The organism is Cellulomonas xylanilytica (assembly GCF_007989805.1).
Taxonomy (GTDB): Bacteria; Actinomycetota; Actinomycetes; order Actinomycetales; family Cellulomonadaceae; genus Cellulomonas; species Cellulomonas xylanilytica.
Genome location: NZ_BJUB01000007.1, coordinates 53900 through 110122, shown reverse-complemented (window position 1 = coordinate 110122; position 56223 = coordinate 53900). Strand labels below are relative to the sequence as shown.

General features: G+C 72.9%; 53 protein-coding genes (2 of these 53 only partly in view). 20 read left to right on the top strand and 33 right to left on the bottom strand.

The genetic code is table 11. The features are described 5' to 3' along the window. On the bottom strand, positions 1 to 723 hold the 5' portion of the coding sequence (locus tag CXY01_RS11940) for a sigma-70 family RNA polymerase sigma factor (protein ID WP_146927661.1). Its footprint begins 213 nt before the window's first position; 723 of the gene's 936 nt are visible here — the first part of the coding sequence; the start codon lies at positions 721 to 723; the stop codon falls past the left edge of the window. 38 nt (positions 724 to 761) lie between these two features. Between CXY01_RS11940 and CXY01_RS11935 the strand changes: the two genes are divergently transcribed. Further along, positions 762 to 1580, top strand: coding sequence for an alpha/beta fold hydrolase (locus tag CXY01_RS11935; RefSeq protein ID WP_146927660.1), 819 nt, complete (start codon positions 762 to 764; stop codon positions 1578 to 1580). Further along, positions 1577 to 1846, top strand: a complete 270-nt coding sequence (locus CXY01_RS11930; RefSeq protein WP_146927659.1) for a DUF1905 domain-containing protein — start codon at positions 1577 to 1579, stop codon at positions 1844 to 1846. The genes CXY01_RS11935 and CXY01_RS11930 overlap by 4 nt, the downstream gene beginning before the upstream one ends. A 68-nt stretch (positions 1847 to 1914) precedes the next feature. On the opposite strand, the gene CXY01_RS11925 is transcribed toward CXY01_RS11930, so the two are convergent. Continuing rightward, complete coding sequence (locus CXY01_RS11925; RefSeq protein ID WP_146927658.1) at positions 1915 to 6378, bottom strand: CARDB domain-containing protein; 4464 nt, start codon at positions 6376 to 6378, stop codon at positions 1915 to 1917. A 237-nt stretch (positions 6379 to 6615) separates the two neighbouring features. Here CXY01_RS11925 and CXY01_RS11920 point away from each other — a divergent pair, with 237 nt between their 5' ends. Further along, positions 6616 to 6906 (top strand): DUF4287 domain-containing protein, encoded by a 291-nt coding sequence (locus CXY01_RS11920; RefSeq protein ID WP_146927657.1) that lies wholly within the window; start codon positions 6616 to 6618, stop codon positions 6904 to 6906. Between the two features lie 14 nt (positions 6907 to 6920). Here the strand turns inward: CXY01_RS11920 and CXY01_RS11915 are convergent, their stop codons facing one another. The 3 genes from CXY01_RS11915 to CXY01_RS11905 are packed head-to-tail and all read right to left on the bottom strand — an operon-like array spanning position 6921 to position 8171. Beyond that, complete coding sequence (locus CXY01_RS11915; protein WP_146927656.1) at positions 6921 to 7370, bottom strand: SRPBCC family protein; 450 nt, start codon at positions 7368 to 7370, stop codon at positions 6921 to 6923. Continuing rightward, complete coding sequence (locus CXY01_RS11910; RefSeq protein ID WP_146927655.1) at positions 7367 to 7840, bottom strand: SRPBCC domain-containing protein; 474 nt, start codon at positions 7838 to 7840, stop codon at positions 7367 to 7369. The genes CXY01_RS11915 and CXY01_RS11910 overlap by 4 nt, the downstream gene beginning before the upstream one ends. Then, positions 7827 to 8171, bottom strand: coding sequence for an ArsR/SmtB family transcription factor (locus CXY01_RS11905; RefSeq protein ID WP_146927654.1), 345 nt, complete (start codon positions 8169 to 8171; stop codon positions 7827 to 7829). Before CXY01_RS11905 ends, CXY01_RS11910 begins: the two co-directional genes overlap by 14 nt. A 125-nt stretch (positions 8172 to 8296) precedes the next feature. Here CXY01_RS11905 and CXY01_RS11900 point away from each other — a divergent pair, with 125 nt between their 5' ends. From CXY01_RS11900 to CXY01_RS11885, 4 genes are read left to right on the top strand one after another with little or no spacing between them, the layout of a single operon-like run. Further along, positions 8297 to 8542, top strand: a complete 246-nt coding sequence (locus CXY01_RS11900; protein ID WP_146927653.1) for a BatC protein — start codon at positions 8297 to 8299, stop codon at positions 8540 to 8542. A 32-nt stretch (positions 8543 to 8574) separates the two neighbouring features. Further along, positions 8575 to 9795 carry a cupin domain-containing protein gene (locus CXY01_RS11895; protein ID WP_222594546.1) on the top strand — a complete coding sequence of 407 codons (1221 nt, stop codon included), beginning with the start codon at positions 8575 to 8577 and terminating at the stop codon, positions 9793 to 9795. Beyond that, the gene (locus CXY01_RS11890; RefSeq protein WP_146927652.1) at positions 9792 to 10688 is read left to right on the top strand and encodes a ferredoxin family protein; all 897 of its coding nucleotides are present in this window, start codon (positions 9792 to 9794) and stop codon (positions 10686 to 10688) included. Before CXY01_RS11895 ends, CXY01_RS11890 begins: the two co-directional genes overlap by 4 nt. Next, complete coding sequence (locus CXY01_RS11885; protein ID WP_146927651.1) at positions 10685 to 12385, top strand: PP2C family protein-serine/threonine phosphatase; 1701 nt, start codon at positions 10685 to 10687, stop codon at positions 12383 to 12385. The genes CXY01_RS11890 and CXY01_RS11885 overlap by 4 nt, the downstream gene beginning before the upstream one ends. Here the strand turns inward: CXY01_RS11885 and CXY01_RS11880 are convergent. Then, on the bottom strand, positions 12382 to 12786 hold the full coding sequence (locus CXY01_RS11880; protein WP_146927650.1) for a VOC family protein: 405 nt from the start codon (positions 12784 to 12786) through the stop codon (positions 12382 to 12384). The genes CXY01_RS11885 and CXY01_RS11880 overlap by 4 nt on opposite strands. Before the next feature lie 221 nt (positions 12787 to 13007). Between CXY01_RS11880 and CXY01_RS11875 the strand changes: the two genes are divergently transcribed. Then, the gene (locus CXY01_RS11875) at positions 13008 to 13511 is read left to right on the top strand and encodes a hypothetical protein (protein WP_146927649.1); all 504 of its coding nucleotides are present in this window, start codon (positions 13008 to 13010) and stop codon (positions 13509 to 13511) included. Here CXY01_RS11875 and CXY01_RS11870 read toward each other — a convergent pair. The 12 genes from CXY01_RS11870 to CXY01_RS11815 form a co-directional block, all read right to left on the bottom strand. Continuing rightward, entirely contained in the window at positions 13504 to 14265 is a 762-nt protein-coding gene (locus tag CXY01_RS11870; protein WP_146927648.1) for a helix-turn-helix transcriptional regulator, read from the bottom strand. The two genes, CXY01_RS11875 and CXY01_RS11870, sit on opposite strands and share 8 nt — an antisense overlap. A gap of 73 nt (positions 14266 to 14338) precedes the next feature. Next, positions 14339 to 15268 (bottom strand): aldo/keto reductase, encoded by a 930-nt coding sequence (locus CXY01_RS11865; RefSeq protein WP_146927647.1) that lies wholly within the window; start codon positions 15266 to 15268, stop codon positions 14339 to 14341. A 13-nt stretch (positions 15269 to 15281) separates the two neighbouring features. Further along, positions 15282 to 18293: an alpha-mannosidase gene (locus tag CXY01_RS11860; protein ID WP_146927646.1), complete on the bottom strand. Its 3012-nt coding sequence runs from the start codon at positions 18291 to 18293 to the stop codon at positions 15282 to 15284. Between the two features lie 26 nt (positions 18294 to 18319). Then, positions 18320 to 19216: a carbohydrate ABC transporter permease gene (locus CXY01_RS11855; protein ID WP_146927645.1), complete on the bottom strand. Its 897-nt coding sequence runs from the start codon at positions 19214 to 19216 to the stop codon at positions 18320 to 18322. After that, positions 19216 to 20151: a carbohydrate ABC transporter permease gene (locus CXY01_RS11850; protein ID WP_222594545.1), complete on the bottom strand. Its 936-nt coding sequence runs from the start codon at positions 20149 to 20151 to the stop codon at positions 19216 to 19218. The genes CXY01_RS11855 and CXY01_RS11850 overlap by 1 nt, the downstream gene beginning before the upstream one ends. Positions 20152 to 20153: 2 nt before the next feature. Beyond that, positions 20154 to 21518, bottom strand: coding sequence for an extracellular solute-binding protein (locus tag CXY01_RS11845; RefSeq protein ID WP_146927644.1), 1365 nt, complete (start codon positions 21516 to 21518; stop codon positions 20154 to 20156). A 124-nt stretch (positions 21519 to 21642) separates the two neighbouring features. Further along, entirely contained in the window at positions 21643 to 22869 is a 1227-nt protein-coding gene (locus CXY01_RS11840; RefSeq protein ID WP_186813388.1) for an ROK family transcriptional regulator, read from the bottom strand. A gap of 105 nt (positions 22870 to 22974) precedes the next feature. Continuing rightward, on the bottom strand, positions 22975 to 23643 hold the full coding sequence (locus CXY01_RS11835; protein WP_146927642.1) for a class I SAM-dependent DNA methyltransferase: 669 nt from the start codon (positions 23641 to 23643) through the stop codon (positions 22975 to 22977). 34 nt (positions 23644 to 23677) lie between these two features. Continuing rightward, on the bottom strand, positions 23678 to 25915 hold the full coding sequence (locus CXY01_RS11830; protein WP_146927641.1) for an exo-beta-d-1,3/1,6-glucosidase: 2238 nt from the start codon (positions 25913 to 25915) through the stop codon (positions 23678 to 23680). A 108-nt stretch (positions 25916 to 26023) separates the two neighbouring features. Beyond that, entirely contained in the window at positions 26024 to 30988 is a 4965-nt protein-coding gene (locus CXY01_RS11825; RefSeq protein WP_146927640.1) for an AAA domain-containing protein, read from the bottom strand. Then, positions 30988 to 32136 carry a M48 family metalloprotease gene (locus CXY01_RS11820; protein WP_146927639.1) on the bottom strand — a complete coding sequence of 383 codons (1149 nt, stop codon included), beginning with the start codon at positions 32134 to 32136 and terminating at the stop codon, positions 30988 to 30990. Before CXY01_RS11820 ends, CXY01_RS11825 begins: the two co-directional genes overlap by 1 nt. A 79-nt stretch (positions 32137 to 32215) precedes the next feature. Continuing rightward, positions 32216 to 32896 carry a DUF2306 domain-containing protein gene (locus CXY01_RS11815; protein ID WP_146927638.1) on the bottom strand — a complete coding sequence of 227 codons (681 nt, stop codon included), beginning with the start codon at positions 32894 to 32896 and terminating at the stop codon, positions 32216 to 32218. 140 nt (positions 32897 to 33036) lie between these two features. Between CXY01_RS11815 and CXY01_RS11810 the strand changes: the two genes are divergently transcribed. Next, positions 33037 to 33360, top strand: a complete 324-nt coding sequence (locus CXY01_RS11810) for a TFIIB-type zinc ribbon-containing protein (protein ID WP_146927637.1) — start codon at positions 33037 to 33039, stop codon at positions 33358 to 33360. 13 nt (positions 33361 to 33373) lie between these two features. Here the strand turns inward: CXY01_RS11810 and CXY01_RS11805 are convergent, their stop codons facing one another. Further along, entirely contained in the window at positions 33374 to 35104 is a 1731-nt protein-coding gene (locus tag CXY01_RS11805) for a lipase family protein (protein ID WP_146927636.1), read from the bottom strand. 77 nt (positions 35105 to 35181) lie between these two features. Between CXY01_RS11805 and CXY01_RS11800 the strand changes: the two genes are divergently transcribed. Next, the gene (locus CXY01_RS11800; RefSeq protein ID WP_146927635.1) at positions 35182 to 36228 is read left to right on the top strand and encodes a serine hydrolase domain-containing protein; all 1047 of its coding nucleotides are present in this window, start codon (positions 35182 to 35184) and stop codon (positions 36226 to 36228) included. On the opposite strand, the gene CXY01_RS11795 is transcribed toward CXY01_RS11800, so the two are convergent. The 6 genes from CXY01_RS11795 to CXY01_RS11770 all read right to left on the bottom strand — a co-directional run bounded on the left by CXY01_RS11795 (position 36225) and on the right by CXY01_RS11770 (position 42867). Continuing rightward, positions 36225 to 36527, bottom strand: a complete 303-nt coding sequence (locus CXY01_RS11795; RefSeq protein ID WP_146927634.1) for a hypothetical protein — start codon at positions 36525 to 36527, stop codon at positions 36225 to 36227. The genes CXY01_RS11800 and CXY01_RS11795 overlap by 4 nt on opposite strands. A gap of 53 nt (positions 36528 to 36580) precedes the next feature. Further along, positions 36581 to 37933: an LLM class flavin-dependent oxidoreductase gene (locus tag CXY01_RS11790; RefSeq protein WP_146927633.1), complete on the bottom strand. Its 1353-nt coding sequence runs from the start codon at positions 37931 to 37933 to the stop codon at positions 36581 to 36583. Positions 37934 to 37945: 12 nt separating this feature from the next. Further along, positions 37946 to 38812: an ABC transporter permease gene (locus CXY01_RS11785; RefSeq protein ID WP_146927632.1), complete on the bottom strand. Its 867-nt coding sequence runs from the start codon at positions 38810 to 38812 to the stop codon at positions 37946 to 37948. Further along, positions 38805 to 39599: an ABC transporter ATP-binding protein gene (locus CXY01_RS11780; protein WP_146927631.1), complete on the bottom strand. Its 795-nt coding sequence runs from the start codon at positions 39597 to 39599 to the stop codon at positions 38805 to 38807. The genes CXY01_RS11785 and CXY01_RS11780 overlap by 8 nt, the downstream gene beginning before the upstream one ends. Beyond that, on the bottom strand, positions 39596 to 40666 hold the full coding sequence (locus tag CXY01_RS11775) for an ABC transporter substrate-binding protein (protein ID WP_246125270.1): 1071 nt from the start codon (positions 40664 to 40666) through the stop codon (positions 39596 to 39598). Before CXY01_RS11775 ends, CXY01_RS11780 begins: the two co-directional genes overlap by 4 nt. A gap of 287 nt (positions 40667 to 40953) precedes the next feature. Next, positions 40954 to 42867, bottom strand: a complete 1914-nt coding sequence (locus CXY01_RS11770; RefSeq protein ID WP_146927630.1) for a M3 family metallopeptidase — start codon at positions 42865 to 42867, stop codon at positions 40954 to 40956. A 91-nt stretch (positions 42868 to 42958) separates the two neighbouring features. On the opposite strand from CXY01_RS11770, the gene CXY01_RS11765 reads away from it, so the two are divergent. Genes CXY01_RS11765 through CXY01_RS11755 form a run of 3 tightly spaced genes read left to right on the top strand, consistent with a single transcriptional unit; the run spans position 42959 to position 45603 of the window. Beyond that, positions 42959 to 43969 carry a LacI family DNA-binding transcriptional regulator gene (locus CXY01_RS11765; protein ID WP_146927629.1) on the top strand — a complete coding sequence of 337 codons (1011 nt, stop codon included), beginning with the start codon at positions 42959 to 42961 and terminating at the stop codon, positions 43967 to 43969. Beyond that, the gene (locus tag CXY01_RS11760) at positions 43962 to 44483 is read left to right on the top strand and encodes a nucleoside/nucleotide kinase family protein (RefSeq protein ID WP_146927628.1); all 522 of its coding nucleotides are present in this window, start codon (positions 43962 to 43964) and stop codon (positions 44481 to 44483) included. Before CXY01_RS11765 ends, CXY01_RS11760 begins: the two co-directional genes overlap by 8 nt. A gap of 10 nt (positions 44484 to 44493) precedes the next feature. After that, on the top strand, positions 44494 to 45603 hold the full coding sequence (locus CXY01_RS11755; protein ID WP_146927627.1) for an epoxide hydrolase family protein: 1110 nt from the start codon (positions 44494 to 44496) through the stop codon (positions 45601 to 45603). On the opposite strand, the gene CXY01_RS11750 is transcribed toward CXY01_RS11755, so the two are convergent. Together CXY01_RS11750 and CXY01_RS11745 are read right to left on the bottom strand one after the other, a co-directional pair. Further along, positions 45591 to 46241: a class I SAM-dependent methyltransferase gene (locus CXY01_RS11750; RefSeq protein WP_222594543.1), complete on the bottom strand. Its 651-nt coding sequence runs from the start codon at positions 46239 to 46241 to the stop codon at positions 45591 to 45593. The genes CXY01_RS11755 and CXY01_RS11750 overlap by 13 nt on opposite strands. Continuing rightward, on the bottom strand, positions 46238 to 46528 hold the full coding sequence (locus CXY01_RS11745; protein WP_146927626.1) for a DUF1905 domain-containing protein: 291 nt from the start codon (positions 46526 to 46528) through the stop codon (positions 46238 to 46240). Before CXY01_RS11745 ends, CXY01_RS11750 begins: the two co-directional genes overlap by 4 nt. A 71-nt stretch (positions 46529 to 46599) precedes the next feature. Between CXY01_RS11745 and CXY01_RS11740 the strand changes: the two genes are divergently transcribed. Further along, positions 46600 to 46947: an ArsR/SmtB family transcription factor gene (locus tag CXY01_RS11740; protein WP_146927625.1), complete on the top strand. Its 348-nt coding sequence runs from the start codon at positions 46600 to 46602 to the stop codon at positions 46945 to 46947. Then, positions 46944 to 47582, top strand: a complete 639-nt coding sequence (locus CXY01_RS11735; RefSeq protein ID WP_146927624.1) for an SRPBCC family protein — start codon at positions 46944 to 46946, stop codon at positions 47580 to 47582. Before CXY01_RS11740 ends, CXY01_RS11735 begins: the two co-directional genes overlap by 4 nt. A 5-nt stretch (positions 47583 to 47587) precedes the next feature. Here the strand turns inward: CXY01_RS11735 and CXY01_RS11730 are convergent, their stop codons facing one another. From CXY01_RS11730 to CXY01_RS11720, 3 genes are read right to left on the bottom strand one after another with little or no spacing between them, the layout of a single operon-like run. Then, positions 47588 to 48031, bottom strand: coding sequence for an SRPBCC family protein (locus CXY01_RS11730; protein WP_146927623.1), 444 nt, complete (start codon positions 48029 to 48031; stop codon positions 47588 to 47590). A gap of 24 nt (positions 48032 to 48055) precedes the next feature. Next, positions 48056 to 48394 carry an ArsR/SmtB family transcription factor gene (locus CXY01_RS11725; protein ID WP_146927622.1) on the bottom strand — a complete coding sequence of 113 codons (339 nt, stop codon included), beginning with the start codon at positions 48392 to 48394 and terminating at the stop codon, positions 48056 to 48058. Further along, positions 48391 to 48831: an SRPBCC domain-containing protein gene (locus CXY01_RS11720; RefSeq protein WP_146927621.1), complete on the bottom strand. Its 441-nt coding sequence runs from the start codon at positions 48829 to 48831 to the stop codon at positions 48391 to 48393. The genes CXY01_RS11725 and CXY01_RS11720 overlap by 4 nt, the downstream gene beginning before the upstream one ends. A gap of 183 nt (positions 48832 to 49014) precedes the next feature. On the opposite strand from CXY01_RS11720, the gene CXY01_RS11715 reads away from it, so the two are divergent. Continuing rightward, positions 49015 to 49788: a 2-phosphosulfolactate phosphatase gene (locus tag CXY01_RS11715; protein ID WP_222594542.1), complete on the top strand. Its 774-nt coding sequence runs from the start codon at positions 49015 to 49017 to the stop codon at positions 49786 to 49788. Between the two features lie 157 nt (positions 49789 to 49945). Here CXY01_RS11715 and CXY01_RS11710 read toward each other — a convergent pair whose 3' ends face one another. Next, positions 49946 to 50767 carry a TspO-related membrane protein gene (locus CXY01_RS11710; RefSeq protein WP_146927620.1) on the bottom strand — a complete coding sequence of 274 codons (822 nt, stop codon included), beginning with the start codon at positions 50765 to 50767 and terminating at the stop codon, positions 49946 to 49948. 79 nt (positions 50768 to 50846) lie between these two features. Between CXY01_RS11710 and CXY01_RS11705 the strand changes: the two genes are divergently transcribed. Continuing rightward, entirely contained in the window at positions 50847 to 51731 is an 885-nt protein-coding gene (locus CXY01_RS11705; RefSeq protein ID WP_146927619.1) for an aminoglycoside phosphotransferase family protein, read from the top strand. Here the strand turns inward: CXY01_RS11705 and CXY01_RS11700 are convergent. Continuing rightward, positions 51724 to 53541, bottom strand: a complete 1818-nt coding sequence (locus tag CXY01_RS11700) for an ABC transporter ATP-binding protein (RefSeq protein ID WP_146927618.1) — start codon at positions 53539 to 53541, stop codon at positions 51724 to 51726. The genes CXY01_RS11705 and CXY01_RS11700 overlap by 8 nt on opposite strands. Before the next feature lie 74 nt (positions 53542 to 53615). On the opposite strand from CXY01_RS11700, the gene CXY01_RS11695 reads away from it, so the two are divergent. Together CXY01_RS11695 and CXY01_RS11690 are read left to right on the top strand one after the other, a co-directional pair. Continuing rightward, the gene (locus CXY01_RS11695) at positions 53616 to 54182 is read left to right on the top strand and encodes a TetR/AcrR family transcriptional regulator (protein WP_146927617.1); all 567 of its coding nucleotides are present in this window, start codon (positions 53616 to 53618) and stop codon (positions 54180 to 54182) included. Positions 54183 to 54455: 273 nt separating this feature from the next. Beyond that, on the top strand, positions 54456 to 54947 hold the full coding sequence (locus CXY01_RS11690; RefSeq protein ID WP_146927616.1) for an FBP domain-containing protein: 492 nt from the start codon (positions 54456 to 54458) through the stop codon (positions 54945 to 54947). 365 nt (positions 54948 to 55312) lie between these two features. Here the strand turns inward: CXY01_RS11690 and CXY01_RS11685 are convergent, their stop codons facing one another. Further along, entirely contained in the window at positions 55313 to 55951 is a 639-nt protein-coding gene (locus CXY01_RS11685) for a DUF5317 family protein (RefSeq protein WP_146927615.1), read from the bottom strand. Between the two features lie 199 nt (positions 55952 to 56150). Here CXY01_RS11685 and CXY01_RS11680 point away from each other — a divergent pair, with 199 nt between their 5' ends. Then, positions 56151 to 56223, top strand: partial view of a M20/M25/M40 family metallo-hydrolase gene (locus tag CXY01_RS11680; RefSeq protein WP_146927614.1) — the beginning only. Its footprint extends 1475 nt past the window's final position; the window shows 73 of its 1548 coding nt (coding positions 1-73); its start codon is at positions 56151 to 56153; the stop codon falls past the right edge of the window.

The window sequence follows — 56223 nt, the reverse complement described above, 5'->3', positions numbered from 1 at the left end:
GGTCGTCGCGAACTCGGTGACGGCGTCCCGGCCCCGGTACCAGTGCGGCAGCGGCGGCATCGACCACGTGACGTCCTCCGTCAGCAGGGAGAGCAGCAGGTCCACGTCGCCGCGCTCCAGCGCCGAGGAGTAGGCCGCGACGACCTCGCGCGTCCGGGTGTCGGCGACGGGGTGGGCGTCGCGCGGCGGCACCTTCTCCGCGACCGTCGCGCGGGCGCGCTGGAGGGCGCTGTTCACCGAGGCGGTCGTCGTGCCCATCCACGTCGCGATCTCGGCGGCGGAGAAGCCCAGCACCTCGAACAGCAGGAGGGCCGCCCGCTGGTTGCCCGGCAGGTGCTGCAGCGCCGCGACGAACGCGAGCTCGACGGCCTCGCGCTGCTCGTACCGCGCGTCCGGGTACGGGCTGAGCCAGGCGACGTCGGTCAGCGGGACGTCGCCGACGACCGCGTGCTCGCTCGACGGTCCCAGGTCCACGGGCATCGCGCGACGACCGCGGCGGGCGATGAGGTCGAGGCACGTGTTGGTGGCGATCCGGTAGAGCCACGGGCGCAACGCGGACACCTCGACGTCCCCCATCGCGCGCCAGGCCCGCAGCAAGGCGTCCTGCAGGGCGTCGTCCGCGTCGTGCACCGAGCCGAGCATCCGGTAGCAGTGCGCGTGCAGCTCCCCGCGCAGGGGCGCGAGCTGCTCGGTGAAGGAGTCGACCTCGGACAGGTCCGTCATGACCGATGATTCTGCCCCGCTGCGCAAGTCTTACCGGCATGACCACTTCCACCACCGCCACCACCCTCGACGTCCCCGGCGCCCGCCTGCACTACGAGCTGCGCGGCACAGGCCCGCTGGTCGCGCTCGTCGGCGCCCCCATGGACGCCACCGCGTTCGCCCCGCTCGCCGACCTGCTCGCCACCGACCACACCGTCCTCACCACCGACCCGCGCGGCATCAACCGCAGCACGGTCGACCACCCGGACCGCGACTCGACCCCCGTCGAGCGTGCCGACGACCTCGCCGCCCTGCTCCGGCACGTGGACGCCGGCCCCGCGACGGTCCTGGGCTCGTCGGGCGGTGCCGTCACCGTCCTCGCCCTCGTGGAGCGCGCGCCGGAGCTGGTGCGCACGGCGATCGCCCACGAGCCGCCGCTCGACGAGCTCGTCCCCGACCACGCGGAGCTGTACGAGAAGACGGAGCAGATGATCGCCACCTACCTGACCGGCGACACCCGCTCGGCGTGGCGGCAGTTCATGGACATCGGCAACCTGCAGATGCCCGACGAGGTGTTCGAGATGTTCTTCGGCACCCCGCGCGAGGGGCAGGACGCGGCCGACGAGCACTTCCAGTTCGCCCACATGCTCCGGCACACGGTGCGGTTCCGGCCGGACGTCCCAGCCCTCCGCGCCGCGTCGACGCGGCTGGTCGTCGGGATCGGCGAGGACTCGACCGGCGAGCTCTGCGACCGGACCTCCCGCGCGCTCGCGGACCTGCTCGGCATCGAGCCCACCCTGTTCCCCGGCGACCACATCGGGTTCGCCGAGCAGCCGGACGCCTTCGCGGTGCGGCTGCGGGAGATCATGGGCGCATGAGCCTCGAGGCCACGTTCACCGCGCCCATCCGCAAGGACGGTGCCTTCGCCACGTACCTGCAGCTCGACGGCTCCGCGGAGCTGCTCGGCACCCGCAAGGCGGTCAAGGTCACCGGCACCCTGGACGGCCACGAGTTCGCCGCGACCCTCATGCCGTCGGGGACGGGGCCGCACTGGCTCCCCCTGCGCAAGGCCCTGTGCACGACGATCGGCAAGAGCGAAGCGGGCGAGCTGGTCGAGGTACGCCTCCTGGACCGGACGACCTGACGTCGCCGAACCCGACATGGGTGCCGCTCAGGCGGTCACGACGACACCCATGTCGGGTTCGGACGGGGTCAGCTGCCCGTGATGACGAACTGGCTGCCCGGCTGGGTGACCACGTTGCCGGTCGCGTTCCCCGACATCGTCACGTTCGACAGGATCGCGTTGCCGCGGATGCCGCTCATCGCCAGGATGCCGGCACCGTTGCGGGAGTTCGTGATCCGCACGTTCGTGATCCGGACGTCCGGCACGACGCCGCCGCCGTTCTTGAGCTGGATGCCGTCGTAGGTGGAGTCGTCGATGTCGGTGTCCCGGATGGTGACGCCCGGGATGTCCAGGGTGCTCGGGAAGATCGTGATGGCCCCGAACTCCTGGTCCTCGTTCCAGAACGCCCCGCCGGTCCGGTAGAGCCCGTTGTTGGCGATCAGCGTGGTCCCGCCGAAGGGCAGCGGGCTGTGGTCGGTCGCCAGCATGATGCCCGGGTAGTTCATCGTGTCGTAGACGAGGTTGTTCTCGATCGACTGGTTGGAGCCGCCGTAGATCGCGATCCCGTTGGCGCGCCACGGCAGCTGGATCGTGTTGTTCACGAAGTGGTTGTCGTGGGCGTTGTCGACGGTCCGGTCCTTCACATACGGGTTGGCCCAGATGGCCAGCGCGTCGTCCCCGGTGGTGCGGAACGACGAGTTGAACACCCGCGAGTTCCGGGTGCCGTTGGAGAAGTTGATCCCGTCGGCGTAGGTGTTGCGGATCCGCATGCCCGAGAGGTCGAGCCCGTCGGCGGGCCCCCAGAGCTCGGGGACGTTGTCGTAGTCCCGGCCGACCCACACACCGACGTTGGCGTGCTCGATCCACACGTTGCTGATCTTCGTGCCCGTGCCGAACCGGCCGTTGAGCCCGACACCGCCCTCGTCGTTCCCGTCGCCGCCGCGGATCCGGCCGGAGCCGAAGATGGCGATGTCGGAGATCTGGGTGTTCTTGTCGATGTCGAACCCGAAGTTGCCCTCGTGCGGGTGGTTGAGGGTGTTCGCGTCCTGCGGCTCCGTCAGCGTGTAGAGCTGCGAGTGCCACATGCCGGCCCCGCGGATCGTCACGTCCGAGATGCCCACCTGGTTGTACATCCCGCGGTTCAGCGGGTCGTCGGTGAGGATCTTCTTCTCCTGCCGCCACTGCCCGGCCGGGATCCAGACGCAGCTGATCTGGCCGTTCTGGTCGGCCGTGACGGCCGCCTGGATGGCGGTGGTGTCGTCGAGCCCGTCGTTGGGCACGGCGCCGTACGCAGTGATCGACGTGCACTCCGCCGGCTTGGACAGCGGCGGCGCCACCTGCTCGAGGTCGACCAGGTCGATGACGTAGAACGCCGCCGTGTCACCGGCGTCGCGCTGCAGCCGGAACACCGTGCCCGCCGGGTAGGACTGGGCGAGCATCGCGTGGGACTCGTCGAACAGCCGCCGGGCGTCCCCACCCGGGGTGTTCGTCAGGCCCTCCGGCTGGTCGGTGGTCCCGTACAGCCAGCTGTGCCGCGAGCTCAGTGTCACCTTCTGCACGAACGTGCCGTTGGCGTAGAGGCTGATCGTCGCGTCCTGACCGCCGCCGCCGGCCGCGTCCGGGATCGAGCTCCGGATCACGATCGAGTTGGTGGCGTTGGTCGACGTGAGCTGCACGTACTGGCCCTGGCTGGTGAGGCGCACCGACTTGCGGCCCGACGACTCGGTCCCGAAGTTGGTGTGCCCGAACGTCCGCAGCGCGTCGGCCTCGACCAGCGTGCCCGTGTAGGTCCCCGCCTCGGCCTCGTAGGACGTGTACGGGACCGCGGCCCCGCGCCCGACCACGATGGACTGCGCGAGCGTGTTGTTGGTCTCGTTGGTCTCGGCGACGGCGTTCGTCGCGTCGGCCGTGGCGGTCAGCGTGGCGCCGCCGGTGGCGGCGGTCCACGTGCCGTTCAACGGGACGGTCGCGGTGGCGCCGGCGACGAGCGCGCCCGTCGACCCGGTCAGGGTCGCGCTGCCGACGACGAGCCGCGTCGTGGACGCGCCCGCCGACTGCGACCCGCGGTTCTTCACGGTGACCGTGAACGAGACGGTCGAGCCGACGGCCGGGTTGGCCGGGTTCGACGCGATGGCGAGGACCTGCAGGTCCGGGCCGGGCGCCTCGGTCACCACGACCTTGGTCGGGTTGCTGTAGCCGTTGTTCGCCTCGTTCTGCTCGACCACGGTGCCGGCGGGGTCGACGACCCCGCCGATCGTGTACGAGCCGGCGGGGCGGGTGCCGATCGATGCCGACACGGTGGTCGACTGCCCGGCCGCGACCGCCGGGACGTTCGCGCTCCCCACCTTGGCGCCGTCCACCGTGAGGTCGACGGTGGTGGCCGCCGACGCCAGGTTGCCGGCGTTGCGCACGGTTGCCGCGAGGGTGATCGCCGCGGTCTCGACGGGTGACGCGGGGGTGGCCGTGACCGCGGTGACGGTCAGGTCCGGGTTGGGTGCGGGCAGGCCGATCACCTGGAGCACCGAGACCTGCCCGTTGCCCGCGCCGGTGTTGCCGGTGAACACGAGCCGCACGTCGGTGGCCGACCCGCTGACCGGGACGGCCACCCTGTTGCCCGACCCCGGTGCGAACGCGTAGGCGGCCGAGGCCTTCAGCGACGACCACGCCCCGGTGCCGACGCGCCCCTCGATCGAGAACGTCTGCGTCCGCGCACCCCACGCGGCGGCCGGCGGCACCCCGACGACCACCTGCTGGAGCGTCGACTGCGACGCCAGGTTCACCGCGAGCCAGCTGGGGTAGGCGCCGCCGGCACCCTCCCAGTACGTGCTCGGGTCGGCGTCGACCGCGTTGCCCGCGACGAACGAGAACTCGGTCGAGGACGCGGTCGCCGGGCGGCCTGCGGCCAGGTCGGTGCCGGTGCCGGGGGTGGTCGCGACGACCAGGGACGCCGTGGCGGTGTTGTTGCTCTCGTTCGCCTCGGCGACGGACCCGGCGGGGTCGATCGTCGCGACGAGCGCGTAGGTCCCGGCGGCCCGGGTGCCGATGCTGACGGACACGTCGTGCTGCGCACCGGCCGCCAGCGCGCCGACGTTCGCCGTGCCCACGGCGGTGCCGTTCAGGGTGAGCGCGACCGTCGTCGCCGCGGCCGCGGCGGTGCCGGTGTTGCGGGCCGTCCCGGTGACCGTGACGGCGTCGGTGGGGGTCGGGCTCGCGGGCGACGTGCCGGTCAGGCTCACCTGCAGGTCCGCGAGCGTGGGCTCGGGCCCGGAGGACACGACGACCGAGCCGGACGCCGCGTTGTTGGTCTCGTTCGACTCGGCGACGGTGTTGGCCGGGTCGACGGTGACCGTGAGCGGGTAGGTGCCGGTGGCGCGGGTGCCCGCGTTCACGGTGATCGTGGTCTGCGCGCCGGCCGCGAGCGCCGGGACGGTCGCGGTGCCGACGTTGGTGCCGCCGAGCGCGACGACCGCGGTGGTGGCGGCCGAGGCGGCGGTGCCGGAGTTGCGGACGGTGGCGCCGACGGAGATCGGCGTGGTCGGGGTGACTGCGATCGGGTTCGTGGTGAGGGCCACCTGGAGGTCGGGGCTCGTGGGCACCGGCGTGGTGCTGCCGATCACCTGGAGCTCGGCCACCTGCGCGTTGGAGGAGCCGGTGTTCGCGGTGAACACGAGCCGGACGTCGGTCGCGGTGCCGCTGACCGGGACGGTCACCGTGTTCCCCGACGACGGTCTGAACGGATGGGCCGCGGACGCCTTGAGGGTGCTCCACGAGCCGCTGCCGGTGCGGCCCTCGACGGCGAACGTCTGGGTCCGGCCGCCCCACGCGGGGTCGGGGTTGAGCTTGACGACGACCCCGGTGAGCGTGGACGCCGCGGCCAGGGAGACCGTGAGGTTCGACGGGTACGCGCCCGGCGCGCCCTCCCAGTAGGTCGCGGTGGAGCCGTCGACCGCGTTGCCGGCCACGTAGGTCTGCTGGACGGAGGTCGCCGTGATCGGGCGGCCCTGGGCGAGGTTGCTGCCCTGCGGCGGGTCCACCGGCGGGGTCGACGAGGTCCCGTAGACCTCCACATCGGACAGCTGCGCGGCGGGCCACCCGGTGTTGGCGCTGACGGCGGCGCGCACGTAGCGGACGCTGGTGTCGGTCACGTCGACGGAGACCGCGTTGCCGCCGGTGAACGCGTAGGACGCGGACGCCTCGAGCGTCGTGAAGCCGGACCCGTCGGTGGAGCCCTGCAGCGTGACGGTCTCGGAGCGGGCGCCCCAGCCGCCGGGGATCTTCAGCGTGACGTCGGTGACGGTCGCCGCTGCGCCGAGGTCGACCTGGACCCACTGCGGGAACGCGTTGTTGACCGACTCCCAGTAGGTGGCCTGGTTGCCGTCGGTCACGTTGCCGGCGACGTAGGTCTGGTTCGAGCTGCTGGCGGTGGCGGGCTTGCCCGCGGAGAGCAGCACCGGGGCGGCGGCCGCTCCGTGTGCCACGAGCGCGATGCCCAGGGGCGCGACGAGCGCGACGGTGGCACCGGCCACGATCGCGCGCTTCAACCGAGTTCTCATGACGTCCTCGTTCTCCCGCGTCGTTGCGGGGTCGACCCAGGGCGCGCGGAGGCGACCGAGGGTGCGGGTGGACGGCGAGATGAGTGCGGTTCATCGCGACCGGATGCACGGCTTTGTGCAGGGAACCTGTCAACTTCTTGCAGTGTTGAGGTGCGACATTACGAACATGCGCCGTCCTCCGTCAAGAGAGGCTGTCCCCGGGTCACGCTAGGTTTTCCCCGACGAGAGGAGACATCCATGTCGTTCCAGGCCTACCTGGACACCATCGAGGACAAGACCGGTCTCACGCCGCGGCAGCTGGTGGAGATCGCGCACGAGAAGGGTCTCGACGCGCCCGGCGCCAAGGCGGCCGGTGTCGTGACCTGGCTCGCGGAGGACTACGGCCTCGGCCGCGGGCACGCCATGGCGCTGTGGCACGTCATCTCGAAGGGCCCCACCATCAGCACCAAGCACGTGGGCACGGACGGCGTGCACGGCGACCAGACCGACACGCTCTGGCTGGACGGCAAGGCCACCAAGCCGAGCTGACGCCGGGCGCCGCGTCAGAAGGTCGCGGCCAGCTTGTCCAGCGAGGACTCCAGCCCGAGCCGCGACAGCTCGGCAGTCTGCGCGTCCGCGTACCCGCGCTCGACCACGGTCATCAGGCCGTCGCGCACGGTGACGACGTGGGGCACCACGCGGGGGATGCCGGGCGGGAACCCGAGGTCCTGCGGGTCGTAGGAGCCGCCGTCGGCGTCGCTGAACCCGTGGAGGAACTCGAGCCGCTCGCCGTCGTCGACACAGGTGTACGTCCAGGTGCTCCAGAGGTCGACCTCGTCGGGCGTCCGCATCGCGACGAGCGAGACCCCACCCACCCGGACGTCCATCCGCGCGACCGGGCATGTGAACCCCTGCGGTCCCCACCACGTGCGCACGACGTCGGACTCGGTCCAGGCCGCCCACAGGGCACTCGCGGGCGCGTCGAACGCCCGCTGCACCTCGAGGTCGGTCATGACGGCACCAGCTCGTCGAGCAGGGCCATGGTCGCGCGCGTCCCGGACTCCAGCCCGCCGGACGGCACCCAGCGGTCGCGGTCCTCGACGGAGGCGAACAGCGACACCGACGTCAGGCGGCACCCCGTCGGCGTGGGCTCGAAGCTCTCGACCACCAGCTGCAGGGCGCCGGGGCCGCCCGCCTCGAACTCGTACGTGGACACGAGCCGGTGCGGCGCGCTGACCTCGTGGAAGACGCCGCGCATCGGGTACTCGACGCCGTCGGTGCGGGTCATCACGAGCCGCCACCGACCGCCGACGCGCAGGTCGTGCTCGTCGACCACGACGGTGAACCGCTCCGCCCCCTTCCAGCGCGGCATCAGCCCCGGGTCCGTGTAGGCCCGGAACGCGACCTCGGGCGGTGCGTCGAACTCGTGCACGACGACGACGTCCTGCCGCCCCGGCTCGACGATCAGCTCAGTGCTTCCCACGGTCGTTCTCCTCGTCCTTGCGCAGCGCGGCGATCTCGCGGTCCAGGGCGTCGAACCGTTGCCGGAACGCCGCCCGGTGGTGCTCGAGCCAGTCGGTGGCGTCGTCCAGCGCGTCCTCGCGGAGGCGGCTCGGCCGCCACTGCGCGCGCCTGCCCCGGGTGATCAGGCCCGCCTCCTCGAGCACCCGCAGGTGCTTGGAGACGGCCTGCGTCGTCATGTCGAACGGCTCCGCCAGCTCGGTCACCGTCGCCTCGCCGTCGGCCAGCCGGCCGAGGATGGCCCGGCGCGTCGGGTCGGCGAGTGCGGCGAACGTCGCGCTCAGCGGATCCACTTAGCAAACCTTTCGGTTGTGCAACCTGATGGTTGAACAATGCTCCTGGGGCGCCTCGCTCGTCAAGCGCATACGCTCGCGAAGGCGGCGACGCCGCCGCACGGCTGCGAGACGAGGGAGGGTCCATGAGCATCAACGACGACGACATCACCAGCGAGCCGGCACCCGAGGGCGAAGGCGTGGCGGACGGCGGTGCGAACCCGGGCGGCCACGACGGCGGCGCCGACGGCTCGGCCGGCGAGGGTCCCGCGGACGGCGGCGCCAACCCCGGCGGGCACGACGGCGGAGCGGACGGGTCCGCGGGCGAGGGGCCCGCCGACGGCGGAGCGAACGCCGACGGTCACGACGGCGGGGCGGACGGCTCGGCGTAGTGCCGGAGCCCGCCCTGAGGCGGCAGGAGCGAGTGCGCGGACCGGTCCTGCGGTCCGCGCTCTCCCGCTGCATCGGCGTCCCCGCCGAGCGTTTCGCCGACGAGTTCTGGGGCCGCGCGGCCCTGCTCTCCCCGGCCAACGACGACTTCACCGACCTGTTCTCCCCCGCCGCCGTCGACGAGCTCGTCGGCCGGCGCGCCCTGCGCACCCCGTTCGTCCGGCTGGCCCACGAGGGCTCCGTGCTGGCCCCGGACCGGTTCACCGCGTCCGGCGGGTTCGGCGCCGAGGTCTCCGACCAGGTGTCGAGCGACAAGGTGCTGGCGGAGTTCGCGGCGGGCGCCACGATCGTGCTGCAGGGCCTGCACCGGATGTGGCCACCCCTGGTCGACTTCACGCGGCAGCTGGTCGAGGAGCTGGGTCATCCCGCCCAGGTCAACGCGTACGTCACCCCACCCTCGTCGCAGGGCTTCTCGCCCCACTACGACACCCACGACGTGTTCGTCCTGCAGGTGTCCGGCGAGAAGCACTGGGTCATCCACGCGCCCGTGCACCCGGACCCGCTCAAGGACCAGGTGTGGACCGACCACCGCGCCGCGGTCGCCGAGGCGGGCCGTGGCACACCGGTCGTCGACCAGGTCCTGCGTCCCGGCGACGCCCTGTACCTGCCGCGCGGCTGGATCCACTCCGCGACCGCGCTCGGCGACACGTCCATCCACCTGACGGTCGGGCTCTCGGCGTACACGCGCGCCGACGTGGTGGACACGCTGCTCGGCCTGGTCGGCGACTCGGCCCCGTTGCGGGCGTCGCTGCCGATGGGCATCGACGTGAGCGACCCGGACCAGCTACGCCCGATCGTCGAGCAGACGGTGGCCGACCTCGTCGCGGCCCTCACCTCCGAGCAGGACCCGGCGGACCGCACCGCCCGACGCCTCGGCGCCCGGTTCGGCCGCGACACCCGTCCGGAACCCGTCGCGCCGCTGGCCACCCTGAGCGCGATCACCGCACTGACCGAGAGCACCGAGGTCCGGTGGCGCAGCGGCTACGGCGGCCGGGTGGAGACGGCCGGCGACCGCGTCCGGCTGACCGCGCGCGGCAACGTGCTGTCGCTCCCGGTCGAGGCGGCGCCGGCCCTGGAGACCCTCCGCACCGGCGACCCCGTCACCGTCGGGTCGCTGCCCGGGCTGGACCTGGCCAGCGCGCTCGTCGTCGTCCGGCGCCTGCTCCGCGAGGGCGTGGTGGTGACGTCTCCGTGACCGACGGGTGGGTGCCCTGCAGCGACGGCGCCCGCGACCGCGGGGACCCGCTCGTCGCGACCGGCTCCCATGGCGACCGCTGGTTCCTGGTCGAGAACCAGTCGGCGTGGGGTCGGCACGCCCTGCTCGACCCGCCGTACGACCACGCCCTCGGCCGCGCCCTGGTGCACCGGGTGGAGCGAGCCGGGATCCGCCCGCTGGCCATCCGGCGCCCCGGGCGGCGGAGGGCGCAGGACGGGACGCGATGGGCGCTGGTCGACTCGCGGCCCGGGCGTGAGTCCGTGCGGTGGGGCCGCGTCGACGAGGCCCGCGAGCTGCTCGACGTGCCGCTCGACGGCTCCACGGGTACCCCCTCGGACCGACCGGTCTTCGCCGTGTGCGCGCACGGCCGCCACGACCGGTGCTGCGCGGTCCGCGGGCGGGGCGTCGCCGCGCGGCTGGCCGGTGCGTATCCCGAGGAGACGTGGGAGTGCTCGCACCTGGGCGGAGACCGCTTCGCCGGCACGATGGTGCTGCTCCCGCACGGCCTGTACTACGGCTGGGTCGACGACGGCGACGCGCTCGAGGTGGCCGACGCCTACCTCGCCGGCCGCGTGGTGCCCCGGTTCCTGCGCGGTCGCAGCTCCTGCTCGCACCCGGTGCAGGCCGCGCAGCACTACGCGCGTGCCGAGCTGGGCGACGACCGCATCGACGCGTACCCGCCGCTGGCCGAGGAGCGCACCGACGACGGCTGGTCGGTCCGGCTCGACGCGCCGGACGGTCCGGTGACGGTCGGGCTCGTCGAGACCTCGTCGGGACCCCTGCTGTCCACCTGCACCGCCACCCAGCCGCTGCCGGTACGGCAGTGGGCGCTCGCCGGCATCGACCGCCCGCCCGTGGCGGTCCCCGCGTGACCGCCGACTGGTTCGAGGAGGCGACGGCAGGCAGTGCCGTGGCTGCCGACGCGAGGGCCGTGGCGTGGGGATCGACGCCGCTCGGACCGACCGACTCGTGGTCCCAGTCGCTGCGCCACGCGGTCCGGATGTGCTTCGGAACCCGCTTCCCGGTGATGATCGCCTGGGGCCCGGAGCTGACCATGATCTACAACGACGGCTACCGCGGCCTGCTCGGCTCGGAGAAGCAGCGCGGCGCGTTCGGCGCCCCGGTGAGCACGGTGTGGGCCGAGGTGTGGGACGAGCTGGCCCCGCTGTTCGACCGCGTGGTGGAGACGCGTGACGCCGTCTGGGTCGAGGACGCTCCCCTGCTGGTCAACCGCTCCGGCTTCAGCGAGGAGACGACGTTCACGTTCTCCTACAGCGCGCTGCTCGACGACGACGGCACCGTGGGCGGCGTGCTCGACATCGCGACGGAGACCACCCTCCAGCTGGTGGACCGCCGCCGCCTGGCGACGATCGACGCGCTGCACGTTGCCGTGCCCCAGCAGCTGGAGACCATCGACGACGTCGCCCGGGCAGCGGTCGACGTGCTGGCGCGCAGCCACGACGTCGCCGGCGCCGCGTTCTTCCTGACCGTGGACGACCGGCTGGAGCAGCTCGCCGGCACGTCGGAGGAGGCCGCGGAGATCGTCGACGAGCACGTCCTGCGCGACGTCGTGACGCGGCGGACCACGGTGGTCCACGGGACGACGCTCGCCGCGCCGCTCCTCGGGACCGACCGCGACGGCGTGGTCGGGGTGCTCGTCCTGCAGGGGTCGCCGCTGCGGCCGTTCGACGCCGAGCACCGCTCGTTCCTCACGGTGCTCGCGTCGACGGTCGGTGCCGCGGTGCGGGCCGCCGCCTCCCAGCACGCTCTGGTGGAGAGCCTCCAGGACCGCGCCCGTCGCTCGGAGGTCGAGGCGGAGCGGACGCGGGACGCGTCGCTCGCGCTGCAGCACGCGATGCTGACCGCACCGCCCGCGCCGGACGGCGTCGAGGTCGTCGTGCGCTACCAGCCCGCGTCCGCCGACCTCACGATCGGGGGCGACTGGTACGACGCGTTCCGCACGCGGGACGGCTCGACGACCGTCGTGATCGGCGACGTCGTCGGGCACGACCTGGAGGCTGCCGCGGCGATGGGTCAGGTCCGAGGCCTGGTCCGGGCCATCGCCTACGACACCGACGGCTCCCCGGGCCGCATCCTCGAGCGCGTCGACGACGCCATCGCCGGTCTAGGTCTCGGGCCGAGCGCGACGGCGAGCGCCGTGGTGGCCAGCGTCGTCCCGGACCTGGACGGCCGGCACACCGTGCAGTGGTCCAACGCCGGCCACCCGCCGCCCGTGGTCGTCCGTGCGGACGGCACCGTGGAGGTCCTGCGCCGCCGCAACGACCTGATCCTCGGCGTGACGACCGGACGCGAGCGCATCGACCACACGACCGTGCTGGAGGTCGGGGACATCCTGCTGCTGCACACCGACGGCCTCATCGAGCACCGCACCCGCACCCACGTCGCCGGCATCGACCAGCTGGTGGGCATGCTCGCGGGCCGCCAGTCGCAGCCGCTGGAGGCCCTGGCCGACGACGTGCTGGCGACGATGGTGCCGTCGGACGCGAGCGACGACGTCGCCCTCGTCCTCGTCCGCCCGCTCTCCCTGCCGGCGGGCGGTGAGGGCTAGGACGCCTGCGAGATGCGGACGGTGTTCCCCGCCGGGTCCCGGAACGCGCAGTCGCGCGGGCCCCAGCCCTGGTCCATCGGCTCCTGCAGGACCTCGGCGCCCGATGCCTGCACCTTCTCGAAGGTGGCGTCCAGGTCGTCGGACGAGAAGACGAGCATCGGCAGGACGCCCTTGGCGAGCAGCTCCTGCATGACGTCGCCGTCGGCCTGCGAGCGACCGGCATGCGGGTCGGACAGCACGATGCCGAGCCCGGGCTGCGCGTCGCTGCCGAGGGTGACCCAGCGGTGGCCGCCGGAGGCCACGTCCTGCTGGACCTCGAGGCCCAGGGCGTCCCGGTAGAAGGCGAGCGCCTCGTCGACGTCGCTGACGGTGATGTTGGTGTACTGGAGTGAGATCGTCATGGGACCGACCCTAGGAGCGGGTCCCCGGCCGCCGCTTCTTCGATCCTGACCACTTCGCTCGCGGCTGTCCGAAAGGACAGTGGTGACCGCGCTGACGCGGTCGTAGCGTGACAGACCCGGCTCCGACCGGGCGGATCGTCACCGGCACAGCGCCCTCGCGCCTGCGCCTCACGCGTCGTGCACGCGTTCCCCCAGCGCTTCCGCCAGCGAAGGACACCCCCATGACCAGCACCCGTACCCGCGCCCTGCGAGGCGCGACCGTCGCGCTCGTCGCGCTCGGCCTGGCCGCGTCGGCCGCGCCCGCCCAGGCGACGCCCGACGTCGCGACCCCGGACAGCACGATGGCCTTACCCGCAGGCCTCGCCTGCACGTTCCCCGTCACGGTGACCGGGACGGGCGGGTTCAGGCACGAGCACACCAAGGGTCCCGTCACCACGACCACCGGGCTCGGGCAGAACCTCACCGTGACCAACGACGCCAGCGGCGACTCGATCCGGTTGCGTTCCTCCGGCGCCACCTCCGTCACGACGACGCTGCCGGACGGCTCCAAGCACGTGGTCCTGCTCGGGGCGAACCTCGTCATCCTCTTCCCGACCGACATCCCCGCCGGACCCTCGATGACCCTGTACAAGGGTCGGGTCGAGTACACGGTCGATGCCGCCGAGACCTGGACCATCGTGTCGACCTCAGGACGTGCCACGGACCTGTGCGAGGCCCTCAGCTGACCGGACGCCCGCCCTGGGCCCAGCGGGCCACCAGCTCGGCACGCGTCGCCGCCCCCACCCGGTCGCGTGCCGACACCAGCCGGTGCTTCACCGCACTCTCGCCGATCCCGAGCCGACGCGAGATCCGCGTGGTCGTCCACCCGCGCGCCACCATGACGATGACCTCGGCCTCTCGGCGGGTGAACGGACCGTTCGGCATCTCGGGCGCCTCCCCGAGCCGCTCGACTGCGGCATCGAGCGCCGTGCGGAAGTCGAAGGCCGCCCGCAGCGGCGCACCCAGCGCGTCCAAGCAGGTGAGCTCGTCGTCGTCGAGGTCACGAACCTGTCGCTGGACCGCCAGGAACGTCAGGGTCGAGTGGGTGCGGTGCAGGACGACGGCCGCCGGGTAGCGCGCCTCGAGCGGCGCGTGCATCGCTGCATAGACGTCCGACTCCCAGAATCGCGGCAGGTCCGTGACGTCACTGACGCGCTGCACGACCGAGCCCCGCAGGAGTCCGGTCATGGACGGATGCCGCGCCGTCATCGCCTCGGCGGTCGCCATCTGCGTGTCCGTCCAGGGCGGCGGCCTGGACGACGCGAGGACGAGCGCCCGCGTGCGGTAGGTGCCGACCGTCGACCACTCGCAGAACCCGGCACCGGCATCGGCACCGAATGCGAGGTTGACGCGGTCCGCCAGCTCCTGGGCGTAGTCGAGCCCGGCTGCGACCTGCCGCGCAGAGTCGACTCCGATGCGCAGAGCATCAGCCAGCTTCACGATGGCACCCACCAGACCGTGCGACCGCCGGACCGGTCCACCGTAGCGCTGCCCCGGAACCGGCCCTCGGGCCCTACGGGACGATGTGGCCCGCCGCCCGGAACAGCTCGTACCACTCGGCCCGGGTCAGGGGGATCTCGGAGCCCTGCGCTGCGCCCGTGACGCGGTCGGGGCTCGTCGTGCCGAGCACCACCTGCATCCGCGCGGGGTGCCGGGTGATCCAGGCGGTGGCGATCGCGATGGCCGGGACGTCGTACTTCCCTGCCAGCCGGTCGATCACCGCGTTGAGCTCCGGGTACTCCGGCGAGCCGAGGAAGACCCCGGTGAAGAACCCCGCCTGGAACGGCGACCACGCCTGGATGGTGATGTCGTGCAGACGGCAGTAGTCGACGATGCCCCCGTCGCGGTCGATCGACTGGTCCTCGCCCTGCATGTTCGCCGCGACGCCCTGGGCGACGATCGTCGAGTGCGTGATCGACAGCTGCAGCTGGTTGGCCACGATGGGCTGCCGGACGAACTTCCGCAGCAGCGCGATCTGCCCGGGCGTCTGGTTGGAGACGCCGAACGCCCGCACCTTGCCGGCCGACTCGAGCTCGTCGAACGCCCGCGCCACCTCCTCCGGCTCCACGAGGGCGTCCGGACGGTGCAGCAGCAGGATGTCGATGTAGTCGGTGCCGAGCGCGTCGAGCGAGCCGTTCACCGACTCCACGATGTGCTCGTAGGAGAAGTCGAAGCCGTCGGGCGGCACGATGCCGCACTTGGTCTGGATGACGACCTCGGCGCGGTCGGCGGGGGTGAGCCGCAGCGCCTCGGCGTACCGGCGCTCGCACACGTGCATCGCACCGCCGTAGATGTCGGCGTGGTCGATCATCGTGATCCCGGCGTCCCGCCCGGCACCGACCAGCGTGCGGATCTCGTCGTCGGACCTGTCCGCGATCCGCATGAGGCCGAGCACCACGTTGGGGACGACGATGTCGGTGCCGGGCAGGGTGAAGGTCTTCACAGCAGGGGTCCTCTCATGCACGCGGCAGACGCAGCGTGACCAGCTGGAACGGCCGCAGCTCGAGCTCGACGGCCTGGTCGGTGACCGTGGCACCGGCTGCCTCCACGTCCCGCTCGAGCAGGTCGACGGTCCGGGCACCGGACACCGGGAAACCAGGCACCACGGTCGCACGCGCCTTGCCGCCCAGCGACTCGTAGAGGCGGACGACGACGTCCCCGCTGCGGTCCTCGGCGAGCTTGACGGACTCGACCACGACGGCCGGGTTCGACACCGTGACCAGCGGCTCCGCGGCGTGCGCGCCGGAGACCACCCGCTCGGCCAGGTTGGTGCGGTAGCCGTCCTCGACGGCGTCCGCGATGGTCGCGCCCGCGTGCAGCACCGTGGTCATCCGGTGGTGACCCTGGTCCGCCTCGGGGTCCGGGAACAGCGGGGCGCGCAGCAGCGAGAGCCGCACCGTCGTGCCCGAGCCCCCCGGCCGGCGCGTGACGTCGTGGCCGTAGGTGGAGTCGTTGGCGATCGCGACGCCGTAGCCGGTCTCGCCGACGTGCACCCAGCGGTGCGCGCAGATCTCGAACCGGGCGGCGTCCCACGACGTGTTGGTGTGCGTCGGGCGGTAGACGTGACCGAACTGGGTCTCGGCCGCCGACCGGTCCGCCAGCACGTCGAGCGGGAAGGCGAGCTTGAGCAGCTTCTGCCGCTCGTGCCAGTCCACGTCGGTGACGATCTCGACGGCCGCGCTGCCCCGCCGCAGCGTGATGTCCTGCACCAGCCGCGACGAGCCGAACGAGCGGGTGGTCCGCACGACCACCGCGTCCGCGGTCTCGGAGACCACCTCGCGGCTGTCGGCGTCGACCAGGTCGGTGCCCACCCGGCGGTACTCCTTGTCGATGTCCCACGCGTCCCACTGGGCCGGGGCGTCGCGGTGCAGCTGGAGCAGGTTGGCCAGCGCGCCCGCGGGGATCACCTCGCGGTCGGCCACCAGGTCTCGCAGCGAGTCGATCTGCCCGCCGGCCGTGAGGTGCACGTCGACCAGGCCGTTGCGCAGGCTGACCGTGCCGTCGTCGGCGCGGACGAGGGTCACCCCGTCGCCGCCGGCCGGCTCGACGGGCGCCGCCGCGAGGGCCGGCACTCCCGAGCGCGGGTGGGGTGCGGCGTTGAGCAGCACGGGGAGGTCGCCGGTGCCGACGACGGCTCCCGCGGCGGCTCCGATCAGGCTCTCGAGCTCGGCTCCGACCGCCGCGTACGTCTCCTCGGCCTGACGGTGCACCCAGCCGATCGAGCTGCCGGGCAGGATGTCGTGGAACTGGTGCAGCAGCGCGGTCCGCCAGAGGCGCTCCAGGTCGTCGTACGGGTAGTCGACGCCCTCCCGGACCGCGGCGGTCGCCGCCCACAGCTCGGCCTCGCGCAGCAGGTGCTCGGTGCGGCGGTTGCCCTGCTTGGTGCGTGCCTGCGACGTGTAGGTGCCGCGGTGGAACTCCAGGTACATCTCGCCGGTCCACACCGACGGCTGCGCCAGCTCGGCCTCGGCGCGGGCGAAGAACGTGTTCGGGCTGCCCAGCTCGACCGTCGGGGCCCCTTCGAGGGAGGCGAACCGGTGCGCGGACGCGACCATCTCGCGCGTCGGGCCGCCGCCGCCGTCGCCCCAGCCGAACGGGACGATCGACGAGCCGGCGACGCCCTTCTCCGCGAAGTTCCGCTCGGTGTGCAGCAGCTCGACCGCGGACAGGTCGGAGTTGTAGGTGTCCACCGGGGGGAAGTGCGTGAGCACGCGGGAGCCGTCGATGCCCTCCCACGTGAACGTGTGGTGCGGCATCCGGTCGGTGTCGTTCCAGGACAGCTTCTGCGACAGGAACCAGCGCGACCCGGCCGACCGCACGATCTGGGGCAGCGCACCGGAGTAGCCGAACGAGTCGGGCAGCCAGACGTCCTGCGTCTCCACGCCGAACTCCTCGAGGAAGAACCGCTTGCCCGCCACCATCTGCCGGGCCATCGCCTCCCCGCCGGGCATGTTGGTGTCGGACTCGACCCACATCCCGCCGACGGGCACGAACTGGCCGGCGGCGACCTTCTCCCGGATCCGCTCGAACAGCTCGGGGTAGTACTCCTTCATCCACGCGTACTGCTGGGCCGACGAGCACGCGAACACGAAGTCCGGGTCGGCGTCCATGAGCGCGACGACGTTGGAGAACGTGCGGGCGCACTTGCGCACCGTCTCGCGCACGGGCCACAGCCACGCCGAGTCGATGTGCGCGTGGCCCACGGCGAAGGCGTGGTGCGCGCTGGCCGACGCCGGGGCGTCGAGCAGCGGGCGCAGCGACTTGCGGGCGGCGGCGGCGGAGCCGGCGACGTCGTCCGGGTCGACCGTGTCCAGCAGGTCCTCCAGCCCGAACCGGATGCTCGCCCGGCGGGTGGAGTCCGCCGGCAGCGCCTTCATCAGGCCGATCAGCGCGGTCAGGTCCTGCAGGAGCTCCCACACCGCGACGTCGCGCAAGGCCACGTCGACGCACTGCAGCACGTACTGCGGCTCGCTGCCCGCCGTCGCGAGCTCGCCGTACGGCGTCGGGACGAACCCGAAGTTGCTGGCGATGTTCGGGTTGCCGGCCGCCTCGACGAACACGTCGATCTGCCCGTCGCCGGTCCACGGCACGGCCTGGTTCATCGGCGAGACGCCCTTGATCGTCGTCCCGTCCGGGCGCCACACCAGCCCCTCCGCCTGGAACCCCGGGTTCATCCGGGAGAAGCCCAGGTCGATCACCAGCTCGACCACCGTGCCGTCCGCGGGCCAGCCGTCGGGCAGCTCCCCGGTGACGTGGAACCAGGTGGTGCTCCACGGTGCACCCCACGCCAGACCCGGCGCGACCGGCTGGTACTCCTGACCGACCGCCTCCCGGAACGGGACCGGTTCGCCGGGGGCCGTCCACGCGGTCAGGGTCAGCGGGACGCGGCCGCGGTAGACGGCCGGGACGATCTGGTCGGCCACGAATCGGTCGATGCGCGCCTCGGCGAGCAGGGGGTTGCCGTGCATCGTGCTCCTTAGTCGAGAAGAGAAGGTCAGCCCTTGACCGCGCCGGCCATGGCGAACGAGCCGCCGGAGAACCGCTGGACCAGCAGGTACAGCACCAGGACCGGGGTGGCGTAGAGGATGGAGAAGGCCGCGAGCCTGCCGTAGGCGACCGAGCCGTAGGTGCCGAAGAAGTCGAAGATGGCGACGGCGGCCGGCTGGTTCTCGGGGCTGTACAAAAGGACGAAGGGGACGAAGAAGTTCCCCCACGCCATCGTGAACACGAAGATGAACACGACGGCCAGGCCGGGGCGCATGAGCGGCAGGACGATCCGCACCAGCGCCTTCATCGCGCTGGCGCCGTCCACCCAGGCCGCCTCCTCCAGGGAGATCGGCACCGAGTCCATGAAGTTCTTCGTCATCCAGATCGCCATGGGCAGCGACGTGGCCGCCATGAAGAAGATGGTCCCGGGCACCGAGTCGAGCAGGCGCAGGGCCACGAAGAGCGCGTAGACCGGGACCATCATCGCGGTGATGGGCAGGCAGGTGGCGAAGAGGATCCCGTACAGGAACGACCGCCGGAACCGCATCTGGTACCGCGACAGCGGGTAGGCCGCGAGCACCGAGACGACGACCGTGATGACGGCCGTGCCCATCGAGATGACGGTCGAGTTCCACAGCGGCAGCAGGGTCTGCTCCCACGTGAACACCGACGAGAAGTTGTCGAGCGTCGGCTCGCCCGGCCACGTGACACCGACCGTCGCGGTGGGGTTGAGCGACGCCAGCACGATCCACGCCAGCGGCACCAGGAACGTCACGCCGATCAGCCCGAGGATCACCGACGAGACCCAGCGGGAGGTCCGGCCGCGTGGCGAGGCCAGCGCGGTGCGCTCCTTGAGGGTGGGCGGGACCGCCGGGGCGCTGACGGGCACGTTGACGACGGACATCAGTCCACCTCCGGCTTCAGCGCCTTGATGTAGATGATCGAGAAGATGGCCCCGACGAGCAGCGTCACCGTGGCGATCGCGGTCCCGTACCCGACCTGCGAGAACTTGAACGCCTGCTGGTACGCGAGCACCGGCAGCGTCGAGCTCGCCGTGCCCGGACCGCCGCCCGTCATCACCCAGATCAGCGTGAACACGCCGAGGGTCTGCAGGGTGGTGAGCATGAGGTTGGTCGAGATGGAGCGGCGGATCATCGGCAGCGTGATCCGGAAGAACCGCTGAACCGTGCCCGCACCGTCGATCTCCGCGGCCTCGGTGATCTCGGGCGGCACCTCGGACAGCGCGGCGTTGTAGACCATCATCGAGAAGGCCGTCCCCCGCCAGACGTTCGCCATGATCACCGCGAACATCGGGAACGTGATCAGCCACGTGGTCCCGCCGAGCCCGAGCCAGCCGAGCATCGAGTTGAGCGTCCCGTCGGTGGAGAAGAACGCGTAGAGCGCGAACGCCGCGACGATCTCCGGCAGCACCCACGCGGTGACGACCAGCCCGCCGACGATCGACCGCAAGGGCTTGACCGACGACCGCATGAGCAGCGCCAGCAGCATCCCGAGCACGTTCTGGCCGATCACCGCCGACGCCCCGACGAACAGGATCGTGAGCCAGACCGACTTCCAGAACTCGGGGCTGGAGAACAGGTTGGCGTAGTTGTCCAGGCCGACGAAGTCGGGGTTGGCCGCCTTGTAGCCCGTGAGCGCCGTGTTGGTCAGCGACCCGTACAGGGAGTAGACGATCGGCCCGGCCAGGAACAGCAGCAGCAGGAGGACGGCCGGCGCGAGCGGGAGGACCCGGGTCAGGGCGACCCGGACCGGGCGCCGCGGCCGGGGGGTGATCCCCCGGCCGCGGTCGACCGTGGTGGACAGGGCGAGGTCAGCCACGGTCAGTCGGTCGTGGTGTTGTCTTCGCCGACGATCCCGACCACGGCGGCGTCGTAGGCGGCGGCCGCGTCCTCCGGCGACTGCTGCTGCGTGGCCATCGCCTCGGCGGCCACCTGGATGTTCGACGAGATCTGCGAGTAGTCCGGGGTGGCCGGACGGAAGTGCGTCACGTCGACGAGCTCGGAGAAGAACGCGAAGGACGGGTTGTACGCGGTGTACTCCGGGTCCTCGGCGACGTCCTTGCGCACCGCGATCTGGCTGTTCTCGGTGTCGTACTTGAAGGTGTTCTCCTTGTTCAGCGCGGTGGTGATGAAGTCGAACGCCGCCTGCGGGTCCTCCGCGTTGGCGCCGACCGCCAGCGTCCAGCCGCCGGACATCGAGGTGAACCCGGGGCCACCGCCGTCCTGGGTCGGCATCTTGGCCATGCCCATCGTCTGCTCCCACTCGGGCCACGCGTTGTCGCCCGAGATCCAGCCGCCCGGCATCCACGAGCCGTCGACCGCCATCGCGAGCTTGCCCTGGGGCAGCAGCTCGGTGCTGACGCGGTTGCCGACCGCGGCGTCGAGCGCGATGTCGAGGCTGGGGGCCAGACCCTCGCCGTACACGGTGTCGAGGAACTCGAGGGAGTCCGTGAACCCCTGCGAGCCCACGACCCACTTGCTGGAGTCGGTGTCGTAGAGGGTGTCCTCCGTGCCGTACAGCAGCATCTCGAAGCCCTGCATGGTGGTGGCCTCGCCGGCCGCCTTGCCCGCGTAGATGTTCAGCGGGATGACGTCCGGGACCTTCTCCTTGACGGTCCGCGCGGCCTCGAGGATGTCGTCCCAGCTCTCCGGCTGCCAGTCCGTCGGCAGGCCCGCCTGCTCGAAGATCTGCTTGTTGAAGTAGATGCCGCGGGTGTCGGTGCCCATCGAGACGCCGTACGTCTTGCCGTCGTCGCCGAGCCCGGCCTCCTTCGCGTTCTCGTAGAACTGGTCCCAGTCCTCCCACTCCGCCAGGTAGTCGTCGATCGGCAGCAGGTAGCCGGCGGCCGCGTCGGAGCGGATCTGGAACGTGTCCTCGTAGATGACGTCCGGCGCCGTCTCGGGGGAGCCGTTCATGAGGGCGAGCTTGGTGAAGTACTGGTCCTGCTCGGCCTCGATCGGCTGCAGCTCGATGGTGACGTCCGGGTTGGCGTCCTCGAACTGGGTCTTGGCCTGCTGCAGCATGTCGTCGAGCTGGTGGAACGCGGTGGTCTTCTGGTACGCCACCGTGACGGTGGAGGCCCCGTCCGTGCTGTCGCCGTCCGCACCACCGCCGCCGCCGGAACAGGCGGTGAGGGTGGCGAGCGCCAGCACTCCGGACGCGGCCACTGCTGCCTTGAGACGCATGGATGCTCCCTTGCTCCCGTGCTTCCTCGCGTGCCGGGCTTCGTTGCCGCACGCCGGCTTCGATTATTAACGCGAAATGACGTATTAACAAGATCCTGGTTCGTCCGGATCGAGGAACGAGTGCTCAGGCGTGCAGGAGGAGGTCCGACGGACGTGGGGTGAACGCCTGGCTGAGCACCAGCCGCCCCGCTCCCACGGCACCCACCTGCGAGCCGAGCGGCGAGCCCAGGACGGCGACCGAGTGCGAGCTGCTGGGCACCCGGTGGCTGGCCACCAGCTTCTCCAGCGCCGGCATCGCGTGCCGCTCCATGCGCGACCACAGCGGTCCGCCGACGATCACCGTGTCCAGGTCGCCCAGGTCGGTGACCACGACCGCACCCATGCCGAGCCGGCGGCCGGCCGTCTCCAGCACCTCGACGGCACGCGCGTCGCCCGCGTCGGCCGCCGCGCACAGCGCGGTGAACGCCTGGTCCAGCTCGATCACGTCGCCGGCCGGAGGCAGCGGGACGCCCGCCGCCCGGCCCTGCTGCACCAGGATCCCCTCGCCCAGCACCGCCCCGAGGCACCCGCGCTTGCCGCAGTCGCACACCGGCCCCGACGGGTCCACCACGAAGTGCCCCGCCTCGCCCGCGTTGCCCGACGCGCCCCGCACCACCTCGTCGCGGATCACCAGCGACATCGCGACGCCCGTCCCGAGGTAGAAGAACACGAACTCGCTGGACCGGTGCACGCCCGGGTCCCACAGGTGGGCCGACGCCGCGGCGATCGTGTCCTTGTCCAGCAGCACCGGCAGCTGCGTCCCGGCCTGTACCGCGTCCCGCAGCGGCACGCCGTCCCAGCCGGGCAGGTGCGGAGGGTCGAGCACGATGCCGCGGTCCACGTCGATCGGCCCGGGGCTCGCGATGCCGATGCCGAGCAGCAGGGCGCGGTCGATGCCCGCCGACGCCACCAGACGCTCGATTGCCCCGACGATCCCCTCGACGACGCGCTCCGGCTGGTCGGGACGCGGCACCGGCAGGTGCGACTCGGCCACCGCGTTGCCGGCGAGGTCGAGGATCACGAACGTCATGGTCGCCGGGTCCAGGTGGACGCCGATGGCATAGCGGCCTCGGGCGTCCAGGTGGACCAGCGTGCCCGGCCGGCCCGGACCCAGTCGCGACCCCTCGCCCTCCTCGCGCACCAGCCCCTGCTCGAGCAGCCGACGCGTCGCGTTGGTCACCGTCTGCGCGGACAGCCCGGTCCGTCGGGCCAGCTGCGCGCGAGTCAGACCCGAGTCGGCGCGCCGCACCACGTCGAGGATCACCGTCTGGTTGAACCCCGCCATGCGCGGCAGGTTCGTCCCTCGGCGCACTGGTCCACCCCCGGTCACGTCCGTCGATCCGCTCGGCCGGGACATCATGTCACCGCGCCGTCCGGCCGCCGGCGGTGCTCCTGCAGGCGAGTCCCCGCGTCCGCGTCACGCCGGGGAGGTCGCCCTCCCCGGCAGGACGAGCTCGTCCGGTGGTGCCGAGGACGCGAGCAGGCTCGCCTGCGGACGGCGCTCTCGGCCGGCGGGCTCGCGGACCAGACGCGCGTCGACGACGAACCCGGCAGCCTCCAGGAGGCCCGCCACGGTGTCGGGCGAGTGCAGCCACGCGTCGCACTCCACGTCGTGCCCGTACGCGTGCGTGAGCACCCGGTGCTCGTCGGCCCCGGCCTGGAACCCGAGCAGCAGGTGACCGCCGGGCGCCAGGACCCGGCGCAGCTCGGCGACGACCGCCGCCAGCCCGTCGGGCGGCGTGTGGATGATCGAGTACCAGGCCAGCACGCCGGCGACGCCCCCGTCGGGCAGGTCGAGAGCGGTCATCGACCCGACCTCGAACCGCAGCGTCGGGTACACCGCGCGGGCGACCGCGATCATGCCCGGCGACAGGTCGACGCCGACGACGTCGATGCCCAGCCCGGCCAGGTACGCGGTGATCCGGCCCGTCCCGCAGCCGACGTCGGCCACCGGACCGTCCACACGGTCGGCGAAGTCGGCGAGCATCGCGCGGTCGAGCGGCCCCTCGGCGTCGAGGCCCGTGACCTGCCGCGCGTAGTCGACGGCCACCGCGTCGTAGGTCGCGCGCGTCGCGTCGAGGCTCATCGCGCGACCGTACCGGCCGACGGCTACGGGCCGGTCAGCCCGTGACCACGAACCCCGCCCGCAGGAGCACCTCGTCGCGCGACGAGGGCCCGACCAGCAGCTCGAACTTCCCCGGCTCGACGATCCGGCGGCCGCCGGCGTCGACCAGCGTGCAGTCCGCGACGGGCAGCGTGAGGTCGACGACGACCCGCTCGCCGGGAGCGACGTCCACCTGCCGGTACGTCTTGAGCTCCTTGGTCGCCCAGGTCACGGACGTCACGGTGTCGCGGACGTAGACCTGCACGGTCTCCCGCGCCGGCCGGTCGCCCGTGTTGTGCAGCGTGACGTGGGCGCGGACGGTGTCGTCGACGCCCAGCACCGGCTCGACCACCTGCAGGTCCGTGTACTCGACGGTGGTGTAGGACAGGCCCTCGCCGAACGCGAACGGCACCCGCTGCGTCAGGTCGGCGTACCGGGTCCCGTGCTGGCCGGGCAGCTGGTTGTAGAACACGGGCAGCTGGCCGACGTGCTCCGCGAACGAGATGGGCAGGCGGCCCGACGGCTCGATGCGGCCCAGGACCAGCTCGGCGATCGCCGTCCCGCCGCGCATGCCCGGGTTGGCCGCCCAGATGATCGCGGCGGCGTTCATGGCGGACGGCGGCAGCACGTGCGGCTTGCTCGCGATCACCACGACGACCATCGGCGTGCCGGTCTCGGCCAGCGCGTCGAGCAGGGCGACCTGCCCGCCGACGAGCTCGAGGGTGGCGGTCGACCGGCCCTCACCGACCAGCTCGATGCGGTCACCGACCACCGCGACCACCACGTCGGCGTCGCGCGCGGCGGCCACCGCCTCGGCGATCAGCGCCTCGTCGGGCTCCACCGGCAGCACCACCTGCGGGCGCGGCTGGCCGTCGGGGAAGAACGCACCCTCGGGGTCGACGCCGAGCGTGAGGATGTCCGCGCCGCGGGCGTGCGTGACGGTCCAGCCGTCCGGCACCTGGTCGCGCAGTCCGTCGAGGACCGTCTGCGTCAGCTCGCGCGGGTGGCCGTCGGGCAGCCAGTCGGCCTGGCCGGACGAGCCCGCCCAGTCACCGAGCTGCGTGTGCTGGTCGTCGGCGTTGGGTCCGACGACGGCGACGGTCTTCCGCTCCGGGCCGAGCGGCAGCGTGCCGTCGTTGGTGAGCAGGACGAGCGAGCGCCGGGCCAGGTCCAGGTTCAGGGCGGCGTGCTCGGCCGAGCCGATGACTGCCGTCTGCCGCTCCACCGACGGGTGCCGCGGGTCCTCGAACAGGCCGAGCTCGAACTTGAGCGTGAGGATCCGCGCGACCGCCGCGTCGAGCGCGGCCTCGTCGAGGAGCCCCTCCCGCACGGCCTCCTGCGCACCCTCGAAGAAGCCCGGCGTCGTCATGACCATGTCGTTGCCGGCCCGCACCGCCGCGGCCGACGCGTGCGTGTAGTCGGGCTGGATGTGCTGCTCCCACACCATGCGGCCGACGTTGTCCCAGTCCGTGATCAGGGTGCCCTCGTAGCCCCACTCGCCGCGCAGGACCTCGTTCAGGAGCCAGTCGTTGATGGTGATCGGCATCCCGTCCATCGACTGGTACCCGAGCATGAACGTCCGGCACCCCTCGCGGGCGACGCGCTCGAACGGGGGCAGGAACCACGAGCGGAGCTTGCGGCGAGAGATGTCCGCCTCGGACGCGTCGCGGCCGCCCTGCGTCTCGGAGTACCCGGCGAAGTGCTTGGCCGTGGCCAGGATGGCGGTCGGGTCCGCCAGCCCGTCGCCCTGGTACCCGCGGACCATCGCCGACGACAGCTCGCCGATGAGGAACGGGTCCTCCCCGAACGTCTCGCTGACCCGGCCCCAGCGCAGGTCCCGGGCGATGCAGAGCACCGGGGAGAACGTCCAGTGGATGCCGGTCGCGGCGACCTCGACGGCCGTCGCGCGCGCACCCCGCTCCACCAGCTCCGCGTCCCACGTGGCGGCCATGCCGAGCTGCGTCGGGAAGATCGTCGCGCCCTCCCAGAAGGAGTGCCCGTGGATGCAGTCCTCCGCGATGAGCAGCGGGATCTGCAGGCGGGTCTGCGCGGTGAGCTCGTGCGCCTGGCGCACCCGCTCCGGGGACGTGTGCAGGATCGACCCCACGTGCAGGTGCAGGACCTGGTCCTCCAGCCCGTCCTTGGCGTTGAGCTGCATCATCTGCCCGACCTTCTCCGGGAGCGTCATGCGCCCGACGAGGTCGGCGACGCGCTCGGCGACGGGGAGGGCAGAGTCCTGGTAAGGCGCGGTCATGGCGAGGTCCCGGGTGTCGGATCGATTCGACGGTGATGTCTGCGGGACACCCTAGAGGAGCGTGCGACGACGGACGCGGAAGAGGTGAAGATCCTCATCCGCGGGGCGTCACGACTGCTGACCGACTGCAGCCACGAGCCGGCGCACCACCTCGTCCGGGTCGGACTCCCACTCGGTGGCCAGCACCTGCACCACGCGCCACCCGCCGGAGCGGAGAGCGGTCGGCTGGGTGACGCGGCGCTCGTCGAGCGAGTGCGCGACGAGCCGGGCGGGCTGGTCGACGAGCACGCCGACGGTGTGCTCGCGCGCGCCGGGCGGGCGCAGCGCCAGGTCGGCGCGGAAGGCGGACTGGCCGACCCCGGCGACGACCTCGACGCCGGCGGCGCGCACGGCGTCGGCAATCTGCTCCACGATGGGCGCGACCGGCTCGGCCACGACGCGTCCGCTGCGCTCGCGGAGTCCGGCGAGCACGCCCGCCGCCGCGGCGGAGTCCCCGTTGGAGACCGCGTCGGCGTAGTGCAGGAAGCCGCGCAGGGTGTTCGCGCCGTCGTTGTAGGTGTTGGTGATCGCGGTGTGGTCGATGCTGCTGACCAGCACCATGTGCCGGCGGGCGCGGCTGAAGATGACGTTGAGCCGCTTCTCCCCGCCCGCGTTGTTGATGGGCCCGAAGTTCATGCGCATCCGCCCGTCCGGCCCGGCGGCGTAGCAGACGCTCATGAGGATGACGTCGCGCTCGTCGCCCTGGACGTTCTCGAGGTTCTTCACGAACAGCCCGACCACCTGGCCGTCCTCCTCGCGCGCGACCTCGGCGTCGTAGCGGCGGGCGAACTCGGCGTCGTCGCGACCGAGGCGCTCGAGGGCACGCTCGATCTCCGACTGCTGCGCCTCGGAGAACGCGACGATGCCGAGCGTCTGGCCGGTCTCCCGCGCCAGCAGCTCGCGCACCAGGTGGGCGATCCAGACGGCCTCCTGCGGGTTGGTGCGCTGGGTGTAGACGCCGTCGAGGACGCGCATGGCGCTGATGCTGCGCTCGAGCAGGCCGTCGACGGCGGCGGCCACGTCGTCCGGCGTGGGTGCGTCGTCGACCGTCACCTCGAGCGGGCGCGCGCGGACGTGTGTCAGGGTCCGGTCCGGGATCGTGGTCAGCCGGCCCTCGTAGAACGCCGCGTTGCTGAACTGGATCAGGGCCTCGTACTGGCTGCGGTAGTGCCAGGTGAGCATGGTCGACGGCAGCCGCACGGACCCGACCGCGAGGAAGCTGTCGGAGTCGAGGACCACGCCGACGGGCGCGTCGTCGTCGGTGACCGGCTCGTCCGAGGCGGGCGTGCCCACCTGGAAGTACCGCGTCGGCGGCAGCTGCATCCGGTCCCCGACGACGATCACCTGCGCGCCGCGGAACAGCGCGGGCACGGCCTCCTCGACGGGGATCTGGCTGGCCTCGTCGAAGATGACGACGTCGAACGACGTCTCCAGCGGCAGGGTGTCCGACAGCGACGACGGGCTCATCAGCCACACGGGCCGCATCGCGGCGACGACCACGCCGGGCTCGGCCGAGGCGAGGTGCCGGATCGACTTGTAGGCGCGGACCTTGCCGAACTCGTGCTCCAGCTCCCGCCGACCGGCCATCCACGCCGCCTTGAGCGCGCGGTCCTCGGCGTGCATGCCCGTGACGCTGCGCTGCGAGTGCGCGACGGCCTGCGTGAAGCGGGCGCGCAGCCGCGCGGTCACCACCTGCGCGTTCGCGCGCTGCAGCTCCGGGGCGCGCTCGGCCACCCGGTCCAGCAGGTCGGCAAGCCGGTCGCCGTCGAGCCGGTTCAACGCGGGCTCCTGCGACCGGGCCTCCCGCATCGACGCCGCGACGACGGCGTGCTCCAGCTGGTCCGGGGACGCGTCGAGGTGCCGCAGGGCGCGCAGCACGGTGGGCGCCGCGGCCAGGTCACGCAGGGTGCCGGCCGCCGCACGGACGAGCGCCTGGCCGTCGGGGCCGGTCAGGCCGCGCAGCTCCTCGCGCAGCACGCTCATCGGGAGGTCGTCGGCACCTGCGACCAGACCGGCCAGGCACGTGCGGACCGCCTCCACCAGGTCCGGGAGCCGGTCCAGGACGTCGTCGGGCTCGGTGTCCGCCAGCCGGGTGCGCCACACCGCGAGCGCGCCCGTGTACCGCCGGATCGCGGTGATCCGGTCGCTGAGCACTGCGAGGTCGCCGTGCCCCCAGTCGCGGGCGAGCTTCTGCGAGAGCGCGTCGGCGCGGGCCGCGGTGTCGTACCGCGCGACGAGCAGCTCGAGCGCCTGCGTCACGGTCGGCCGGACCAGCCGGTCGCCCGCGTCGAACCCCGTCGCGACCAGCCGCTTCACCCGCCGCCATCCGCCGTCGAGGAACTTCAGGGCGGACGGCTCGCGACGCCGGGCGATGTCGAGGGCCGCCGCCGCGTCGGGCGCCGAGAGCGGCTCGCGCCAGCCCGCCGCCGCCCGGTCCGCCGCGTCAGCCGCCGCCTCGACCTCGCGCCACGCCACCGTCGCGTCCTGCAGCCGCCGCGCGGCCGGGGTGCGCGTGGTGACGGCCGACCCGAGGTCGCGCTGGACGAGCGGGGCCAGCACGGCGTGCATCTGCCCGACGGCGTCGGCGTCGTCCACGGTCAGCCCGTCACCGTCGTCCGACGCGCCCGCCGCGACGAGCACGGCGAGCACCGCGTCGACGGCGTGCACGGCCTCCTGCGCACGCTGGGCGACCACCGCGTCGGCGCGGGACTCGTCGAGGATCGCGGGATCGAGCAGCCGGACCGGGGTGCGCGCGAGCACCGGCGCCGCACCCGCACGGGCCAGCGCGGACACCAGCGCGTCGACCAGCGGGCGGGCCGGCACCCAGTCGGACGGCTCGGGCAGCAGCGCCTGCTCCGCGGGCGTCAGGTCGTCGCCCCAGCGGAAGCCGCGCAGCGCGATCAGCCGGTCCAGCACGTCCTGCACACCGGACAGCGCCTGCTCGTAGGCACCGACCTCGGCCAGCGCGGTCGTCGTCGCCTCGATCAGCGCCGCCCGGCGGGCCTCGACGGCCTCGAGCGGCTCGTCGTCGGCCAGCCACCGCTCGTACGTGTCCCGCAGGCCGTGCACGAACTCCTTCTTGTCCTGCTGGCTGTCGTGCACGAGCGTGCAGATCTCGCCCAGCCCCTGCGCCCGCAGCCGCGCGTGCACGACGTCGAGGGCCGCGCGCTTCTGGCACACGAACAGCACGCGCTTGCCGTGCGCGACGAAGTCGGCGACCAGGTTGGTGATCGTCTGCGACTTGCCGGTGCCGGGCGGTCCCTGGATGACGAAGTTGTCCCCGGAGCGGGCCAGCGCCACCGCGCCCACCTGCGACGCGTCCGCCGGCACCACCAGGTACCGGTCGGCCACCGGGACGGTCGCGCCGTGCTCAGCGACGTCCCGCGGGGCGGTCGAGAACAGCTCGTCGAACGCGGCGTTCGGCAGCGGCTGGGCCAGCAGGGAGTCGTAGTCGCGGACCAGGCTGAGCGTGCGGTAGTTGAAGTTGGCCAGCGTGACCATCGTCAGGTCGACGTCCCACGTGTAGGGGTTCTCGTCGGCGGCCGTCTGGAGCGAGAACGTCTCCACCATGTGCTGCGGCGCGGGTGCGTCGCCCAGCTCGACCGACAGCGGGATGGGCCGCCGCTGGATCCGGTCGGCGTAGATCTGCACGCCGAGCGGCGCCCAGCCCGGACGCCGGTAGGAGTAGGCGTACTGACGACGGCCGAACGTCGGCCGGCTGGACGGGCGGCGTCGCCGGTAGGACTGCAGCGCGAGCTGGGCGCGGTGCCGGACCAGCTCGATGCGCGGCTTGTCGACGAGGCCGACCACCACGGCCGGCTGCGTCGCGCGGGCCTGCTGCTCGATGGTCGCCCGCAGCTCCTCGACGGCGCCGTCGGCGGCCAGGTCGACGGTCTCGGGCAGCCGCAGCCCGAACAGCTCGTCCAGCTGGTGCCGGAGCACCGGGTTGACCTCCGCGACCGTGCTGGTGAGCTCCAGCCGGTACGCGTCGCGCACGCCGCGCTGCTTGGTCAGCGTCACGGGCGCCAGGACCAGCGGCGACTCGATCGGCGTCGTCGGGTCGTTCTTGACGTCGTGCCAGCGCAGGAACGCCGCGACCAGCCGAAGCTGGTCGCGCCCGTACTCCGCGCGGTCGCGGCGCGCCGACGAGATCAGCGCGTCCAGGGCCGCGGCGGCATAGGGGGCGTCATCCCAGCGGACCAGCGAGCCGACGTCGAGCACCTTGCCGCCGACCAGCCGAGCGGACGCCGGGCCACCCCACGTGAACAGCTGCGACGCGCGGATGTGCCGCACGTCCAGCACCAGCGGGACGGACGCCTCGGTGAGGTTGATCGTCCGGCCGGTGGGCCGGAAGTGCAGCAGCGGGTTGCGCCGGGACGCGTCGAAGAGCCGGTCGCGCAGGTGCGCGAGAACGGCGTCCCGTGAATCGCCCCGGCCACCGAGCACCCGGTCCAGGTCGAAGTCCTCCGGCTGGTCGCGGTACGACTCCAGCCGCGCGATCACGTCGGCGAGGTCCTGCGCGCGGCGTCGCCGGTCGGGCGCGATCATCGAGCTGGCCACCGTCGCGAGCACCGGGTGCAGCCCCGGCGCCAGCGCGAACAGGTTGTTCCGCCGCTGCTGGAGCTGCGCCGCGTCGTCCTCCTCCGCCAGGTCCAGCCCGCACACGAGCGCGACGAACAGCTCGCCCAGGCTGGCGACGTCGGTGAGCTCGTCGTGGTGGCCGACGAGGTGCTCCCACCGCTGCCATCCGGCGACGATGCGGACGGTCGCCTCCTGGTGGTCCACCTCGACCGCCCCGGTGACCTCGGCGGCCGCGAGCGCGGACCGGTTCCGGACCGGCGGCCCGGCCAGGGACTCGTCGATCGTCACGGGGTCGTCGCCGTCGTCGTCGAGCGCCGCGAGCCCCCGCAGCGGCGCCACGCGCCCGGTCTCGTGCAGCGCCTGCACCGTCCGGAACAGCGGCAGCAGCAGCCCGAGGACGTCGTCGGGAGGCAGGCCGCCCCGGTCCACCGCGCGGGAGATCAGCCGGCGCATCACCGCACCGCCCGTGGGGCGTCCGCCGACGCCATGACCCGTGCCATGGCCCGGTCCCCCAGGTCCAGCTCGGCGCCGATCATCGTCAGCAGCTCGTCGCCCAGCCCGACCCGGCGGGCGAGCGCCAGCACCGCGCCGAGGTCGTCGGCGCCGCCCTCGTCGTCCGCCGTCGCGAAGTCGAGCAGCACGGCGGCGAGGTAGGTGCGGGTCTCGGCACCCAGCGCGGTGGGCATGTCCGTGATGACGGGGGTCCCGCCGACGACCACCCCGAACCGGCGCGCGAGGTCCAGGGCCTCCTCGCTCCGGACGGCGTCGTCGGCCACCAGCATCCAGACCAACGACCGCGTCACCTCGGCCAGCCGGTCCTGCCCGAGCACGTCGAGCACCGCGAGGTCGAGCTGCGGGCCGAGCGCGGCGGCCACCATCGCGTCGGCACCCGGGCCGCGCTCCGCCCACTCCTGCAGCGCCCAGGCCCGCAGGACCGTCTCCGGGTGGGTGCTGCCGGAGCTCGGGACGCTGTAGTCCACCTCGGCGGCCTGCCGCAGGTACGCCGCGGAGTCGACCTTCGCCAGCCCGGTGACCACCTTGACCAGCCCGCTCACCGTCGTGGTCAGCGAGCCGCACGCAAGCATCCCGCCGCGGTCGGCCACCAGCTCGGTGGCCAGCCGGTAGCGCCGAGCGGTCTCCAGGTACTCCGACGGGCTGCGGGCGTCGGACTCGGCCGCGTCGAGCAACCGGGCCGCCGCGAGGTAGCGGCCGTCATCCGCGGTCCACAGCACGTGGTGCGCCAGCTCGTGGCCCGCGACCGCGCACAGCTCCTCGGTGTCGAGCAGGTTGAGGGTGCCGCCGCTGAGCACCAGGACCGCGCGGTCGGGCACGAACACCAGCTCCGCCGCGGAGCCCTGGCCCCGCTCGTCGACGTAGATCTCGATGGGCAGCACGACCCCGAGCGCGTCCGCCGCACGCTGCACGGCGGCATGCACCTCCGCGTGCGCCACCGGGTCCACCCGGTACGTCTGCCGCAGCAGCACCTGCTCGAGCTCGCCCGTCGGCACCGTCGGGTAGAGGGACCGGAACGCCACGGGGTTCTCGCGCTCGAGGATCGTCGCGACGTCGCGGTGGTACGCCAGCGGTCCCCAGATGGTCACCCGCACTCCCTCCGTCGCGCTCGCTCGTCGTGGCCTCGGCGACGATAACGCGGGAGGGGGACATCGGCCCCGCCTCGGCCTAGGACACGTCGGCGCGGACGACCGCGCTCCCGACAGGCCGACGTCCCCGACGAGCCGCCGGGCGGCGGCGGCGACGCCGGATGACCCACTCCGCCACGGCGAGGTTCAGCACCCAGGCCAGGGCCATGAGCAGGGCGCGGGCCGTCACGCTGGTCAGCCCGATCACCAGGAACGGACCCAGGATCAGCGCCTGCGTGCCCGCACCCTGACCGATGGCGTAGCCGCGGGTCATCCAGGCGCTGTGCGTGACGACGTCCCGGCGCACGATGGCGACGACGCCGAGCACCAGGAACGCGACCATCGCGGTGCCGAACACCAGCCGGACCACCTCCAGGAGCGGCCCGTCGGTCGCGGGCAGGTCGGAGAAGCTCGCCATCCAGAGTCCCGACAGCGCGGCGGCGATCCCCGCCGGGGCGACCACGCGACCGGCCAGCCGGTGCCAGCGCGGCCGCCGACGACGCAGGCCCGGGTGGAACTGGAACGCACCCAGCAGGCAGAACACGCTCGCGGACACGATGTGCACCACCACGGGCAGCGGCATCGAGACGAACCGCGCGTTGTCCGGGGTGACCGCCGGGTCGCTGCCCAGCTCCGCCAGGCGCACCGAGCCGGCCAGCATCGGGACGAGGCTCAGGAGGATGAGGCCGGTGGGGATGAGCCAGTCGCGTCTCTTCGTCATGCCGCGAGCCTCACGGTCAGGGCCGTGGTGGGACATCGGCCGACGAGCCGGTCCTGGATCGTCCGTTCGGCCGAGGTGAAACCCTGGGGCCGGTCCGGTCGTTCACCCCTCGACGGCCACCCCTTCCGGACGGAGAACCCATGAACCCGCTCGTCTGCCCCAAGTGCGGCTCGGACATGCGCGCGTACGAGCGCAACGGCGTGACCATCGACCAGTGCACCGGCTGCCGGGGGATCTTCCTGGACCGCGGCGAGCTGGAGAAGCTGACCGACGCCGAGGCCTCCTACTACGGCTCACGCCCCGCGCCGGCCGCCCCGGCGCCCGCCCAGTACCCGGCGCCCGCCCCGGCCCGGTACCCCGACGACCGCTACCGCGACGACGACCGCTACCGGGGTGGCGACCGGGACGACTACTACAAGAAGAAGAAGAAGAAGCGCAGCTTCCTGGACGACCTGTTCGACTGACCCGCCCTGCCGGTCACGGGCACGTGTCGGTGGCCGGCTCGTCGGCGAAGCGGTCCGTGGTCCACGCGACCAGCTCGGGGATCAGCGGGGAGTCGGCCTCGACCAGGGGGACGTGGCCCCGACCGGCGTAGGTGCGGTAGTCGACCGGGTAGCCGGCCGCGCACCGGTCGTCGACGTAGGCCTGCTGCGCGGTCGGGGTCACCAGGGCGTCGTCGGCCCCCTGGGCCACCAGCAGCGGCGCCGCGATGCGCCCGGACGGCACGTTCTCGACCAGGCGGTCGAGGAACACGCCGCTGCTGGGGTCACCGGACCAGATCGGCTCGTCGAGGGCCACGGAGGTGAGCGCGGACACGAGCACGCCGGGTTCGGCGAGGCACCGTTCGGCCATCTCGCGCGTGATGATCCGCGCGCCCGGCCGCACCAGCTCGTCGAAGCGCACGTCCGGGTACTCGGCGGTGTAGCCCTCCACCACGTAGGACGCGAACAGCGCACCGCCCGTCACGCTCTCGACCACGTCCACCAGCGCGGGCAGGTTGCTCGCGGGCGCCAGGGCGGCGACTCCCTCGATCCGCAGCTCGGGTGCGTAGGTGGGCGCCAGCATCCCGGACCACAGCGCCGCGTGGCCGCCCTGCGAGTGCCCCCACACGACCGTCTCGTCGGCCAGCTCGACGGCGGTGAGCTGGTGCGCCGCGCGCACGGCGTCGAGCACCGAACGGCCCTCGCCCTGGCCGATCAGGTACGGGTGCGGCCCCGCGGTGCCCAGGCCCGTGTAGTCGGTGGCGACCATGGCCCAGCCCTGCGCGAGGACGTCGTCCTGCACGAACATCGCGCCGGCGCCCAGCCCGTCGTCGAGCACCGAGGGCGCGCACCCGCTGGCCGCTCCCGTGGTGCCGTGCGCCCACGCGACCACGGGGCGGGGCGTCGAGGAGGCCGGTGCGACGACGAGGGCGCTCGCGACCGCGGGCCGCCCCTCGTCGCGCGTGGTCGTGTAGAGGATCCGCCACGCACCGGCGCCCACGGGGATCTCCGCGCTGGTGAACGGGGCGCTCCGGAGCAGCTGGCCCGGAGCGGACGGCACGACGTCCGGCGGGTCGTAGAAAGCATCCGGACGAGGGACGCCGCGCTGGACCACCACGCTCGCCAGCACCAGGACGACTGCCACCAGCGCGCCGAGCACCGCACCCGTCAGCCGCCACCAGCCCGCGCGCGGAGCGGCCCGGCGAGGCCACAGCCGACCGAGGTCGGCGTCCTGCCCGCGCACGCCGGCCACGATCTCGCGCACCCCGACGATCACCAGCCGCACCGCGAACACGACCGCGACCACCAGCACGGTCACGTCCGGCCACGCGAGCGCCAGCAGCCCGAGCACGATCGCCGTGGCGCCCCCGACCACCGCGTTCGCGCGGGCCGTCCCGTGCACCCCGCGAGCGCGCGCGAGGTCGAGCACCCCGTCGACCAGGAGCGCCGCGGCGAGCACGAGGGCGAGCACGCGGATCGTGACGCCCGGCCACACCACCACGGCGACCGCGGCGGCCAGCGAGACGGAGCCGCGGACCACCGACCACCGGTCCCCGTCGGCCAGCTCGTCGATGCCGACGACCACCAGCCCGACCACGACGAGCACCACGAGGACGGCCAGCGAGGAGAACGGCCGGACCGCGAGCACGGCGCCGAGCAGCACCGCCACGATCCCGAGGGTCAGTCGCAGCCGGCGGGAGACCGAGTGGTCGTCGCGGCGCGGCACGAGCCGAAACTAGTCCCCGTCCCGGGTCGGTCACGGGCACCGTCTGGCGTGTCGGAGGTCTCCGGCACAGTGGGCGCATGGACGTGAGGACGGCGGTCGAGGCGCGGGTCGGTTCTGGCGAGGTGCACGGTGCGGCGTGGCTGGTCGACCGGGCCGGGGACGTGACGAGCGGCGCCGCGGGCATCACCGCGCCGGACACGATCTTCCGCATCTCGTCGGTCACCAAGCCCGTGGTCGCGGCGCTCGCGGCGCAGCTGGTGGAGCAGGGGCTGCTGTCGCTGGACGACCCCGTGGACCGACTGCTCCCGGAGCTGGCGGACCGCCGCGTGCTGCGGAGCCCCGACGGTCCGATCGACGACACGGTGCCCGCCGACCGCCCGATCACCGTCCAGGACGTGCTCGAGTTCCGGCTCGGTCTGGGCATGGACTTCACCGGTCCGTTCCCGGGCACGGTGCTCGGCGCGCTCGCGGAGCTCGGGATGCCCGTGGGACCGCCCGCACCGCAGGCCGCGCCCGGGCCGGACGAGTGGATGCGGGTCGTCGGCAATGTGCCGCTGTCCCACCAGCCGGGTGCCCGGTGGCTCTACAACACCGGTGCGCAGGTGCTCGGGGTGCTCGTCGCCCGCGCCGCCGGGCGGCCCCTGCCGGAGCTGCTGGCCGAGCGTCTGCTCGACCCGCTGGGCATGACCGACACCGGCTTCCACGTGCCACCCGACCGGCTGGGGCGGTTCGGGCGGCAGTGGCTCGGGTCCGACGTCTACGACGAGCCCGACGGGCAGTGGGCCGCACCGCCCGCGTTCCCCGACGCCGCCGCCGGGCTGGTGTCGACGGTCGCGGACCTGCACGCGTTCGCGGCGAGCCTGCGGACGGCGGACCCGTCGTGGCGCACCGCGCGCCACGGCGACCACGGCGGCGGGGAGGGCTGGGGACTGGGCATCGGCGTGAAGGTCGTCGACCTGCCCGACGGGCGGCACGCCGGCACCTACGGGTGGGACGGCGGCCTGGGGTCGACGTGGTGGACGGACCCGGTCACGGACACGATCGCGATCCTGCTCACCACGGACGCCTGGACGTCCCCACAGCCGTCGGCCGTGTTCGAGGACTTCTGGGCCGCCGCCTTCTAGACGAGCTTCTCCACCAGCGCGATCACCACCGAGTCGTTCCAGCCGTCGATCCCCTCGAACACGACGGTCCGCTCGGGCGAGTCCATCCAGAGCTGCTCCAGCCGCCGGAACTCGTCCGCGTCCCCCTCGGCGCTGACGGCCCAGGTGAACTCGGCCGTCTCCCGGTTCAGGTAGGCCGACTCGACGGTGAACCCGAACTCCGCCCGCGCGGGCACCAGGCGGGCCGGCCACCACGCGAGGAAGTCGTCGAGAAGGTGCGGCTTCACGTCGTAACGGCGGAGCTGGACGGTGCGGGGCACGACGGGTCCTCTCGGTCGAGCGGTCGGGTGGACCCATCGTGCCCCGTGCCGCGTCAGCCCACCGCGCGGTCGGCCACCTCGAGCGAGTACCGGTTGACGTGCGGTCGCAGGCCCAGGTTCTCGCGCAGGGTCGCGCCCTCGTACTCGCGCCGGAACAGCCCGCGGTCCTGCAGGATCGGCACGACGGTGTCGACGAACAGGTCGAGGCCGCCCGGCAGGTACGGCGGCATGACGTTGAAGCCGTCCGCGGCCCCCTGCTCGAACCAGGTCTGGATCTCGTCGGCCACCTCGGTCGGCGTCCCCGCGAACGTCCGGTGCCCCCGGCCCCCGCCCAGGCGCCCGATGAGCTCGCGGACGGTGAGGTTCTCGCCCTCCGCCAGGTCCCGGACCAGCTGGTAGCGGCTCTTGTTGCCCTCGATGGAGTCGACGGGCGGGATGGGCGGCAGGGGTGCGTCGAGCGGGTGGTCGGTGAGGTCGACGCCGAGCATCCCGGACAGCTGCCGCAGCGCGTAGTCCGGGGAGATCAGGTCGGTGAACTCCTGCTCCAGCGCACGCGCCTCGGCCGTGGTCGGCGCGATGAACGGCACGATCCCGGGCAGGACGGCCAGGTCCTCAGGGCGCCGGCCGTACGCGGCGAGCCTGCTCTTGAGGTCGGCGTAGAAGGCCTGCCCCTCGGCGAGCGTGCGCTGCGCGGTGAACACGGCCTCGGCGTACTGCGCGGCGAAGGCCTTGCCCGCCTCCGACGAGCCCGCCTGGACCAGCAGCGGGCGACCCTGCGGGGAGCCGGGGACGTTCAGCGGGCCCGCGACGCGGAAGTGCTCCCCCACGTGGTCGGCGCGATGCACCTTGCCGGCGTCGGCGAACACGCCGGCGGCCGGGTCGAGGCGGATCGCGTCCGGCTCCCAGGAGTCCCAGAGGGCCAGCGCCACGTCGAGGAACTCCGTCGCGCGCCCGTAGCGGTCGGCGTGGGCGCGGACCTTGTCGAGTCCGAAGTTGGCAGCCTCGGCGTCGGTCCCGGACGTCACGATGTTCCAGCCCGCCCGGCCCCCGCTGATGCGGTCGAGGGACGCGAACGCCCGGGCCAGCGTGTAAGGCTCGTAGTAGCTGGTGGACGCCGTCGCGATGAGGCCCACGTGGGTGGTGGCCCCGGCGATGGCCGTGAGCAGCGTGATCGGCTCGAACACCGCCTGGCTGTTGCGCGCGACGTTGGGTCCGACGGCCAGCCCGTCGGCGAAGAACACCGAGTCGAGGCGGCCGCGCTCGGCGATCCGGCCCAGCTCGACGTAGTGCGCGACGTCGAGCGCACGCGAAGGGTCGACGCGCGGGTGGCGCCAGGCCGCCTCGTGGTGGCCGACGCCCATGAGGAAGGCGTTCAGGTGAAGCGTTCGAACGGGGGTGCGGGTCATGGTGGCTCCAGGTCAGGAGGTCGGGCGCCAGCGCGACAGACGGCGCTCGGCGAGCAGGAGGACGGCGTTGATCGACAGGCCGACGAGGGCGATCGTGATGATCCCGGCGTACATCGCGGGGATCTGGAAGTTCTGCTGCGCGGCGGTCACCAGGTAGCCGAGGCCCGCGCGGGCACCGACCATCTCGGCGGCAACGAGCACGAGGATCGACGCCGCGCCGGCCATCCGGACGCCGGTGAAGATCGTCGGCACCGCGGCCGGGAGCGTGACCTTGGTGAACAGCTGCAGCGGCCGCAGGCCCAGCGACCGCGCGGACTTGAGCAGCAGCGGGTCGACCGTGCGGACGCCGGTGATCGTGCTGAGCAGCACCGGGAAGAAGCAGGCGTAGACCACCAGCGCGATCTTCGACGTCTCCCCGATGCCCAGGATCAGCACGAACACCGGCAGGAGGGCCAGCGCGGCGGTGTTCCGGAACAGCTCGAGCACCGGGTTGAGGAACCGGGCGACCGCGGCCGAGCGCCCGATCAGCGCGCCCAGCGGGATGGCCGTCGCGATCGCGATGCTCAGCCCGATCAGCGCCCGGGTCAGGCTCGCCCGCAGGTGCTCGGTCAGCTGTCCGCTGGCCACGAGGTCCGAGAGCGCCCCGAGCGACGTGCTCAGCGGCGGCAGGAAGACCGCGTCGACCAGGCCGATCCGCGGGGCGACCTCCCACAGGGCGGCGAAGAGCAGGATCGCGGCGCTGCCCCGCAGCACCTTGCCGAGCAGCGGCAGCACCCGCGCGGGTCGAGCCTCGTCGACGCTCAGGCCGGCGCGCCGGCGGTAGTCCTCCGGGGCGGGGTCGAGCGTGGACTCCGGCCTGGTCAGGGTCGAGCTAGACATGAGCGACCTCCCGGTCTGCCGGCTGCTGCAGGGACGACCAGACGCGGTGCCGCAGGCGGCCGAACGCCGGGTCGGAGCGGACGTCCTCGCCCGGGACCGGGTCGAGGTCGATGTCGATCAGGTCGCTGATGCGGCCCGGCCGCGGCGACATGACCGCCACGCGCTGGCCCAGGTAGACGGCCTCGTCGATGCCGTGCGTGATGAACACGACGGTCTTGCCGGTGGCCCGCCAGATCCGCAGGAGCTCGTCCTGCAGCGACTCGCGGGTCTGGGCGTCCAGGGCCGCGAACGGCTCGTCCATGAGGAGCACGCGCGGGTCGACCGCGAGCGCCCGGGCGATGGCCACCCGCTGCTTCATGCCGCCCGACAGCTCGTGGGGGTACCGGTCCGCGAACCCGGTCAGGCCCACCAGGTCGAGGTGCTCGTCGGCCAGCCGCGGCCGCTGCCGGCGCGGGACGCCGACCGACTCGAGGCCGAGCTCGACGTTCTTGCGGGCGGTCCGCCACGGCAGCAACGCGTACTGCTGGAACACCACGGCACGGTCGGTGGCCGGTCCGGTGACCGGCTGGCCGTGCAGCAGGATCCGCCCGCTGGTGGGTGTCGTCAGGCCGGCGACGAGGTCGAGCAGCGTCGACTTGCCGCAGCCGCTGGGTCCGACGATCGCGAGGAACTGACCGTCGGGCACCTCCAGGTCGAGGTCCTGCACGGCGGTGAACCGGGCGCTGCGACCGGCGTCGCGGACCACGAAGTCCTTGCGCACGCCGTCGAGCACGAGCGCCGCGGTCATGACGTCGCCTCGCCGTCCGGGCCGCTGTCCGGCTCGTACGTGCCGTTGCTGTAGGGGTTGTCCTCGTTGGTGTAGAGGTCCTCGGGGTCGATCTGCCCGTCCTTCAGCGTGCCCTCGCGGACCAGCCAGTCCACCCAGATGGAGATCTCCTTCGGGTCGATCACGCCACCCGGACCGGCCACGCCGGCGCTCTTCCAGTACTGCACCAGCTCGGTGTTCTCCTCGCGGCCGCGCCCCTCGATGATCGTCTCGAACCGGTCGATCACCACCTCGCGCGGGTTGGTCTGCGTCCAGCGGATCGCGCGGGCGACGCCCTGCACGAAGTCCGCGACGGCCGCGGGGTTCTTCGCGATGAAGTCGTGGCGGAAGACGTAGGAGCCGTACGTGAACTCGCCGTACAGCGAGGTGTCGGTGAACAGCTCGTGCAGCCCGCCACGCTCGAGCGCGCTGTCCCGGAAGACGCCCCCGAGGGTGCCGACGTCGATCTGCCCCTCGCGCAGCGCCTGCTCGGTGGACACCGGCGGCACGACGACGAGCTGCACCGACGCGATCTCGTCCGCGGTGAGCCCCTCCTTCGCCAGCCACTCCCGGACCACGAACTCGTGGTGCGCGCCGAGGGTGTTCATGCCGACCTTCTTGCCGACGAGGTCCTGCGCGGAGCGGATCGGGCTCCCCTCGAGCACGTAGTAGCCGTTGTAGGCGACGTCGTCGGAGCCGTAGTAGCCGATGACGGACGTGATCGGGGAGCCGGCGGCGACGAGCTTGGCGATGGCGCCGTTGAACGCGCCGCCGAAGTCCGTCTGCCCGGTGGCGGCGGACTGGATGTCCTGCGGTCCGCTCGTCGTGTCGCCCACCCACTCCAGGGTGACGTCCTCGAGGTAGCCGAGGTCGTCGGCCAGCTCGGGGAGCGTCACCTGGCCGGCGTTGCCCTGGTAGCGCAGCGTGACGGGCGCCTCGGGGTCGGTGGGTGCGGCGGCGGCGGTGCAGCCGGTGGCGAGGGCGACGACGGTCACGACGAGGGCGACCGCGGACGCGAGGCGGTTCGGTGGTGGGGTCGACAAGGACACGGGTGTCTCCGGTGGGTAGGCAGCAGCGCCCCGCCGGCGAACGCCGGCGCGGTCAGGGAGGGGTGACGATCAGGGCCGCAGCGCGGGGGTGACCGGGCCGGGCGGGGGTGTGTGCGGCGGGTTCTACCGGCCGGAGCACGTGACGCGACGACAACACGCTCGCGACCCCGCGGCGTCGCGGAGCGACAGGGCGGGGCCGACGAGCGGCGTCGTGGAGGTCATGGTGTGACGGTAGTAATACCCGACCGTCCCGGTCTACTTAGTCCACGTGGTGGACAGGGCGTCCGTCAGGCGGGCGTGCCGTCGGCGAGCCAGGCCTCGAAGGCGTCGAAGGAGGAGGGCCGGCCGAGGAACGTCGCGACGAGGTCCGCGGCGTCGGCCGACCCGCCAGGAGCCAGGATGGCGTCGCGGTACCGCCGGCCGACCGTCGGGTCCATCAGGTCGTCGCCGAACGCCGTGCGCAGGTCCTTGGCGATGATCAGGCTCCAGAGATACGTGTAGTACGCCGACCCGTAGCCGTCGAGGTGCCCGAACCCGGCGTACTGGTGGGTGTCCGCGATCGGCGTGTACGGACCGAAGCGGGCGTCGATGTCCGCCGTGTACGCCGCCAGGTCGGCGGGCGGGTCGGCGTGCAGCCCGTAGGACAGGGCCGTGTAGTTGAGCTGGCGACGGGTCCAGGCGCCGCGCCCGAACGCGTCCGCGCGGCGCATCTTCTCGACCAGCTCCGCGGGGATGGGTTCCCCGGCCGCGTTCGTCGCGAAGGACCCGAGGACGCGTGCGTCCCAGCCCCACTCCTCGAGCAGCTGGCTGGGCGCCTCGACGAAGTCCCACTCCGTGGCGACGCCCGAGAACATCGCCCACGGCTGGTGACCGCCCAGCACCTCGTGCACCAGGTGACCCAGCTCGTGGAAGAACGTCAGCACGTCGTCGTGCTCCATGAGGCCCGTCGGGAAGTTGCACACCAGCGAGCCCTCGGGAAGCGAGCGGCCGGCGATGCCCGGCACCAGCGGGAACTGCGCGGCGTGGTTGAACTTCCCGGCCCGCGGGTGCATGTCGAGGTAGACCCGGCCGATCGCCCGCCCGTCGTCGGTGACGTCGTAGACCTCGACGTCCTCGTGCCAGGTGGGGGCGTCGACCCGCTCCAGCGAGATCCCGAACAGCCGCGAGACGACGTCCAGCACGCCCGGCTTCACCGTCTCGTACCGGAAGTACTCGCGGACCTCACGGGAGTCGACGTCGTACTTCTCGTTCTTGATGACCTGGTCGTAGTACAGGTTGTCGGCCGCGGTCACCGCGGTCGCGTCCGGCACGTCCTGGCGGTACCGCGCCAGCATGACCTCGACGTCCCGGGCCGCCGGCGCCGCCGTGAGCGCGTCCAGCTTGTCGACCAGGTCCGCGATCGCCTGGCCGGAGCCGATCATCTTGACCTCGGCGTCGTACGTCGGCCAGTCCGGGTAGCCCAGGAGGGTCGCCCGCTCGGCGCGCAGGCGGAGCAGCTCGGCGAGGATCGGCTCGTTGGCGGGCCAGCCGATGCGGTGGTGCTCGCTGGTCAGCGCCAGCCGGACCGACGGGTCCGTCGCGTAGGTGCGGACCGGCAGCAGGTCCGGGTACTCGGTGGTCAGCGTGACCAGCCCGTCCTCGCCCGCCGGGTGCTCGGTGCGGAAGTCCTCGGGCAGCCCGTCCAGCTGCTCGGGCCGGACCTGCACGCTGCGGACGCCGTCGCGGATGTTCCGCGAGAACTCCAGGCCGAGCTCGGTGCACCGCTGGGCGAGCGCCCGCAGGCGGTCGCGGTCCTCCTCGGACCTGTCGACGCCCGCGCGGCGGAAGTCGCGCAGCACGTGCTCGCGCAGCCGGGCGGCGCCCGGCTCCAGTCCGTCGGCGTCCGTCGCGGCCAGCACCTGCCACAGCGCGTGGTCGAGGCCGCGCTCGGTGACCAGGTCCTCCGCGGCCTGCGCCCGCTCCTCCGCGGCCGCCCGCAGGTCGGCGTCGGGGTGCACCTCGGACAGCAGGTGCGCGGCCGCGGAGCCGGTCGCGATCGCGACGTCCGCGTCGTTCCAGAGCCCGAGCACCTCCGGCGTCGAGCGCGGCGTGCCGTCCTTGAGCCGGGCCAGCAGCGCGCGGGCGTCGTCGAGCGACGCGTCCACGGTGGTGGCGAGGAAGTCCGGCCAGGCGGCGGCGTCGGTGGGGAAGGAGGTCGGCATGAGCCGACGATAACCGCAGCTCCCGCGACTCGTGCGAGCCCTTTGTGGCGAGGCGTCGGGCTGCAGCACCCACGACTCATAGGCTCGACGGGTGCAGACCCGGCTGGCGGACATCGCCCAACAGGCGCAGGTGAGCACCGCGACCGTCTCGCGGGTGCTCAACGGTCGGCCCGGCGTCTCCGGGTCCACGCGGCAGTCGGTCCTCGCCGCGCTCGACGTGCTCGGCTACGAGCGCCCCGCCTCCCTGACGACGAAGTCGGTGGGCCTCGTCGGCCTCGTGGTGCCGGAGCTGACCAACCCGGTCTTCCCGGCGTTCGTCGACGCCATCGAGCAGCACCTCACCGAGGAGCGGTTCACGCCGGTCCTCTGCACGCAGTCCCCCGGCGGGACGTCCGAGGACCGGTACGTCGAGGTGCTGCTGGACCACGCGGTGAACGGGATCGTGTTCGTCTCCGGCCTGCACGCCGACAAGCAGGCCAACCTCGGGCGCTACCAGCGGCTGCGCAACTCCGGCGTGCCGATCGTGCTGGTCAACGGGTACAACGACGAGATCGACGCCCCCTTCGTCTCCACCGACGACACCGCCGCGATCGACGCGTCCGTCGACCACCTCGTCGCGCTGGGCCACCGCCGCATCGGCCTCGCGATCGGGCCCGACCGGTTCGTTCCTACCCGCCGCAAGGTCGCCGCGTTCAGCGCCGCCCTCGCGCGGCACGGCCTGGACGACGGCGAGCTCCACGTGAGCTCGTCGCTGTACACCGCCGAGGGCGGGCAGGCCGCCGCCACCGACCTGCTCGACTCCCGGCACACCGCGATCATCTGCGGCTCCGACCTCATGGCCCTGGGCGCCATCCGTGCCGCGCGGTCCAACGGCCTGCGCGTGCCGGAGGACGTCTCCGTGCTCGGGTACGACGACTCCCCGCTCGTCGCGTTCGCCGACCCGCCCCTGACCACGATCCGCCAGCCCGTCGACGCCGTGTGCCGCGCGGCCGTGGACGCGCTGCTCGCGGAGATGCGCGGCGAGAAGCCGTCCCGCGTGGAGCAGCTGTTCGTGCCCGAGCTGGTGGTGCGCGGGTCGACGGCTCGGGCACCCGGTGTCTGAGCTCCTCGTCATCGGCGGGCGCTCGGGCGTCGGCAAGACGTCGGTGGGCAGCGCCGTGCACGCGCTGCTGCGGGACGCCGACGTGCAGCACGCACTCGTCGAGGGCGACACCCTGGACCAGGCGTGGCCGCCGCCGTGGGAGCACCGGCTGAGCATGCGCAACCTCGCGGCGATCTGGGCGAACTACCGCGAGCTCGGGTACCGGCGGCTGGTCTACACCAACACGGTGGCCGTGCTGGAGGCCGACGAGCTCGCGGCGGCGATGGGCGACGAGCCGCGGATCATGGGCGTCCTGCTCACCGCGTCCGACGACGTCGTCGGTGCCCGGCTGGCCGGCCGGGAGTCGGGCGACCAGCTCACCGCCCACCTCGAGCGGTCCGCCCGCGCCGCCCGTCGGCTGTCCGCGGACACCCCCGCGTGGATGCCGCGCGTCGACACCGACGGGCGGGACCCGGTCGAGGTCGCGCGCGAGATCCTCACGCTGGTGCCCTGGGGTGTGGGCGGCCGTCCCTAGGGTGGGTCGCATGCCGGAGCCGTTCCGCTCGCCCACCACGCCCGAGGCCCTCGACGACCTGCGTGCGCGCCTGCGCGCGACGCGCTGGCCGGAGTCGCCGCAGGACGCCGGGTGGTCGCAGGGCACCGACCTCGGCTACCTCCGGGACCTCGTCACGTACTGGGCCGACGAGTTCGACTGGCCCGCGCAGGAGGCGGCACTCTCCCGGCACCCGCGGTTCCACGTGCCGGTGGGCGACCACCGGATCCACGTCGTGCACGCCCGGGCGTCCGCCGCCGGGGCGCTGCCGCTGGTGCTGACGCACGGCTGGCCCGACTCCTTCTGGCGGTACAGCAAGGTGGTCTCGCTGCTGACCGAGCCGGAGGACCCGGCCGACGCGTTCGACGTCGTGGTCCCGGACATGCCGGGGTTCGGGTACTCCGAGGGTGCGCCGCTGGACGTCGTCGGCGTCGCCGGCCTCTGGGCAGGGCTGATGACCGAGCTCGGGTACGAGCGTTTCGGCGCCGCGGGCGGGGACATCGGCAGCGGCGTCAGCCGGTTCCTCGCGCTCGACCACCCGGACCGCGTCGTGGCGGTCCACCGCACGGACGGCGGCCTCCCCGTCTACACCGGCGACCCGGCGGACCTCGCACCCGAGGAGCGTGACTTCATCGCGGGCGCCCAGGCCTGGGGCGCCGGCGAGGGCGCGTACGCCGCGATGCACCGGACCAAGCCGATGACGGCCGCCGTCGGGCTCACCGACTCCCCGGCCGGGCTTGCGGCGTGGATCGTCGAGAAGCTGCACGCGTGGAGCGACGGCGGGGTGCACGCCTACACGCGGGACGAGGTCCTCACCAACCTCACGATCTACTGGCTCACCGGGACCATCGGCTCGTCCATGCGGATGTACCGCGCCAACTCCGCGGTCCCGCCGGAGCAGCACGCGCGCCGGGTCGAGGTGCCGTCCGGCTTCTCGCTGTTCCCGCACGACCTGGTCCGGCCGCCGCGCGCGTGGCTCGACCGCACCGCGAACACCGTCCGGGTCACGGAACCGCCGCGCGGAGGGCATTTCGCCGCGTTCGAGGAGCCCGAGCTGTACGCCCAGGAGCTGCGCGACTTCTTCCGCCCCTACCGGTCCTGAGCGCCGCCGGCGCGGCGGGCGAGCACCGTCCCGGCCGGAACGTCGCCGTCGGGATCGTCGAGCAGCGTCGTCTCGATCGCGAACCCCGCGTCGCGCAGCCAGCCCGCGACGCGCTCGACGGGCCGACGGTAGACGTCCACCCGCATCGGGTGCCCGCCGTACCCCTGCGTCTTGTGGGAGCGCTGGTCGCCCACGTGGAACCCGAGCATCGCGACGCCGCCGGGCCGCAGCACGCGGTGCAGCTCCGCGACCACCGTCGGGACCTCCTCGTCCGGGACGTGGATGAGCGAGAACCACACGAGCACCCCGCCGACCGACCCGTCCGGCAGGCCTAGCCCGGTCATGGACCCGACCTCGAACGACAGCCCGGGGTGGTCGCGCCGGGCGAGCCGCACCATCTCCGGGGAGAGGTCGATGCCGGAGACGTCCAGGCCGAGGTCACGCAGGCGGGCGGTGAGGTGCCCGGGCCCGCACCCGACGTCCACCACCGGACCACCGAGGGCACGGACACGCTCGGCGAAGAGTGCCAGCACCCCGCGCATGACCGGCAGGTCGTCGACCATCGCCGGCACCGTCCGCGCGTAGCTCTCGGCGACCGTGTCGTAGGACTCGCGGGTGTCCCCCAGCCAGCCGGTCACGGTTCCCTCAGGATCAGCTGCACGGTGACGGTGTCCCCGAGCTCGAGGGCCTCCGCCTTGCGCACCATGTCCTTGACCGGCACCAGGTACCGGCCGTCCTTGGGGAACAGCGACGTCTCCCACTCGGTGTCGCCGATGGTGACCAGCACCGGGATCACGCCCCACCCGTAGGTGACCTCCGCGGACACCGCCTTGATCTCGGCGCTCTCCTGCGGTGGCACCGGGACGTAGTGGAAGGGCGACGGCCCACGCCAGTAGATGATCTCGCCGCTGAACTGAAACTCCATCCTGGTCATGATGCCGCCCGCCGCTGACATACGTCTTGACTTATATAAGTGTCGGATGAAATAAAGGTCTTGTGCACGCCTTCGACGTCCTCGGTGACCCGGTCCGCCGGCGCCTGCTCGAGCTGCTCGCCGACGGCGAGCGGTCGGCCGGCGACCTGACGGAGACGGTGCGCGCCGAGTTCGGGATCAGCCAGCCCGCGGTGTCGCAGCACCTGCGGGTGCTGCGCGACCACGGGTTCGCGTCGGTCCGGCCCGACGGTGCCCGTCGGCTCTACTCCGTCGACGCCGACGCGCGACCGCTCCACGAGGTCGACGACTGGCTGCAGGCGTTCCGACGCGCCTGGACACCGAGGCTCGCCGCGCTCGACACCGAGATCGCCCGCGGGCGCCGCGCCCGCCGAACCGAGGAGACACCATGACCGACCACCCCGTGCGCACCGACGGCCAGCTCGACGCGGTGAGCCGCGCCGTGACCGCCAGCCGCGACGGCGACACCGTGGACACCGTGGCGACGATCAGCCAGTCCTACGGCACCGACGCGGACGACCTGTGGGACGCGTGCACCACGGGCGAGCGGCTGGCCCGCTGGTTCGGCCCGGTCAGCGGCGACCTGCGCCTCGGCGGCGAGTACCAGATCGAGGGCAACGCCCACGGCACGATCACGTCGTGCACGCCCCCACGGACGTTCACCGTGACCTGGGAGATGTACGGCCCGCCGACGATCCTCACCGTCACGGTCGAGCCCGAGGGCGGCGACCGCGCGCGGCTCACGCTGGAGCACAGCGGGTCGCTCGACGCGGGGCTCTGGGACCAGTTCGGCCCCGGCGCGGTCGGCATCGGCTGGGACCTGGGCCTGGTCGGCCTCGCGCACCACCTGGCCACGGGGAGCGACACCCCAGCCGAGGCGACCGGATGGAGCGGCACGGAGAGCGGCCAGGAGTTCCTGCGGGACAGCAGCCGGCGATGGGCCGACGCGGCGGTCGCAGCCGGCACCCCCGAGGCCGCCGCCCGCGCCGCGCAGGAGCGGACGACGGCGATGTTCCTCGGGGGCTGACCCGGTCAGTGCCAGTCGGAGATCTGGACGTCGGCCGGCGCGGGTGCACCCGTGCCGGTCTCGACCAGCTGCTTGAGGCTCATCAGGAACGTCGCCCACTTGGTGCTGCAGTGGGACATGAACTCGACGCGCTCCTTCCAGCCCTCGTGCGCGAACAGCACGATCACGTAGTCGCCCTCCTGCTTGAGCTCCCACCGCACGGTGGTGCCGATCCACTCGGGCGGCCCGTCGACGACCTCCCACAGCACGCTGACGCCCGGCTCCTGCTCAAGCACGACCATCTCGATGTCGCCCGGCCCGAACCGGAACTCCAGCAGGCCGCCGACCCCGGCGTCCCCGGTGGTGTCGGCCGTCCACCAGCCGGCCAGGCCGTCGACGGTCGCCACGGCCGCGTACACGTCGTCCAGGGTTGCCCCCTGCACGCCGACCCGATGAATGATGTCCACCATCTCGCTCTCCTGTCCTTTGCGTCCCTACTTCTTCTGACTGCGTTCGATCGCCTCCGCGATCCGCTTGATGCGCTGCAGGCGGGCGTCCCAGGCCGCGCCGACGTCGGCGAGCTGCGCGACCGCGCGCGCCAGCTGCGCCTCGTCCACCCGGTACCGGCGCTCGCGTCCCGCGGGGCTGACGTGCACCAGGCCGACGCGGTCCAGCACCGCGAGGTGCTTGGCCACGGCCTGCCGGGTCACCGGGAGGCTGTCGCTGAGCGTCGTCGCCGTGCCCGCCCCGTCCGTCAGCAGCAGGTCGAGCATCCGCCGCCGCGTCGGGTCGCCGATGGCCGACCAGAGATCGTCGTCGACGGCGACGCTCATGGCGCCGACACCAGCCCAGCCGCGTACTGCGCGATCGCGGGCACGAACCGGTCCCAGCCCTCCACGTGCTCGGCGTAGGCCGCCTCGAGCGTCGCGACCTCCCAGCCCTTCTCGCGGTAGCCGGTCTCGGTCATCCTGAGCAGCGTCCCCGCACCCGACGGGACCAGCTCGAACGTGACCAGCAGCGACGGGCCCTCCGTCCCCTCGTCGAAGATCCAGCGGAACGAGAACAGCCGGGGCGGGTCGGCGTCGATGACGGTCAGCGGCTCCACGTGGTCGCCCCACCCGACCTGGGCCGACGCCCCCGGGGTCGGCGACAGGTCCGTCTCCGCACCGTTCCACCACTCCCGGATGTGCTCCGGGCTGCTGATCACCTCGAAGACGACCTCCGGTGACGCGTCGACGTGGATCTCGCGCTCGATGCTCCCGAACTCCATGAGCTTCCCTCTTTCTGCAACGATCGGTTGCACGTCACGCTACGCGGGTCGCCGAAGTTGCGCAACCATCAGTTGCACCTCGTCGCCGAACCCGACAGGGAGGTCGTGAAGGAGTCGGTTCACGGCGCCCCTGTCGGGTTCGGCGCACGGCGTCGCCAAGCCGCCCGGTGGCACACTCGGCCGGTGATCGCGACGCTCCCCGACCAGCGGCCCGCCCGGGTGCGGCTCGAGTGGGGGCTGACCGGGGCGCTCCACCTGCTCGGTCCCGACGGGTCGGCGAGTCTCGTGGTCGTCGTCGACGTCCTGTCGTTCTCCACCGCCGTGACCGTGGCGTGCGACCAGGGCGTCGTCGTCCACCCCTACCCGCACCGCGACCCGGCAGCCGCGGACGCGCTGGCGGCGCGGCTGGGCGCCTCGTTGGCCCAGCCCCGTGGCGACGGCCGTCTGAGCCTCTCGCCGGCATCGCTGCTGGACCTGCGCGGAGGTCGGCTCGTCCTCCCGTCACCGAACGGCGCCACCATCGCGCACGGTCTGGCCAGCACCGGTGCGACGGTCGTCGCCGGCTGCCTGCGCAACGCCACCGCGGTCGCGCGTTCCGCCGCCGAGCACCTGGCCGAGGATCCGCAGCACGACGTCGTCCTCGTCCCCGCCGGCGAGCGGTGGCCCGACGGGAGCCTGCGTCCGTGCCTCGAGGACCTGCTCGGCGCGGGCGCGATCGCCGCGGCGCTCCGCGACGACCACCTCTCCGTCGAGGCCAGGGCCGCTGCCCAGCTCTGGCGAGCGACCCTCGATCCCCCAGCGACGATCCAGGAGTCCACGAGCGGCCGGGAGCTCACTGCCTCCGGCTGGTCGGACGACGTGACGATCGCCGTCGACCTCGACGCCACGGACACCGTCGCCCGGCTGCTCGACGACGGCACCGGACCCGCGTTCAGGGCCGACCGACGGTTCCGGTGACGGCGGTCGGCAGCGGACCTCGCGACCGCGTGCCACAACGTCGCCGGCCGACGACGGATCGACGAGTGCCGCGAGGGGACCTCGTCGCGCCGGCTCGCGACCGACCAAGACTCGAGCGATGCGACCAGGTGTGCGCGCGGCGCTCAGGGCTTTCTCGTCAGCGGCGACGGGCCACCAGGCTGGTGACGATCGGGGCCAGCAGCGCGACCGCGGCGGCGGCGAACGCGGCCGTCGCGACCGTCTCGTCGACCAGCGGACCGTTGGTGCGACCGAGGCCGATCCAGCCGAGGCCCCAGGCCATGGCCAGGCCGATCGGGACGATCACCGACGGACGCGTGCGGCCGAAGACCGCGTACGCGACGGACAGTGCGGCGCCGGCGGCCAGCACGACCACCGACCAACCGGTCGCGCCGAGGCCCAGCTCGCCGACGTCGGCGACGGTGAGGAAGGCGGCGATGTTGGCGAGCGACGCGACGCTGACCCAGCCGAGGTACAGGCCCATGGTCGTGTCGGTGATGAGCGACGTCGCGATCCCGGTGTGCGCGATCCGGACGAGCTTGACGAAGATCGTCGCCAGCACCGCCAGCAGGGTCAGGATCACCACGACGCTGCCGCCGACCGATCCGGCCTGCACGACCCCGATCCACAGGGCGTTGAGCAGCATCGACGCCAGCACCCACCACGACACGGCACGCAGCCGCGGGTCGGCGCCCTGGCGGGGCAGCGCCTGGACGACGGCGAAGACGCCGAGCCCGAGGTAGATCAGCGACCAGATGGAGAAGGCGGGGGTGTCCGGGGCGAGGGGGGTGGCGGTCGCGGACAGGGCTCCATCGGCGGCGTCGGCGATGGGCTGGCCGCCGAACGCCCCGGAGCCGACGGCGGCACCACCGATGGCGACGATCGCACCGACGAGGACGGTGACCTGGCGGACCCGGTCGCGGGTCGTGGCGGGTGCGTGGCTGGCGAGTGCGGTCTCCATCCCGCCATCGTGCCAACACTCAGCATGCTGAGCATCTTGAGCGGCAAACCCGTTGCCTGAGCGGGGAGGCTGGTCCCTGATGACGACGACGCGCATGCACGCCGACGAGCTCGACCTCCCGGTCGACCTCGTCCGCTCCCTCCTGGCCGACCAGCTGCCGCAGTGGGCGGACCTGCCCGTGCGGCGGGTGCCGTCGAGCGGCACCGACAACGCGATGTTCCGGCTCGGCGACGACCTGGTGGTCCGGATGCCCCGCATCCACTGGGCCGGCGACACGGTGGACCACGAGGTGCGGTGGCTGCCGCGGCTGGGCGGGTTGCTGCCGGTGACCATCCCGCGGGTCGCCGCCGTCGGCACCCCCGCACACGGCTACCCGTGGACGTGGTCGGTGCTGACGTGGGTGCCGGGGAGCAACCCGGTCCTCGGCGCCCTGCGGGAGCCGGAGGTGCTCGCGCGGGACCTCGCGGTGCTGGTCCGTGCGATCCGCGCGCTGCCGCTGGCCGACGGCCGGGTCAAGCCCGGCCGCCTGGTCGACCGTGACGAGCAGGTGCGTCGCGACATCGTGGCGGTGTCCGACGAGATCGACGCGGACGCGGTCACCGCCGCCTGGGAGCACGCGCTCGCGACGGCCGAGTGGGACGGCCGGCGCACCTGGGTGCACGGCGACATCGCGCCCGGCAACCTGCTGCTCACCGACGACCGGCTCACCGGCCTGATCGACTTCGCGGGCATCGGCACGGGCGACCCGACGCTGGACCTCGGGGTCGCCTGGAACCTCCTGCCGCCGCCGGCCCGCGCGGTGCTGCGGGAGGACCTGGACGTCGAGGACACCACCTGGACCCGCGCCCGGGCGCGTGCACTGGCGCAGGCGCTGGTCCAGCTGCCCTACTACCGCGACACCAACCCGGTGCTGGCGGCGAACGCCCGGCACGTGATCCGCGAGGTGACCGCCGAGGTCAGCTGACGGCGACGCGCCCCGGCAGCTCCACGCCGATGCGCAGCGCCTCGACCAGGTCTCGGTAGAGCGCGTCGGACCCCAGCAGCTCCTCGTGCGTCCCGCGGGCCCGCACCCGGCCGTCCTCCATGACGAGGATCGTGTCGGCGTCGAGGACCGTGGACAGCCGGTGCGCGACCGTGACGACGGCTCCGCGCGCGGCGAGGTCCCGGATGCAGTCGTGGATCGCCGACTCGGTCAGGCCGTCCACCTGGGCGGTCGCCTCGTCGAGGAGCAGGACCTCGGGCGCCTTGAGGATCGCGCGGGCGAGAGCGATGCGCTGGCGCTGGCCGCCGGAGACGGACGTCGAGGTGAGCGACGTGTCCAGACCCTCGGGGAGCGCGTCGAACGCCCCGTCGAGCCGGACGGCGGTCAGCACCCGGTCGAGCTCCTCGTCGGTCGCGTCGGGGGCGCTGAACAGCAGGTTGTCGCGGATCGAGCCGGGCACGATCGGCGTCTCCTGCTCGACGTAGGCGAACCGCTCGCGGAGCCGGTCGTGCCCGATCTCGGAGAACGGGCGCCCGTCGAGCAGGAGCTGCCCCGACTGCGGTTCGAGGAAGCGCAGCAGCAGCGAGAACACGGTCGTCTTGCCCGCTCCGGACGGGCCGACGAGCGCGGTGTGACCCCGTCGCGGCACGACGAAGGAGATGTCCCGGACCGCGGGCTCGGCGTCGGGGCCGTACGCCGCGGTGACGTTCCGCAGCTCGACGACGGGCGTCGAGTCGTCCACGACGACGTCCGGGACGGACCCGGAGGCCACGGGCTGCTCGCTGTCCATCTCCGTGACCTCGCGGATGCGCGCGGCCGCAGCGATGCCCGACTGCAGCTGCGTGAAGGCCTGGGTCAGCTCGGTGATCGGGCCGACGATGTTGAACGCGTAGAGCAGGAACGCCACCAGGCTGGACACCGCGAGCAGGTCCTGCGACACCCGCCACGCGCCGAGCCCGAGGATGACCACGATCGCGAGCTGGATGCCGCCCCAGGAGATGGTCCAGGCGACCGCGGTGGTGCGCACCGCGCGCACGGAGTGGTCCTTGGCGTCGCGCGCGTCGGCGAGGATCCGTTCGCCCTGACGCTCCTCGGCCCGGCTCGACTTCACCGTCCGGACCGCGCGCAGCGTGCCCTCCAGCGTGCCGCCGAGCCGGCCGACGGACTCCTGCGCGGCCTCCTGCGCCTTCGCGATGCCCGGCAGCAGCAGCGCCATGAGGACGCTGACGACGATGATCGCGGCGATGGTCGTCCCGAGAAGCACGAGGTCGAGGACCGCCATGAGGATCAGGGTGCCGACGAGGGCGACGACGCCGTTGACCAGGCTGACGAGGCTGGACGACGCGGCCTCGCGCAGCAGCAGGGTGTCCGACGTGGTCCGGGTGACCAGCTCGCCGACGGGCCGACGTGTCACGGCCGGCACGGTCGCGCGAAGGAACTTGCGGACCAGCGACTCCCGCGCGTCGAGCACGATGCGCTCGGCCACGGTGCCCATGAGGATCCACTGCGCGAGCCCGACGGCGGACCCGACCACCAGGAGCCCGAGCAGCAGCGCGATGGGTGCGGCCAGGCTGAGCCCCTCGGAGAGGGAGTCGAGCACCCACTTGGTCACCATCGGCGTCGCGAGGCCCATCGCCGTCGCCACGAGGCTCAGACCCAGCCCGAGCAGGAGGGTCCGGCGGTGCGGCCGGGCGAAGCCGATGAGGATGCGGAGCTTCTCGCCGCGCGGCGCCTGGTCGGCGGCGGGTGCTGGGTCGGTCTCGGTCGGAGTGTCCGTCGTCGTCGCCGTCATCGAGCCAGTGGAACACTCGTGTGCCATATCGGTCAACACCGTTTCCCTATGGAACTCGGTGTTACTTTCCGTAGGTGACGACCGACATCGCGACCGGAGCACGCGGACGTACCCGCAAGGCGATCCTCGACGCCGCCGTGCGCGCGCTGGCCCAGGACCCGGCGGCGAGCCTCGGCCAGATCGCCGACGCCGCCGACGTCGGCCGGACCACGCTCCACCGCTACTTCCCCGACCGCGCCGAGCTCCTCGCCGCCGTCGCGCAGGAGGCCGGCCAGCAGCTGTCCGACGCCGCCGGCCGGGCACGCCTCGACGACGGCCCGGGGCTCGACGCCCTCCTGCGTTCGTGCCAGACCCTCCTGCAGCTCGGCGACCTCCTCACCCTGATGTTCTCCGAGGTGGTCTCGATCGAGGCGTGCGGGTCCGAGCTCGGGTTCACCCAGGCGCTCGACGACGCCTGCGCGCGGGGGCTCGCCGACGGCACCCTCGACACCCGCCTCACCGCCGGCTGGGTGCAGGGCGTCCTGTGGTCGTCCCTCTACCTCGGCTGGAGCGAGCTCCGCGAGGGCACGACACCGTCGCACGACGTGGTCAGCCAGCTCCTGCTCACGGTGCGCAAGGCGCTCGCGGCCCCGGCAGACTGACGAATCCGATTGGACTCGCGGGCCGGGCGAGGCGCACCATCGACACGTTCATGACGAAGACGAGCACGGAGCGCACCACGATGCAGCGGGGAAGCGAGGCGGCCGTCCAGGCCTGCTCAGGCGGGACCCGGACGCCCGCTCAGCACGCCTGACGCCACCTCGGCGCCACCACCGACGGACCTCATCCTCCGCCGGTCCTCGGGCATGCGCGGGCGGGCGCTCGCGCCGTCACGAGCCCGTGGCGGCTCCCGCCACCCCGAGAGCACCGAGATCATGAACCCCTTGACCGAGAAGCAGATCCGCGCGTCCTTCGTGAACTGCTCGCGCCGCGAGGCCGCCCAGCTCACCGTCCCCACCGACCTGGCCGACCTGCGCTGGGACCGCCTCGACTACCTCGGCTGGATCGACCGCAAGGCACCCCTGCGCGCCTACGTGGTCGTGCCCGACGAGGAGACCCTCGTGGGCATCGCGCTGCGCTCGCCCGAGGTCGGCAAGCGCCGCCCGGCCGTCTGCGCCTGGTGCGAGGACGTCTACTCCACCGACGACGTCTCGATGTACGTCGCCCGCCGGGCCGGCGGACCCGGCCGCAACGGCGACACCATCGGCACGCTGATCTGCACCACCTTCGACTGCTCCGCGAACGTGCGGCGCAAGCCCACGCTCGTCGAGGCCGGGCAGGACCCGGCCGGGTACGTGCTGCGCCGCGTCGACGGGCTGCGCGAGCGGTCGGTGCGCTTCGCGCGCGAGGTGCTGCGCGAGCTGTAGGGCTGGGTCGGGTGGTGCGGCGCGACCGCACCACCCGACGCCGGCTAGTTGGTCCTGCCGTGCGGAGCCGCGAAGGCGTACACCGCAGCGGCGGTGATCGCGAGGCTCGACAGCGTGACGTAGACGCGCGCGTACGAAGGGCGCTGCACGGCGGTCAGTTCGTCTTCGTGAACGGCGCGGCGAACGCGTACACCGCAGCGGCGGTGATCGCCAGGCTCGAGAGCGTGACGTAGACGCGCGCGTACGAGGGGCGCTGCATCACCGTCAGTTGGTGCGGCTGAAGGGAGCGGCGAACGCGTACACCGCTGCGGCGGTGACCGCCAGGCTCGACAGGGTGACGTAGACGCGCGTGGCAGAAGGTCGGTTCACAGGATGCTCCTCGTGACGGTGGGCGCCGTGGCCGGGGCCGCGGCAGGCGGGTGGTGCGCCCCGGCGGGACCGCCGGGGAGTCGGGTGGCGGCAGCTGCCAGGACGAGCACGGCCGCGAGGCCGACCCAGAGCAGGACGTCGCCGACGCTGAACACCATCGCGACGCCCGGCACGGGCACCAGGTCGGCGAGCGGCACGAGCACCGTCGAGCCGTCGATGGGGACGTGGCCCGGAGCGCCGGTGACGTCGAGCCCGACGGACCGCGCCGCCGGGACGGAGAAGGGCATGCCGCCGTTCAGCGCGGTCGCGAGGGCGTTCGACAGCGCCCCGACCGTGGCGACGACGAGTGCGATGCGCACGCCGCGCCCGGCACCGCGCGCGTTGGCGAAGGCGAACCCGACCGCGCACACCGCGAGCGCGAGCGGCACGAGCGCGCCCCCGGCGGCATCGAGCAGCCCGGACGCCCACGCCGGATCGGCGCTGCGCAGCGCCTGCACGGCGGCTCCGGTCAGCGCCCACGGCGCACCGCGGACCCGCACGTGAGCCAGGGAGGCGAGCCCGCCGCGCCGCAGGACGAGCACGAGAGCCGCGAGCACCGGGACCACCAGCAGCACCACGACGAGCGCGGATTCCATCGTGACCTCCCTCGGGCGTGCCCGGAAAGTACCGATCCCCTCCGGCACCGACAAGGGACGTCTCAGGCCGCGGGCGTCACAGATCGATGTTGCGCTCCACCTTCCGCCTGTGACCGTTCTGTGCTGATCTAGGAACCGGCCGACAGGGGTCGGCCCGGCGTGGCCTACAGGTCGCGCCGACGTGTGAGGAGGACACCGCATGGCGGCACGTCGAACTCTGGTCGCACTCGCCTCATCGATCGCCATCGTCACGGCGGGGGCGCTCGCGTCCC

Excerpts from the sequence above, each read along its gene's own strand:
- CXY01_RS11855 (WP_146927645.1), bottom strand. The coding sequence starts at position 19,216 with ATGTCCGTCGTCAACGTGCCCGTCAGCGCCCCGGCGGTCCCGCCCACC.
- CXY01_RS11930 (WP_146927659.1), top strand. The coding sequence starts at position 1,577 with ATGAGCCTCGAGGCCACGTTCACCGCGCCCATCCGCAAGGACGGTGCC.
- CXY01_RS11745 (WP_146927626.1), bottom strand. The coding sequence starts at position 46,528 with ATGGAGTTTCAGTTCAGCGGCGAGATCATCTACTGGCGTGGGCCGTCG.
- CXY01_RS11705 (WP_146927619.1), top strand. The coding sequence starts at position 50,847 with ATGACGACGACGCGCATGCACGCCGACGAGCTCGACCTCCCGGTCGAC.
- CXY01_RS11770 (WP_146927630.1), bottom strand. The coding sequence starts at position 42,867 with ATGCCGACCTCCTTCCCCACCGACGCCGCCGCCTGGCCGGACTTCCTC.
- CXY01_RS11810 (WP_146927637.1), top strand. The coding sequence starts at position 33,037 with ATGAACCCGCTCGTCTGCCCCAAGTGCGGCTCGGACATGCGCGCGTAC.
- CXY01_RS11835 (WP_146927642.1), bottom strand. The coding sequence starts at position 23,643 with ATGAGCCTCGACGCGACGCGCGCGACCTACGACGCGGTGGCCGTCGAC.
- CXY01_RS11825 (WP_146927640.1), bottom strand. The coding sequence starts at position 30,988 with ATGCGCCGGCTGATCTCCCGCGCGGTGGACCGGGGCGGCCTGCCTCCC.
- CXY01_RS11830 (WP_146927641.1), bottom strand. The coding sequence starts at position 25,915 with ATGACCGCGCCTTACCAGGACTCTGCCCTCCCCGTCGCCGAGCGCGTC.
- CXY01_RS11780 (WP_146927631.1), bottom strand. The coding sequence starts at position 39,599 with ATGACCGCGGCGCTCGTGCTCGACGGCGTGCGCAAGGACTTCGTGGTC.
- CXY01_RS11710 (WP_146927620.1), bottom strand. The coding sequence starts at position 50,767 with ATGGAGACCGCACTCGCCAGCCACGCACCCGCCACGACCCGCGACCGG.
- CXY01_RS11880 (WP_146927650.1), bottom strand. The coding sequence starts at position 12,786 with ATGACGATCTCACTCCAGTACACCAACATCACCGTCAGCGACGTCGAC.
- CXY01_RS11900 (WP_146927653.1), top strand. The coding sequence starts at position 8,297 with ATGAGCATCAACGACGACGACATCACCAGCGAGCCGGCACCCGAGGGC.
- CXY01_RS11700 (WP_146927618.1), bottom strand. The coding sequence starts at position 53,541 with ATGACGGCGACGACGACGGACACTCCGACCGAGACCGACCCAGCACCC.
- CXY01_RS11720 (WP_146927621.1), bottom strand. The coding sequence starts at position 48,831 with ATGGAGTTCGGGAGCATCGAGCGCGAGATCCACGTCGACGCGTCACCG.
- CXY01_RS11875 (WP_146927649.1), top strand. The coding sequence starts at position 13,008 with ATGACCAGCACCCGTACCCGCGCCCTGCGAGGCGCGACCGTCGCGCTC.
- CXY01_RS11790 (WP_146927633.1), bottom strand. The coding sequence starts at position 37,933 with ATGACCCGCACCCCCGTTCGAACGCTTCACCTGAACGCCTTCCTCATG.
- CXY01_RS11815 (WP_146927638.1), bottom strand. The coding sequence starts at position 32,896 with ATGACGAAGAGACGCGACTGGCTCATCCCCACCGGCCTCATCCTCCTG.
- CXY01_RS11860 (WP_146927646.1), bottom strand. The coding sequence starts at position 18,293 with ATGCACGGCAACCCCCTGCTCGCCGAGGCGCGCATCGACCGATTCGTG.
- CXY01_RS11690 (WP_146927616.1), top strand. The coding sequence starts at position 54,456 with ATGAACCCCTTGACCGAGAAGCAGATCCGCGCGTCCTTCGTGAACTGC.
- CXY01_RS11915 (WP_146927656.1), bottom strand. The coding sequence starts at position 7,370 with ATGACCGACCTCGAGGTGCAGCGGGCGTTCGACGCGCCCGCGAGTGCC.
- CXY01_RS11755 (WP_146927627.1), top strand. The coding sequence starts at position 44,494 with ATGCCGGAGCCGTTCCGCTCGCCCACCACGCCCGAGGCCCTCGACGAC.
- CXY01_RS11785 (WP_146927632.1), bottom strand. The coding sequence starts at position 38,812 with ATGTCTAGCTCGACCCTGACCAGGCCGGAGTCCACGCTCGACCCCGCC.
- CXY01_RS11735 (WP_146927624.1), top strand. The coding sequence starts at position 46,944 with ATGACCGACCACCCCGTGCGCACCGACGGCCAGCTCGACGCGGTGAGC.
- CXY01_RS11730 (WP_146927623.1), bottom strand. The coding sequence starts at position 48,031 with ATGGTGGACATCATTCATCGGGTCGGCGTGCAGGGGGCAACCCTGGAC.
- CXY01_RS11800 (WP_146927635.1), top strand. The coding sequence starts at position 35,182 with ATGGACGTGAGGACGGCGGTCGAGGCGCGGGTCGGTTCTGGCGAGGTG.
- CXY01_RS11685 (WP_146927615.1), bottom strand. The coding sequence starts at position 55,951 with ATGGAATCCGCGCTCGTCGTGGTGCTGCTGGTGGTCCCGGTGCTCGCG.
- CXY01_RS11920 (WP_146927657.1), top strand. The coding sequence starts at position 6,616 with ATGTCGTTCCAGGCCTACCTGGACACCATCGAGGACAAGACCGGTCTC.
- CXY01_RS11925 (WP_146927658.1), bottom strand. The coding sequence starts at position 6,378 with ATGAGAACTCGGTTGAAGCGCGCGATCGTGGCCGGTGCCACCGTCGCG.
- CXY01_RS11935 (WP_146927660.1), top strand. The coding sequence starts at position 762 with ATGACCACTTCCACCACCGCCACCACCCTCGACGTCCCCGGCGCCCGC.
- CXY01_RS11845 (WP_146927644.1), bottom strand. The coding sequence starts at position 21,518 with ATGCGTCTCAAGGCAGCAGTGGCCGCGTCCGGAGTGCTGGCGCTCGCC.
- CXY01_RS11725 (WP_146927622.1), bottom strand. The coding sequence starts at position 48,394 with ATGAGCGTCGCCGTCGACGACGATCTCTGGTCGGCCATCGGCGACCCG.